This is a genomic window from Roseicyclus mahoneyensis (genome assembly GCF_003148775.1).
Lineage (GTDB): Bacteria > Pseudomonadota > Alphaproteobacteria > Rhodobacterales > Rhodobacteraceae > Roseicyclus > Roseicyclus mahoneyensis.
Genome location: NZ_QGGW01000001.1, coordinates 953539 through 1011209, shown reverse-complemented (window position 1 = coordinate 1011209; position 57671 = coordinate 953539). Strand labels below are relative to the sequence as shown.

The window sequence follows — 57671 nt, the reverse complement described above, 5'->3', positions numbered from 1 at the left end:
CGCGCCCTTGGCGGGGGCGGGGGCGGGTGTGGCCTGCGGGCTGCTCGGCATGGCGGGGTTCCCCTGTCTTTTGCCTGTGGTTGCACAAGCCTGCCGGGGAAATGTGGCCGATACGGACCGGAAATGTGGCGGGACTGTGGCAGACCGTCGGCTTTGTCCGGGCTTGGGGATGGCCATCGGACCAGCATGGACCGAACGCAAGATACGCAAGCAACCGGGTTAGGTCCGATCACCCGCTCGATGTGCCGCTGCACGCTACCGCTACGGTGAAAAAAGCTGGCGACCCGACCATGTGGAAGAGAGACGAGGAGGCGGGCCGCCAGCAGGGTTTTCTCATCATTCGGACAGCGCGGGAAGGAAGGGAGGAGAAACGCGATTACCGTCTGACTGGGTTCAGTCTGTGCGGCAGTGCAGCACGGGGGAAGTGGCAACCGCCTGTCATGCCTCGAGATTTCGCCGATGCCTGATTTTCGGGCGCTCTGCACCGCAGCATGGGGCAGGACGCAGGCGGTTTCGGGACAGGCGCAGGTCCGCCCCGCGATTCTGTCAGGCGGGCAGGCTGTCCAGCACCGCGCCCGCGATCCGGGCGGTATCCGCCCATCCGGGTAGCGCCGCGCCCGCCCGGGCCGAGGACGTGGCCATGGCACCGCGCAGCGCTGCGTCCGACAGCACGCGAAGCAGCGCCTCGGCAAAGGCCTCGGGGTCGTCGATGGGCACCAGCAGTCCTGCGCCTTCGGCCACGGTGTCGGGCACGGCGCCGGTGGCGCAGGTCACGATCGGCAGGCCATGGGCCATCGCCTCGTCAAAGACGATGCCGTAGCCCTCGTAGCGGGTGGCGAGCGCAAAGATGCTGGCCTGCGCATAGGCGCGTCCAAGATCCTCGCCGGGCAGGCGGCCCGCCAGACGCACCCTGTCGCCCAGACGAAGATCGGCATGCAACCGGTCGAGCATGGCGGCATGGTCTGCGTCATAGCGCGTGCCCACGATCATCGCCTGCCAGCCCTCGGGCGGCAAAAGCGCCAGCGCGCGCAGCAAGATGTCATGCCCCTTGCGCGGGTGCTGGATGCCGACCGACAAGATCATCGGCGGATCGGCGGCGGGCATCTTGCCAAGCGGCTTGTCGGTGCCGGGGCGTGCGATGGTGATGCGCGACGACGCCACGCCATAATCCGACACCAGCAGCGCCTTGGTGTGCGGGCTTGGCACCAGCACATGGGCGGCGTGGCGCAGGTTGTCACGCTCGGTCCGGTAAAGGTGGTCGCGCAAGGCAGGCTCCAGCCCGCTTTCATGCGCCAGCGGATGATGCAGCATTGCCACGACAGGCATCGGCAGGGTGGCCAGCACCGCAGTGTCGAGGGAGCCGAAGACCAGCCCGTCGAGGATCAGCGCGCGCGAGGGGTCGATGGCGCGCAGGCGGGCGCTCGCATCGGCCATGTCGCCCGCCGTCGGACCCGGAAAGGAAGACCCGAGCGGGATGTGATCCACGTCGCGTCTTTGCGCGCGCAACCCCTCCAGCAGGCGGCGTTCGTAGATGTAGCCGCCGGTCAGCGTCTCGATATCGCCGGGAATGGCGAAGGCTGTGGGGCGCAAGGTCATGTCAGTTGCTCCGGAGCATAGATGCGCAAGATGCGCACCTCGATCAGGCCGACGCCGGCATAGCCCAGTGCCGAAAGGGCGGCGGTCAGGGCAACGGCGCTCCAGAGCAGATTGTAGTCCGACACCGAGGCTGAAATCGCCATCATGCTGCCCAGTCCCGCGCCGGTCGCCAGCCATTCCACCACGGTGACAGCCAGCACCGAGGCCGGCACCCCCATGCGGGCGGCGGCGAAGAAGGCGGGCAGCATCGCGGGGATGCGCACCCGGATCAGGCGCTGCAACCGGCCCGCGGCATAGCTGTCGAAGACGTCGATGACCTGTCCCGGCGCCTGTTTCAGCCCGTGGATGCAGGCCACCAGCGTGGGAAAGAACACCATGACCGCGACCAGCACGATGGTGCCAAGCGCGCCCCGCCCCAGCAGCAGCACGATCAGCGGCGCAGTGGTCACGATCGGCACGGACCGCAGCGCGATGGCCAGCGGCATGGCCGTGCCCGCGACGGCGGGCGCCAGCACGAACAGGATCGCCAGACCCGCCCCCGCCGCCAGCCCCGCAAGATATCCGGGCAAGAGGAACACCGCCGTCTCCCCCAGTGCCGCGCCAAGGCTGGCGCGGGCCATGGCGGCGTTGGGGGCCCAGATCAGCGCGCGTGCCACATCCTGCGGCCCCTTAGCAAAGAAAGGGTTGAGGTCAAAGACCGCGATGGCCCCCCACCACAGCACAAGAATGGCCACAGCCACGCCCGCCAGCGACAGGAGCAATCGGCCGATCCCCGCCTCGGCCCCTTCCGCGCGGGGTGGCGCAAGGATGATCGGCGGCGCATCTTGCAGCACCCGGCGCGCGATGGCCCCAACGGCCAGATAGGCCGCAACCGCCACCGCCGTGGCCACTGTCGCCAGCGCCCATGTCATCTCTACATCCAGCGCGCGCATGGCGCGGATGGTCAGCACGCCCATGCCGCGCTCGGCGCCGGTGAACTCGCCCACCATGGCCCCCAGAAAGGCGGCCGGGGCCGCGATCTGCAGGCCCGCGAACAGATAGGGCAGTGACGCCATCAGCCGCACATGGATGAGCGCGGACACCCGGCCGCGCCCGTAGCTGGCGATCAGGTCGAACCATGTCGCGGGTGCCGCACGCATGCCGACCAGCAGAGGGATCAGCGTGGTGTAATAGACGGCGAGGGCCGCCAGCACGATCTGCGGCCCGTCGCCGGGGCCAAAGATCACGCGCAAGATCGGCCCGGTCGCCACCAGCGGCAGGCAAAACACGACCAGCGCCACACCTGTCACGATGCGCTGGCTCGCCGGAAAGGCCAGCGCGATCCCTGCCAGCGCCAGCGCAGCCAAGTTGCCCAGCACGAAACCCGCCGCCGCATTGCCCAGTGTCTCGGCCAATGCGCGACCCATCAGGCCGCGGTTCTCGATCAGCCAGGCCAGAACCTGCGAGGGTGCGGCGAGCACGAAGGCGCCCACCAGCGCGCGCGCCGCCAGTTCCCAGCCGAGCACGACCAGCAACAGCCCGATGGCCGTTCCCCGTCCCGACCCACCTGTCGCCGGGGCGGCGTAGCCAGCGACCGCGCTCACTGCGCGGCCAGCGGCCGGTCGCGCAAGGCGCCAGCCTGCGACAGCGCGGCAAAGACCGCGTCGACATGGGCCGCGAAGCCCGGTTTGCGCGCATCCTCGGGCGCGCGGGGGCGGGGCAGGTCGATGGCGATGTCCGCCACCACCTCGGCCGGGCGGGGCGAGAGCACGATGACCCGGTCCGACAGCATCACCGCCTCGGTCACCGAATGGGTGACAAGGATCGTGGTCGTCCCCCGTGCCTCCCACAGGCGGGGGAGGTCTTGGGCCAGTTGCTGGCGCGTCAACTCATCAACCGCGCCGAAGGGTTCATCGAGCAGCAAGAGCCGTGGCTCGGTCGCCAAGGCCCGCGCGATGGCCGCGCGCTGGCGCATGCCGCCCGACAGTTGCGCAGGCCGCGTGTCGGCAAACCCCTCCAGCCCCACCAGCGCGATCAGCTGGTCGATCGCGGCGCGGTCAACTGGGCGGCGGGCAAGCGAAAGGGCCAGCTCGATATTGCCTCGCACGCTGCGCCACGGCAGCAGCGAGGGGTCCTGAAAGGCGACGGACAGCCCCGCCTTTCGCAGCGTCTGGGCGGGCGGCTCGCCGCCGATCTCGATGGTCCCTGCGCTGGGCGTCTCGAGCCCGGCGATCATGCGCAGCAAAGTGGACTTGCCGCAGCCCGAGGCCCCGACAAGCGCGGTGGTCTGACCCGCCGCAAACTGGATGTCCGTCGGCCGGACGGCATCCACGCCGCCCGGCCATGTCTTGGCCAGCCCGGCGCAGATCACGCCGGGGGGGCCATTGATCTCAGGCGCCATGGACCTCTTCGAGGATGGAGCGATCCCACAGGTCGGGCGTCACCGTCCGACCGAGAAGCGCAAGGGTTTCGATATTGGCGGCCACGGTGTCATCGGTCCACCAGCCAAAGCCATTGGCGTCCGTCAGATCCGAGAACATCAGCGGCACCTGCCTTGCGGCCTGCATCTGCTGCGTCGGCAGATCGAGACCAGCATCGGGATACAGCTCCAGCGTCAGGGCGGCGGCGGCGTCGGTATCCTCGCGGTAGGCGTTCCAGCCGCGCACCTCGCCCCGCATCAGGCCCACCAATTCCGCGCGGCGGTTGGCCAGACTGTCCTCGGTCGCGATGTAGGTCTGGGAATGCAGCGCATACCCGAAATCGGCCATCAGCATGGTGACGCTTTCGATGCCCTCGATGGCCATGGCAACCGGCAGGTCGGTTTCCCAGCACAGCAGGCAATCCACCTCACCGGCCAGCATGGGCTGGGCGGAATATTGCGTCGGCACGATCTCGATGCCGCCGATGTCCACGCCGTTGAGCGTGCACAGCGCCTGCAGCACGGGTGTGTTGGCCAATGCCATGCCGATCCGCTTGCCGACCATGTCGGCGGGCGTGTTGACCGGGTTGGCGGGCAGCGAGGCGATGACAAAGGGGTTTTTCTGCATCGCGACGCCAAGGATCTTGAAGGGCGCGCCCTGTTCCACGGCGGCGGCCGTGTAATCTGCCGCCGAAATGCCCACCAGCGCGGTGCCCGACACGACCGGCGGTTCCACCGGCGCGTTCGGCCCGCCCGGCAGGAGCGCCACGTCGAGGCCTTCTTCGGCCCACCAGCCGCGCGATTGCGCGATGTAGCTGCCGCCGAATTGCGAGGAATGCAGCCACGACAGTTGCAGCGCGACAGAACTCTGCGCGCGTGCGGCGCGGGGTGTCAGGCCAAGGGCGGCAACGCCAAGGCCGGCGGCACCGGTGGCCATCAGGCCACGGCGGGTGAAGGTGGGATATCGGGTCATGTCGTTCTCCTGTTCGTGCGGCAAGGCTAAGGTGTCTGGGTGGCTTGGCAAGGGCGGCGGGCCGTTTCGTCGCGGTGGGTTGCCCTTTTCGCTCATGATTTCATTGCACTGGCGCTGGGTGACAGCACAAGGGCCACGGCCCCCGGCAGGCTGGAGGCCAAAAAGACAAGGCCGAAGGCGACACTGGCCGCCAGACCTTCGGCGGCAGCGATGCCCGCGACGGGCAAGATCGCCGCCGCCGCCCCTTCACGCAGGCCCCAGCCGCTGACGGTGATCGGGACGAGCATGGTGAACAAGATCAGCGGCACCAGCGCCAGCGCATCCGTGACTGGCAGATCGGCTCCGATGGCGCGGACGCAAAAGGCGAAAGCCGCGATATTGGCCAAGGCGATCGCAAGGCTCAGCCCCAGTTGCCGCCCCAGCACCCTCCGCCCCGTCATCGCCCGCGCAAATCCGCGCCCCAGATCGCCAAGACCCCGTCCCATGCGCCCGGGCAGCACATGCGCCGCAAGCCACAGCACGGCGGGCAGCGCCAGCCCGGCAAGGACAAGGCCGGCCACCGGCACGACCAGCCAGCCCGGCCAGACGAGCCCGCCCGGCGCGGCCAGCGTTGCTCCAAACGCCAGTGCCATGACGGCGAAGATGGCGATCTGGCCGGCCAGCCGTTCATAGACCACGGCCTGCCCCGAGGCGAGCAACCCTGCCTGCGCGCGTGCCCTGAGCGCGCGCCCCGCATCTCCCAGAACGCCGCCGGGCAAGGTCTGGTTCACGATCTGCGACAGATAGTATTCGCGCACTGCCGTCCGCCGATCAATCACGATGCCCAATTGTCGCGCCGTCAGCCGCCAGCGCAACGCCGACAGGACGGTCTGCAGGCTCAAGGTGAGCAGCGCCGCCATCAGCCACAGCGGATCGGCACCTGCCAGCCTGCGCGCGGCCTCGGCCCCGTCGGCGGCGTGCCAGAGCCACACCAGCATCGCCAGCGCGACCGTGATCTGGACGGTGCGGATCAGGGCAGGGGGGATGGGCGGGCGCTGGCGCATGGCTCAGCTCTCGGCCCCGGGAGGGACGGTGGTGGTGAAGGACCCGAGGATCATGTCGCGCAGCCGGTCCATCCCGGTCACCGGCGCGTCGGGGCGCGGGATCAGGCCGGGTGACAGGCCCCAGCCGTCCGTCAGCGCCACCAGATGCGCGGGGCCGATCACATGGATCGGCACGTCGCGCCGGTCATCGAGCGCGATGAACCCCGCCGCCTGATGATCGCCCAACACGATCATCAGCGGCGGGTCCTCGGCATGGCGGGTGGCGTAGGACAGAACGTTTTGCAGCGCATAATCCACCGCCAGCCGGTATTGCGCGCGCACCCTGTCGCGGTCGCGCCAGACCACATCGGGCGGATCGCCCGCCTGCGCCATGGCGTCGAAGATGCGGCCATCGCCGATGGCGTCCCAATCCACCATCTCGGGCACCGGGACCCAAGGCGCGTGCGACGAGCCGGTGGCGATCTGGATGAACAGGTGCCTATCGCCCGACCGATCACGCGGCCTGTCGCGCAACAGCCTGTCCATCGCGGCGAAGGTGAACTGGTCGGGCATCGTCACCCAGTTGAAATTCATCCCACCATAGCCTAGATCGGCCGCCGCCAGCACCGTGTCGAAGCCCATGAGCCCGCTTTCGGGCCAGTCGAGCGTGATCTGCGGCATCACCGCGGCGGTGTGGAAGCCCGCGTCCTGCGCCAGATGGAACAGCGTCTGCCGCCCCGAGGCGAGCGCCGCGCCATAGCGCGTCTGCCCGTCGACCCACAGGCCGTTAGCGAAGGTCGCATGCGCCAGCCAGCTTTGACCGCCCCGCGTGGGCGAGGCGACAAACCCCGAGGCCATGGCCAGCCCGCGCGCCGTCAGATCGGCCTCGCCCGCCTGCAATGTCGCCCGATGCAGATCGGCGTACAGGGCCGTGTCCATGCTGGTGCGCCCGTAGCTTTCCACAAAGACCACGATCACGTCGCGGTCGATCTGGTCGAACAGGCCCACAGCGCCTGACCAAGGGTCGGCGGCGGCGGCGGCCTCGAAGGCGCGCAGGTCGGCCAGCGTTGCGCGCGCCATCTGCCAGCGCTCGACCCCGACGCGCGCAGTGAAGGCCGCGCCGGGCGGCGCTGCGGGCAGGGTCCAGCGGCCCATGGTGCCCCCGATCTCGGCCGTGGCGACGCCCGCCGACAGGACCGCCGCGATGGCCAGACCGCCGCGCGCCAACGGTCGTGCGACGCGCACCCCCGCCCAGACCCCGGTCGCCCACCACAATGCTGCCGCAACCCCTGCGACGGCCAGCAGGGCGCCAAGTCCCACAAGCCCCGTCAGCACCGGCCCGATCGCCCCGACCAGCAGTCGCATCCCCGCCTCGATCAGCGCAAGGTCAGCGACCGGGTTGAAGCCGCGCGCCAGAGCCGTGAACATGGCGAAATCCGCCGCCTTCAGCACTGCGATCAGCATCAACACGGCGACCAGCGCGCCGCGCACGAGCTGGCCCGCGCGCCCGTCCCCCAGCGCCACCAACCCCAGCACGATGACCGGCAACTCCAGCGGGAAAAGCCCCAGCGCGCCCCATGTCATCGCGGCAGGATGATTGGGCTGAACCAACAAGATGTGAAGGACCAGCGTGGCGAGGATCAGGCGCAGGGCAGGGCGGATCGGCAAGGCGCTCAAGGTTTCGTCCGCCACAGCCACAAGATATCCCGTCCGAAGGACCAGATCAGGGCCGCCGCCACCAGCGCCACCACGGGATTTGCAACGCTTGCGGCCACCAGCGGCAGTTGCAGCGCGATCAATGTGGCGATCTGCAACACGCAGACCAGCTTGCGGCTGAAGCGCTCGGGTGCTGCGCGGTCGAGCCATGGCAGCGCGCGGGCCGCCAGCGCGAAGGCGTAGCGCGGCAGCCCGATCAGCAGCACGATGGCCCCCGCCGTGCCCGCCGCCCAAGCGTTGAGCGCGAGGATGAGCGCAAGCGCGCTGTCCACCTCCATGTCGAACCTTGCGCCGAAATCGGACGACAGCCCGTCACGCCGCGCGAGCCAGCCGTCGAGACCGTCAAGCCCCAGAGCCAGGGCGGCAATGGCAAAGACCACCCAAGGCGCGGCGCTTCCCGCGAGCGGCGCCAGAAGCGCCGAGGTGAGCGCCAGACGGGCCAGCGTCACCTTGTTGCACAGCCCGATGCTGTCATGCGGAAAGCCGCGGCGCAAAAGGACAAGGACAAGGGCGAGACCGACCGTGTAGCCCGCAAAGGACAAGCCTATGGCGCGCGCCTCCGCGCCCACCAGCGCGAAGGCCGCAAGCCCCACGACAGCCGCCCCGACAGCCCCGTACAGCACAAGCTGACCACCCGGCGTGCGCAGGCTGGATGCGAGCGACCGGCGCGTCACGCGGGGAAGGTCGGGATTGATCTGGTCCATGAAGCCGAGTCTAGCTTGGCGGGTCAACTGTCAAGGTCCTGTCACAATCCTTGAAGCTCTGACCGGTGGCCCTAACTGCTGTTGCGCAAAGGATGAGCACGACATGAGCGAACCGCGATATTCTATGCCGTCCCGCCTGATCCACTGGGTCATGGCTCTGCTCATCTTGCTGACCATCCCGGCGGGGATGGTCATGGTCCAGCCGGGTCTGGACCGCGGGTTGCAAAATACGCTGTTCATCTTTCACAAGAACATTGGCGTGGCCTTGCTTGCGCTGGTGGTCTTGCGCGCCGCGTGGCGACTTGGCCATCCCGCACCGCCCTTGCCTGCAACGGTTCCGGGGTGGCAGGCACGCATCGCCGGGCTGAGCCATATGGCGCTCTATGCGCTGATGGTCACGCTGCCTGTGGCGGGCTATGTCCGCGTGAAGGCCGGGGGCTTTCCGATCGAGACCCTTGATGCGCTCGGCATACCGTCGCTGGTGCCGCGATCCGACGCGCTGGCCGAGGTCGCAAAGACCATCCATTACGGGGCGGGACTTGCCATCGTCGCCGTGCTGGCCGCCCATATCGGAGCCGCCTTGTTTCACGGCATCGTGAAGCGCGATGGCGTGTTTTCGCGCATCTGGCCGCCGGTCGGTGGTAAAGGCCGCTAGGAGGTCCTTGCATCCGCCAATGCTTGGGATAGATGCCGCGGCGCAGCGACGCCAAAGGCGTTGAGTCGCACGTTTTTTTCCCAGAAAGGCCACTTTCCATCATGTCTCTCGCCGAAAGCCATATCGGACCGTTCGTCGGACCGCGCCCTGCCGGGCGACACTGGCATCTATGGGCCTATGCGGCCCTGACGGCGATGCTGGCGGGGGGGCTGGTGACGGCGGTGGCGCTGTCGGTCACGGAGTGGACGTTTGCCTCGGGTCTGGCGCTCGTCCTCGTGACACTCAGCGCGATCTGGATCTCGGGTGGCGCCGCGACAGCGGTTCTGGGGCTGCTGTTGCCCGCGCGCGCGGTGCGGGCGCTTCCTGCAGGCTGGTTGCCGCAGGGCAGCACGGCCGTGCTGGTCACGCTGTGTGGCGAGGAGGCGACCCCGCTGGCTGCGGCTCTCGCCGATCTGCGGCGCGGGCTGGACCGTCTGGGGCTGCATCACAAGGCGCAGATCTTCGTGCTGTCCGACACCTCTCGTGACGACAAGATCGCGGCCGAGGAGGCGGCGCTGGCCCCGCTGATGGCGGATGGGCGCGTGATCTACCGCCGCCGCGCCGTCAACACGGGTCGCAAACCCGGCAACATCGCCGACTGGCTGCACAGCCACGGCGACCGTTTCGCTTATATGATGGTGCTCGATGCCGACAGCCGGATGAGCGCGGACCGCATCCGCGCCCTGATCCACAGCCTCGAGACGCGGCCGCGCACGGGCCTGTTGCAAGCGGGCATGACGCTGGTGCCCGCGCAAAGCCGCTTCGGGCGCCACCAGCGCCTGTCGGCACGGCTTCTCTCGCCCAATTTCGGGCGCGGGATGGCGGCATGGTCGGGCGAGGCGGGCAACTATTGGGGCCATAACGCGATCATGCGCGTGGTGGCCTTTCGCAGCGCCGCCGATCTGCCGGTCCTGTCTGGCCCCGCGCCTTTTGGCGGCGTGCCGCTGAGCCATGATTTCGTCGAAGCGGCGTGGATCGTGCGCGCGGGCTGGGCGGTGGAGCTTGACCCCGCCACCGCCGGCAGCGCCGAGGACGGGCCCCAAACGCTCGCCGAATTTCACCGCCGGGACCGGCGCTGGTGTCAGGGCAACCTTCAGCATGTGCGCCTTCTGGGCGAGCCCGGCCTCGATCCGCTCAGCCGGGTGCATTTCGCCTCGGGCATCATGGGCTATCTGGCCGCGCCGATCTGGCTGGCGCTGCTGGCGCTGTTCGGCTCCGGGGCTGTCCCGGTCAGCGGGCCGCTGCCCTTTGCCCTGATCGTTTCGGTCTTGCTCTTGCCCAAGCTCTGCGCGCTGGCGGTCTGGATGGTAAGGGCGCGCGGCATGGCGCGGCGGCTGGTTTTCTTGCGGGCCGGGTTGGTCGAACTGGTGGTGTCGACGCTGGTCGCACCCCTTATCATGCTGCGCCAGAGCGGGGCGGTCGCCTCGGTCCTGATCGGGCGCGATTGCGGCTGGAAATCGGGCAAAGCCGCCCGCCGCGCCCTGCCCAAGGGCCTGCCCGAGGCGGTGACGGGCGTGGCGCTCATGGCGTTGGCGGTGGCGGCGGGTCAGGCCGCAGCGGTCTGGTGGCTTGTCCCCGTCGCCTTGCCGCTGGTCGCCGCACCCGTGCTGGTGCCCGTGCTGGACGGCGTTGCATGATCGCCCGGCGCTTGGTGATCTCGGGCGCTCTGGCCGCGGTCATGATGGCGCCGGGTCTGCGCCTGCGGGCCGACAGCTTGCCCGATGCGGCCCCGCCCAGTTTGCTGGAGGCGGCGCGCGCGCTGGCGGCAACGCCCTACACCCCCGGCACTGGCATGCTGCCGCCGCCCTTTGCGGGGCTGAGCTATGACGCCTATCGCGGCATCCGCCCGATCCCCGGACGGGCCGCGATCTTGCCGCATGGCCCGCGTTTCGCTGTCGATCTTTTGCCGCCGGGCCTGTTCTTTCCCGATCCGGTGACCGTCGACCTGCCTGCGGACGGTGGCTTTGCCCCGGTGCCGCTGACGCCAGACCTGTTCGATTTCGACGCGCGCTATTTCGATGCCATCCCCGACACCGCCCCCGGGGCCGGGTTCTCCGGCCTGCGGCTGCGCCATCCGCTGAACGCGCCCGACCTGCTGGACGAGGTTCTGGTGGTGCAGGGTGCGAGCTATTTCCGCGCCATCGGGCAGGCCATGGTCTACGGCCTGTCGGCGCGCGCCGTGGCGCTGGGCACCGGCGGCGCCGCGCCCGAGGAATTCCCCCGCTTCACCCATCTGCGCCTTCATCCCGCCCAAGGCGATGCCGTCCGGCTGGAGGCGGTGATCGACAGCCCCTCGCTTGCGGGGCATCTGGACATGGTGCTGCGCCCGGGCCTTGATACGGTGATGGAGGTTGCGGTGACGATCCTGACGCGCCGCGAGATCGCCGATATCGGCGTGGCGCCGCTGACCTCGATGTATCTCAAGGGGCCGATGCGCGCCGCCGTGTCGGATGATTTCCGGCCCCGCGTGCATGACAGCGATGTGCTGGTGATCGACAATGGCGCGGGCGAAACGCTGTGGCGGCCCATCGCCAACCCGGCCCGGGTCGAGACCTCGGTCTTCGTCGATGACGGCCCGGCGGGGTTCGGACTGTGGCAGACGCCGCGCGATTTCGAGGACTTTGAGGACAGCGAGGCGCGCTATCACGACCGCCCTTCGGCCTATGTCGAGGCGCTGACCGATTGGGGCCGGGGTGGGGTGGTGCTGGTGGAAATCCCGACCGGCGACGAGTTCATGGACAATATCGTGGCCTTCTGGCGGCCCGAGGCGCCGCTGGCGGCGGGCAGCGAGCATCGCTTTGCCTATCGCTTGACATGGACGCGGGCCGCGCCGTTTGCCGGTCACGCCCTGCCTGTACGCCAAAGCCGCAGCGGGCGCGAGCATGACCGCCCCGGCACGCGGCGCTTCGTGGTGGATTTCGCGGGCACGGGCGAGGAGTTGGGCGTCGATTTGTCGGCCAGCGCGGGCGTGGTGTCGGGCGCCAGCCTGTTCGCGCTGCCCGAGGGGCGCGGCACGCGCGTGACCTTCTTGTTGGCACCCGAGGGCGTGGACCTTGCCGATCTGCGGCTGGTCTTGCGCGATGGAGGCGGTGTGGCGGTCAGCCCGGTCTGGATCTACCGCTGGACCCGGGCGCGCGACGGCGGGGTCTAGCGGGGCAGGGCGATCGTCGCCCGCAAGGGCCGGTGGTCGGAGGCCATGCGGATGCCCGGCCCGTCCAGCACCTCGCAGGCGATGACGCGGGCGGGTGGCGTCACCAACACCCGGTCGAGCGGCAGGAACGGGCGGCGCACCGGAAAGGTGGCGTGCGCGGGCCCCGACAGCGGCAAGCCCGTCACCCGCCGCGACAGCGCCAGACCGCCCCATGGCCGCCATTCGTTTAGATCGCCTGCAAGGACGGTCACCCGTGCTTCGCGCCGGAACAGATGCTGGCCCAGCGTCCGCATCTGCGCCACCCGCAGCCCTTGCGCCAGTGACAGGTGAAGCCCGACCAGCCGCAATGCCCGACCCTCGTTGATGAAATCGACGATGACCGCGCCCCGGTGGCAATGGCCGGGCAGGTCTATCAAGGTGACATCCTCGACCCGCGCATCGGGGTGCAGGAACACGATCGTGCCCAGAAAGCCGTGGCTTTGCGCGCCCCACCTGTGCGTGCCATCGGTATGCACAGGGACCAGCCCGGTGTCGCGTGTGACCCGCTGCAGGTCGAGAAAGCCGCGATGCGGCGGGCAGTCCTCGTCGGCTTCTTGCAAGATCAGCGCGTCGGGCGCCCCGGTCGCCACCTCCTCGCGCAGAACCCGCGCGGTGCGGGCCGGGTCGATCACGCCGTCATTGCCGCGCCCGCGGTGGATGTTCCAGCTGACGCAGGAAAACTCTGCTGCTGTCGTGGTCACGCCTGTCTGATCCTTTTGCGGCCCCGACCCGCCGATCGCCACACCCTGCAGATAACGCCGCGTCGGGTCCGATCAAGCGCGGCGACCGATGCGGCGGTCGGGCAGGCTGTGGCCCGGTCACGCTTTTTTTCCTTGGACTGCCATCGTCAAGGCTATGTATGGGGCAAGGCGGTCGTGCCGGCCGCGGGGCAAGATGGCGGAAGATGCGATGAAATTGCTCAGACAAGGCCTGCTGACATTGGTCGCGCTTGCCGCGGCGCTTGCCATCTGGGTGGTCTATGTGCCGTCGGCCGCACCCTATCTGGAGCGCGCGGGCGTCTATGACCTGCTGGGCCTCGAGCCGCCCGCCCCGGCCGAGCAGGCGGGCGGGCGCGGTTTTGGCGGCGGCACGGCGCGGGTCGTGGTGGCGGCCGCCGAGACCGGACAGGCCAATGCGCGCGTCACGGCGATCGGCGACGGGCGGGCGCTGCGCTCGGTCACCGTGCGGGCCGAAGCGACCGGGATGATCCGCGAGCTCGCCGTCAGCCCCGGCACCTATGTCGAGGCGGGCGCGCTGGTGGCACAACTTGACGATGACGCCGAGCGCATCGCGCTGGAGCGCGCGCGGCTGATGGTGCTGGACGCCACGCGCAACCTTGAACGGTCCCAACAGCTTAGCGCGTCCGGTGCCGTGTCGGCGGTGCAGATCCGCGAGGCAGAACTGGCGCTGCGCACGGCCGAGCTGGCGGTCGAACAGGCCGAATTCGATCTGGGCCAGCGCCGGATCACCGCGCCAATCGCGGGTTGGGCGGGCCTTCTGGAGGTGTCGCAGGGCGACCGGATCGGCCCGCAGGATGCAATTGCCGTTCTGACCGACCGCTCCAGCATCCAGATCGATTTCCGCGTGCCCGAACGCTTCATCGGGCAGCTGTCCGTCGGAATGACCATCGAGGTGACGACGCTGGCGCGCCCCGACCATCTGCTGGAAGGTCAGATCGTCGCGCTCGACAATGTGGTCGACCGTTCCAGCCGCACGCTGCGGGTGCAAGGGCAGGTCGCCAACACCGACGACAGCCTGCGCGCGGGACAGGCGTTTTCGGTCGCGCTGAGCTTTCCTGGCGACACGCTGCCCTCGGTCGATCCCTTGGCGATCCAGTGGTCGGGCGACGGGTCCTATGTCTGGGTCGCGCGCGAGGACGCGGCGGTGCGCATTCCGGTCACGATCCGCCAGCGCAACAGCGACAGCGTGCTGGTCGAGGGCGATCTGAACGCAGGGGATCAGGTGATCATCGAGGGCGTGCAGACCCTGCGCCCGGGCGCCCCGGTCGAGATTGTGGAAAGCGGTGCGTCGGCGGAGGCGCGCCCGACCCGCGAACAAGATGCCTGAGACGGGGGCAGGGCGATGAAACAGGCAGCGGCAGAACGCGCAGGGCAATCGGGCACGGCCATCTTCGTGCGCCGCCCGATCCTTGCCTTCGTGTTGAGCGCGCTGATCGTCATCGCGGGTCTTGCAAGCCTTCTGGGCGTCGAGGTGCGCGAACTGCCCGATGTCGACCGGCCGGTGATCTCGGTCAGTACCGATTTTCCCGGCGCAGCACCCGAAACCGTCGATCAGGAGGTGACCAGCCGCATCGAGGGCGCGGTGGGCCGGGTCGCGGGTGTGCGGTCGATCTCGTCGAACTCGCGCTTCGGGCGCAGCCGGGTGACACTGGAATTCGCCGAAGGCGCCGATATCGACGTGGCCGCCACGGATGTGCGCGATGCCGTGGCGCGCATCGCCAACGCCCTGCCCGACGGGGCCGAGACGCCGCGCATCGTCAAGGCCGATGCCGACGCGCAGCCCGTGCTGCGCATTGCCGTCACCTCGGCCACGCGCAGCGCGCAGGATCTGACGCGGCTGGTGGAGGAGGAAATCGCCGACCGGCTGGTTTCCATCGAAGGGGTGGCCGATCTGCAGGTCTACGGCGACCGCTCGCCGATCTTTCGGGTCGACATCGACCTGATGGAACTGGCCAGCCGCGGCCTGACGCTGGCGGATTTGCGCGCGACCTTGGCCGATGTGGCCTTTGACGCGCCTGCGGGCGATCTGCGCGGGGCCCGGCAGTCGATCAACGTGCGCACCACCGCCACCGTCGCCTCGCCCGAGGCCTTCGAGGCATTGCAGATCCGCGACAATGTCCGGGTCGGCGATGTGGCCCGCGTCACGCTGGGCCCGGCACCGAATGAATCCATCCTGCGTGCCAATGGCGAGACGGGCCTTGGCCTTGGCATCGTGCGGCAGGCCACCAGCAACACGCTGGCGATTTCCGAGGGGGTGCGCGCGGCGGTGGAGCAGTTGCGCGCCTCGCTGCCCGAGGATGTGGATATCTTCATCACCTCGGACGACGCGGTGTTCATCAGCGGCTCGATTTCCGAGGTGGTCAAGACGCTGCTGCTGGCCGTGGCCATCGTGGTCGTAGTGATCTTTCTGTTCCTGCGCGATGTCCGCGCCACCATGATCCCGGCGCTGACCATGCCTGTCGCGCTGATCGGCACCTTGGCCGCGATCTATCTGGTGGGCTTTTCGGTCAACATCCTGACGCTTCTGGCGCTGGTGCTGGCGACCGGCATGGTCGTGGATGACGCCATCGTGGTCTTGGAAAACATCGTGCGACGCCGGGGCGAGGGGATGGGGCCGCGCGCCGCCGCCGTGCTGGGCACGCAGCAGGTGTTCTTTGCCGTCGTGACCACCACGGCGACGCTGGCGGCGGTGTTCATCCCGCTGTCGTTTCTGCCCGGGCAGGCGGGGGGGCTGTTCCGCGAGTTCGGCTTTACGCTGGCGATGGCCGTCGGCCTCTCCTCGGTGGTGGCGCTGTCGCTTTGTCCCGTGCTGGCAAGCCGCCTGTTGCAGGCGGATGATGCGGCCGAGGCATCGGGCGGGTTCTTTGGCTGGCTGGGCGATCGTCTGGCCGCGCTTTATGCCGCGACGCTGCGGGTTGCGCTCGACAATGCGCTGGTCGTGGTCGTGATCGCGCTCCTCTTTTCAGCGACCGCCGTGATGATGGCCGGCGGCATAAGGCAGGAACTGACCCCGCCCGAGGACCGGGCCGTGGCGCTCTTGTCGGTCAGCGCGCCGCAAGGTGTATCGCTGGAATATACGGCGGCCAAGATGCGCGAGATCGAGGCGCTGATGCAGCCCCTGCGCGACAGCGGCGAGATCACGAACCTGTTTTCGATCACCGGCACCGGGTCCAATTCGCGCGGTTTCATGGTGATGACGCTGGCCCATTGGAACGACCGCGCGCGCAGCCAGCAAGAGATCGTGGGCCAGATCAACGGTGCCCTGCGCGAGTTGGTGGGCGTGCGCGCCTTTGCCATCCAGCCCAATTCGCTGGGCATTCGCGGCGCGGGGCGCGGCCTGACCTTTGCGGTCACCGGCAATGATTACGCCCAGTTGGAACAGGTGGCGGGCGATCTGGTCGCGCGGATGCAGGAAAATCCCGGTTTCGGGCAGGTGCGGCTCGAATACGAGACGACCCAGCCGCAGCTTTTCATCGAGATCGACCGCACCCGCGCCTCCGACCTCGGCGTCGAGATCGCGGGTCTGGGCGAGGCGCTGCGCGCGGTGCTGGACGGGCGCAGCGTCGGCACGGTGTTTCTGGATGACACCAGCTACGACATCCAGATGCTGTCGACCGCCAATCCGGTCAATGACCCGGGCGATCTTGAGAATGTCTTCGTGCAATCCGGCGACGGCCTGATGATCCCGATGTCCTCCTTCGTGCGGCTGCAAGAACGCGCGGTCGCCCCCGAACTGGAACGCGAAGGGCAGAACCGGTCGGTCGAGATCTCGGCGGGGCTGACCGACGACCTGCCGCTGGGCACGGCGCTGGCCGAGGTTCAAAGCCTCGCCGCCGAGGTGCTGGAGCCGCAAAACCAGATCGTGCCGCTGGCCGAGGCGGCGACGCTCGATGAAACCTCGGCCGGGCTTTTGCTGACCTTCGGCTTTGCGATCCTCGTGGTGTTTCTTGTGCTGTCGGCCCAGTTCGAAAGCTTCGTTTCGGCCGTCGTCGTGATGGCAACCGTCCCCGTGGGCATCGCCTGCGCGATCTTCGCGCTGGTGCTGACCGGCCTCAGCCTTAACATCTACAGCCAGATCGGGCTGGTGATGTTGATCGGCATCATGGCCAAGAACGGCATCTTGATCGTGGAGTTTGCCAACCAGCTGCGCGACGGCGGGGCCTCGGTGCGCGATGCGATCCTCGACGCCAGCACGATCCGCCTGCGGCCGGTGATGATGACGATGATCTCGACCGTGTTGGGCGGCGTGCCGCTGATCTTGTCCTTCGGCGCGGGCGCCGAGGCGCGCGAGGCCTTGGGCTGGATCATCGTCGGGGGGCTCGGGCTGGCGACCGTTTCGACGCTTTATCTCACGCCGGTGGCCTATCTGCTGCTGGCAGGCCTGTCCAAGCCCAAGGCCGAGGAAGAGGCGCGCCTGATGCGGGAACTTGACGCCGCCACCGCAGCTTCGCCAAACCCGGCCGAGTGAACTTGGTGCGGATCGGCACGGCCTTTCGTCTTTCACATTGCGGATCGCCTCTTTTGGTTCGGGAACGGATCGCGCGCGGCCTCAAAGATGCGCACCCCAAGCCCCGGTTGCGGCGCGCGCAGTCAAGGAACGTCGGCGCGCCCGTGCCACAATTGTCAATCCGATCCGTCTGAAAAGGGCCGCATGCCCGACCGCTGAGCCGCAGGCTCTACCCCATATGGGGGTGGCCTGCGGCGGGCAGGACCTGTTTCGTGAAGGCTGTATTTTCAGCCCGGGAACGCCCCCATGCGCCGCATTTTCCGCACTTGGCTTTGGCTCGCAACAGCCTTTCTTTTGGCGACCGCGCCGGTGCGTGCGCAAGAACAGCCCAACCTCATCATCGTGCTCGACGGGTCCGGCTCCATGTGGGGGCAGGTGGATGGAAGGACCAAGATCGACCTTGCCCGCGAGGCGCTGAGCCAGGTGCTGTCCGAGGCTACGGCCGAGATGCAGATCGGTATGCTTGCCTATGGCCACCGGGTCCGCGGGCAGTGCAGCGACATCGAGCTGATGGTGCCGACCGGCCCGGCGGGCGCCAGCGTGCCCGCCATTCTCGGCGCCGCGGGGCGGATCAGCCCGCTGGGCATGACGCCGCTGACGGAGTCGGTGCTGCAGGCGGCCCAACAGCTCAGGTTCTCCGAACAGGCGGCCACGGTCGTGCTGCTGACCGACGGGGTGGAGACCTGCGGCGGTGACCCCTGCGCGCTGGGGCGGATGCTGGAAAGCCAAGGCATCGACTTCACCGCCCATGTCGTGGGCTTCGACATGACCGACGCGGAGCAGCGCACGGTTGCCTGCCTCGCCGATGAAACGGGGGGCCTGTTCATCGCAGCCAACGATGCCGACGATCTTGCCCGCGCGCTGCGCGAAACCATCATTTCTGCCCCGCTGCCCGATCCCGGCCCGATCCTGCGGCCTGTCAGCCTCACGCTCCGCGACACCGCGGGCGGCGCGCCGATCAACGGCCGCCAGATCGACCTGTTCGTCGAGCCGCAAACCCCCGGCGGCACCGCGCCCGAGGGCCTGCGCGTGACGCAAGACCAGCCGGTGACGGCCACAGGCCAGTTCCTGCCCGGCCTCTACACCGCCTACATCCGCCGCGCGACCGCAGGCTCTACGCCTGTGTCGCTGCAAGTCACTCTCGAGGTGCCCGAGGGCACAGGCCCTCATGCCATCGACCTTGTCATCGGCGCGCGGCTGCGCCTGACGGCAATGGCCCATGCCGGCCTGCCGATGCCGCCCGGTGGCGGCAACCTGCCCTTTGCCGCCTATGGCTCCAGCGCAGGGCGGGCGCATTTCGTGGTCCATCCCGTGATCGACGGCGCGATCGACACCTCGGTCGATTATGGCGGCTGGAACAGCCTCGACGTTGCCCTGCCGCCGGGCGACTATTTCATCCGGGGCGGCCTGTCGCGGTCCTTCTCGCGCGAGCGGCTGGTGCGCGTCCTGCCGGGCGAGATCACCGAATATGTCTTCGATTTCGAGGCCGCCCGCGTCTTTGTCGACATCCGCGATGCGCAGGGTTTCCCGGTCGACCGGCTCAGCACCTATTTCTACGATGGCCCCGGCGGCACCGATTTCCTGAACGGTGGCGGTCGCAGCGCCGAAGGCCTGTTGCCCTTCTACCTGCCGGTCGGCACGTGGCGTGTCGACACCGGTGCCACGGGTGGCGGACAGCGCCGCGCGCAGGCGGTTTTTGACGTCACCCGTCCCGGCGAGGATATAACCCTGTCGCTGCGCGAGGGGGCCCGGGCCAATGATGCCGATCTCGCCCGCCTTTCGCCCGGGGTCAGGCCCGGCTGCATTGCCAATCTGGGCGGCGAATACGGCTGTCTGGTCGAGGCCGTGTCGCCCGCTGACTTCCTCCGCCTCGATGGCATCGACCCCGCCAGCGCCGAGGGGCAAGCTGCCCTTGCCCTGAGCTTCACCGGCACGTGGCAAACGTCCAGCGGCCCCGTGGCTCTGGTGCAGGACGGCCGCCGGGTCTGGGGCGACGTGCCCGACGGCGTACTGACCGGCGAGGTTGCCGCCGACGGCCTGACGCTGCGCGGTGTTTGGAGAAACGGGTTGGTCGAGCTGCGCCTCTCCACCGACGGTCAGTCGATGGCCGGGCGCTGGGGCAGGGGGCTCGATCCCAACCTTGGCAATACGGCGATCACCGGGCGGCGGCTCAGCGCAGGCACGCCGCCACTGGCACGCGCCACCGGCACCGAGATGGACCTGCCCGAGGCCTATCGCAACGCCGCCTCGCCCGGGTTCGAGGCGTTCATGGCCCCGGCCCGTGCCCCGGCCATGGCCCCGACCACGCCCGCGTCCGACCCGTCCTTTGCCGGGGTGTGGTCGTCCAGCCACCAGACACTCACGCTCCATCAGCAAGGTCGCCGGGTCTGGGGCGAACGCGCCCGCGGTGTGCTGGAGGGCGAGGTTTCGGCCGATGGTGCCACCCTGCGCGGCACCTGGACCACGGGCGGTGACTGGGGCACGTTCGAATTCGTGCTCGACGCGCAGCGTCAGGCTTTCACCGGGGGCTGGGGCCGCGGCGCCGATCCCGACCTGCGGGGTGGCAGCTGGACCGGCACCCGCCAAACCTACCTTCCGGCCCCCCTGAGCGGACCCGAGGCGACTGCCATGGCTCGCCCACCGGGGGCCTCCGGGCCTGACTTCGATGGGTTCATGCAGGCCGTGCGCGACGCCGATCCGACCCCGGCCCCGACCCCGCCTGCGATCGAGCCGCCCGCGCCGATGCCGACACCCGGCCTTGTCGCGGGGCCCGACCTCAACCCTGGTTTCGCGCCGATCCTGCGCCGCGATTTTGCGGACGCGACCGGGCAAAGCGTTATCAGCATTGCATTTTCGGCGGTCCAGCAAGGCGGCGACACCGGCTCTTACGCCGAAGGTTTCGCATGGCTTCGCGCGGATTGGTGCGGCCCGACCTGCCCGGAAGAAATCCTGCGCGTCGGTGGCCGATACCGCGACGACGTGCCCAACGCATATGTGCGGCTGGACCGCGAAGGGCTGTTCCCGGCCTATTCCGCCGCCATCGGTCAACTGGTGTTCGAGGTCACGCCTACAGGCCTTACCATTCATGGCATCGATGAAATCTATTCGGACGGCGCGCAACTGGGCTTGAACCGCGAACTGATCGCGCGGACCTTCGGCAGCTTTTCTCCTGTGGCGCAGGTGCCCCCCGGCATGACCGGCTGGCCCGCGCTGCCGGGCGGGGCAGGGGGCGTGCTGATCGACCCGGCACCCATGCCGGTCGCCGATCCCGTCACCATCGGCACCATCGACGTGCTGCCCATCGGTGTCTTCGCCTCCGTCATCGTCCCCGAGAGCGTCCCCCTCGGCCTGGCCTTCGACAGCCTTTTCACCGACAGCGCAGTGCAGGCCGAGCTTGCGGCGGCCTGTGCCGAGAACCCCACGGTGATCTATCCCGACGGTCTCAGCGCCGCGCGGTCGCTCGACCCTGCCGGGGCGGCGCGGGGCGGTTCGCCCTACGAGACGACCTTCCACGAACGCTGCGAGCAATCCGGCCCGATCCTGTCCTGCATCGCCTATGATGGCCCGCCCGAGACGGCTCAGGAGGTCGACCGCTACATCATGCCCGTCACCTCGGGCCCTCGGGGCAGCTTCGCCCTCTCGTTTGAGGGCGAACGCTACCTGCACCGTGCCTGTTTCGGGCCCGACGGGTTCCAGTCCGCCAGCCAGATGGCCCCGGACGGCGTGCCCATGTGGCAGCATGTGGTCGCCCGCGCCGATGGCGGCCCGGGCCTGACCATCACCCCCGATGGCCAGTTCATCGGAACCGAGGCAGGCGGCACGCCTGGCCCCGCGCCCGTCCCCGCGCCTGCGCCCGGCCCGGCACCAGCGCCCATGTCCGGCACCGACTTCACTGCCGCCGCAGGCATCTGGTCGCCCGAGGCCCCCACGGCGGAACATGCCGCCTCCTGCTACGACGCACCCGCAGTCCTGCACCCCGACGGGCGGATGTTCGTCTTCTCCGAAGGCCTCGACGCGGCGGGGCTTCCCTTGCCCGACACCGATTATCTGTCCTGCACCTCGATGCAGGACTGCCGGGTCGTGACGCGCGAAGGGTTCCCCGCGCCCTCCATGCAAGGTGTCGTCCTGTCGCTCGATCTGCGCGCCCCCGACACGCTAGCCGTCTGCGCCACCGGGCAGGGCTGCCGCACCCTGCTGCGCTGCGATCCGATGGAATGGTCGGCGCGTGAACAGGCCAGCGGCCTTGCCGACCGCTGGATGGAGCGGGTGATGTCGCGCTGATGCGGGGTCCGGGCGGGTGGGCCTCAGCCCATCCGCCGCCCGACGCCGTAGAGCGCCATGCTGACCGCGAAGCCCGCCAGCGCCGCAAGGTCGAGTGCCAGCGCGCTCAGGATGAGCGTGACCGCCACGCCCAGCCCCATCGACAGGGCTGCCGCCCGCGGCGCACGGTCCCCCAGTATCAGCGCGCCGAAAACGGCGGGCAGGAACACGACCAGCGTGTTGAAGGCCGCGATGATCCCGGTCAGCGCGTCGCCCAGGCCCAGTGCCACCAGCCCCAGCGCCGCGAAGAAGGCCAGCACCACGCCCCGGATCCGCCCCAGCGAGAGGGATGTGCGCGCAAGGCTCGTCATCAGCGGCATTACGAAGGTGTCGATCGACGACATCACCGCCATCATGACCATCACATCGGCCAGAACGGGCAGGCCCAGTGGCATCAGCGCGCGCAGCACCGCCAGCACGTCGCCCAGTTCCGTGCCGCCCGCAGCCCCGCTCAGATGCCCGACATGGGCCAGCAGCAGATAGACCGGCGCGCAGATCGCCGCCGCCGCGAGATAGGCCCGCCGCGCAGTCGCGGCGCTTTCGGCGGTGGCGATCCGTTGCCAGTTGTCCACCGCCAGCACCGCCGAAAACGGCAAGAACACGATGACCGCGATCAAGAAGGGCAGCCCCCACGGGCCAAGGTCGAAGACCGCGACCCTGCCCGCGGCCTCGGCGACCCCGCCTTGCCACAGGCCCGCAGCGACCAGCGCCATGCCTGCCAGAATGACCAGCGCCTGCACCAGATCCGTCTCGGTCGCCACCCGGTAGCCGCCTAACGCCGTGTAGCCCCCCATCACCGCCACCGCGAGGGCCAGCGCCGCCCAAGGATCCAGCCCCAGCGCGCCCTGCACGATCAGCGCCAGCGCCATCAGCTGCACGATGATCCTGAGCGAGAATGCAACCGCCACTGGCAGCCAGATCAGCCCAACGTGCCGCACGCCATGGGCGCGGGCGACATAGTCGATCATCCCGTAGCTGTCGGTGGCGCGCGAGGCGCGGTGGATCGTTCCACACAGGGCCGCGCACAGCACAAGCCCGGCCGCGTAACTCCCCGCCACGGTGTAGCCGATCACCGGGCTTTGCGCCGTGAACAAGAACAGCGCGACGAAGGTGCCGATCCCGATGTTGCCGCAGACCACGCTGGCCAGCGTCAGCCCCAGCGTCGTCTTGCCGCCGTTGAACAGATAGGCCTCACGCCCGATCCCGCCGGTCCGCACCAGCGCGTAGGCGACGGGCGCCAGAAGCCCGATCAGCACCACCCAGGGTGCCATCCCCTAGCGCAGCCTCGGGGGGGAGGCATCGCGCGCCCGGTCCTCGCCCATCAACCAGCCCAGCGGCCCCGACATCACCCGGTGGATCAACTCGGGCCGGCTGCTCACCCCCATCTTGTCGAAGGTCCGCTTGATGTGGCTGCGCACCGTCGCGTCACCCACGCCCATCGCCTGCGCGATCGCCTCGGTTGTCATCCCCTCGGCCAGATGGACTGCCACCGTCGCCTCCTGCCCGGTCAGGCCATAGGCCAGCGACAGAAGGCCCGCCCGGTGCTGCCGGTCCGCGCCCCGTGTCTCTGGCGCGCGCAGCACCAGCAGACGACCGGGCGGCGCCATGCCGCCCGCCATCGCGGTCAGCCCGACGGGCTGCAGCAAGACGCCCACCACATGCCCCTCGTGCATCACCGGCACCTCGTCGCATGCGCGCCGCCCGTCGCGCCCGCCCGCCGGTCCCGCCGCAAGGATGCGTGCGACCGCCCGCTGCAGGTCCAACCGCTCCAGCGGTTGGCCCGACAGCGTCGCCACCGCCCCGGCAAAAGCGCTGTTCCAGTCCCTCAGCGCGAAATCCGCGTCCAGCACCGCGACACCCACCGCCATCCGGTCGATCAGCTCATGATAGAGCCGCCCCATCGCGGCCGCCTGCCGCAACTCCTCGCGCAGCTCGAAGGCGCGCTGCCAATGGGGTTGAACGGTCTGCATCAGCGCGTCCATTCCGGCCGGGTCCGCATCGCTGCTCAGGAGCAGGCGATAGAGCAGTTCGACCCAGCGTTCGTCATCCTCCAACGCCGCGTAGCACAGGTCGATCAGGGCCGGGATGCTCACCGGATCGCCTACGGAGACCCCCAGCCGCGCCAGCGCCGTCTGATAGGGCACCGCATCGTCTTGCGGCAGGGGGGTGGCGTCTGAAGTGCCCGACAGCCATTCCGTGATCGCGGGCGCGACCGGCAGGCGGGGGGCGTCGATCAAGATGTTGGCGCGCACCCCCTCGATCGAGCGCAGGGTCACATCCGCCACCCCGCGACTGTGCCACCAGTCACGCAACCGGCCCGACAGGCGGCCGCCGCGGGTTTGCGGGTCATCCGGGCCGCTCAGGATCAACACCCGTAGGTCGGCGGGCATTTCTCCCGGCCCGATGTCGGTCCAGATCGCGTCCATGCCTTGCAACATGGCGATCCAGTAGCCCAGCGTCGGCGTCGGAAAACCGCGCGGGTCCTGCAACACACGCGCCACGGTGTCGGGGTCGGCGCTGATCGTATCCTGGTTTTGGCTGCCCGGCGGCAGATGTGCGCGCAAAAAGCCGTAGAGGTGATGCTGGATCTGGGGATCGGGCCGGTCGAGCGGATGGGTCATCCGACGGAACCGCAAGAAGGCCATGACCAGCGCTCTCAACCCCGGTTGCGGCGGGATCGGCGCCGCCATCACGAGGTTGCCGGCAAGGTCCGGGTCGCGGTGCAGCATCTGGGTCATGAGGTGCCCCGACATCGCCCCCCCGATCAGCACCCGGTCCTTGCGCGGCACGCCGCGGAAGGCGACACGCGCAAGCGCGGTCATGTCCTCAAGCCAGTCGCTCCAGCCTGTGTCGGGGTCCAGATGCGCCAGCGGCTGCCGTTCCGTCACCGACCCGCCATGGCCCCTCAGATCGCCCGCCAGACAGGCGATGCCCTGTTGCGCCAGCGCTTCGGCAAGCCCAGTCATATGCCCCGAATGAACCGTCGGCCCATGCCCGATCACCGCACTGAAGACCGTCCGTCGCCCCGAGGGCAAGACATGCCGCATCAACAGCGGCATGCCGTCCGCCGCCGCGATCATCGAAGTCGAGGTGATCGCCGGGTCGGTCTCCCTTCCGGATTTCACGCGTGGCACCCTTTGTGACGGCGCGCGGCTCGCGGGTGGCCGCGCCACGAGATCGGATCGCGTCTCATCATCCGGGGCGGCCTGTCACTGCGTGTTGCCAATTCGATTAATGTCAATCTGTCCCAAAGACATAAAGCGATATTGCACTGGGTCGAGCAACAGGCTTGTGACCCCGCAGCGTGCTTTTGGTCTGCCCGCCTCCCCCAAACGGGGGATGCCGGGGCGGCCCCGCCGCGCGACGCTACCCGCCGAGGCGTCGGGGACCACCGATGCGACCGCAACATCTGGATTGGCCGTGATGCAATTTTCCTCTTGGCGCAGCCGCGCCTGTGTCCTTGCCTGCTTTGTGCTGGCCATGCTGATGGCGGCAGGGCCCGTCCGCGCCACCGGCCCATGGGAAGGGACCTGGACGACCACCTACGGCGAGCTGCGCCTGCGCCAAGATGGTGCGCGCGTCTGGGGCGACTACATCAATCAATCCGGTGTGATCGAGGCGCGCACAAGCCCCGACGGCTTGTCGCTTTACGGAACCTTCCTGCGCGCGGATGAGGGGTGGGGCCTGATCGAGTTCACCCTTTCCGGCGCGGGCTGGCAAGGTGCGTGGCGCTGGAACGACGTGCCGCAGCCGGGTGACGCCGCGTGGAACGCCACCGCCCGCACCAATGCCGCCCCGCCTGTCCTGATCCATGCGGTGGGGCCGGGGCCGTTCTGGCCGCCGACCTTTGCAGGCCAGCCCGCGGGCCGCTACGCCACCTGGATCTTCGGCCCCGACCAGCGCGACCCCCATCAGGGCGGGACAATCGGCCCACCGGCCGTGGATCCGGTGGGCGGATGGTATGGCGGATACGACACCGACCTCTTCCCCTCGGGCTACAATGTCTCTCTCTCCATCGACGACCTCGACGGCCCGGGTCAGGCGATCATCGACCTTGCCTTCTTCGCCCCTTCCGGCAGCCCGCAGGCCGCCCGCAACAGCTGCCCGCGCGAGATGCATCCGCAGTTCTGCGCCGAGCTTCACGCCCGGTTCAGCCCCGATATCGCCAACCCCAGCTTGCTGGCGATCAACCTGCTGGGCGCGCGGATCGAGACGCAGCGGATAGCCGTGGTCTTTGCGCTGGCGGGCGACGCCACGCCGCGCCTCATGCTGTTGACGCGCGAGGGGATCGGCGGCGGCGACCTGCGGGAGCGTCTGACGATTTACCACCCCGTGCGCGGCCTTGACCTCGACACTGTGACCCTGTCCTTGCCGCACCCCTGTGACGCGGGCACCTGCGGCCCATGGCGCAGCGCGGCCGAGCGTTCGGGTGCGGGCCCGCTGGCCGATCCGGGCCTTGTCGCCTCTTATCTCGCGCTGCCCGACCTGCGCGCCGCCGCTCACGGACAGGGCACGGGGCCCACGCCGCCCGCGCCGCCGCAGCAAACAAGCGGTCCCGCGTCGCTTGCCGCGCTCACCTCGGGCACGCTTGCGATCACCGATGGTTACGGCCAGATGCTGGGCGCCCTCGAGCTGCGTCCGCGCGGTGACGGGACACTGATCGGCGGCGGATGGCTGGTTCCCGCCGGAGCCACCGGCGCAGCGGTCGATATCGGCGTCTGGACCAATACCCTGACGGCCGAGGCCGTGGATCTGACCCTCGAGCGCCCGACCATCCCGGCCTCGCCCGCCGGACGTCTGCTGGTGACCCTTTCACAGATGTCCCCCGGCGCGCCGCTGACCGGCACCCTCGTGCGCGGCGACAGTTGGGACCTTGTCACGCTGGCGCGCATCGAGCCCGAACCCCACCACGACGAAGAGCTGTTCGATCTGCCCGGCGTCGGCGTCTACGGTCCCCCCTACCGTCTGCGCAACACCAATGGCGGCGGCGTCGTCTTGCGCAGCGCGCCGCGCTCGGACGCGCCCACACAAGGCAGTCTCGAGGCTTGGGCGACCGATATCGTCGTGACGGGCTGCACGCCCGAGATCGACAGCCTGAGCTGGGAACTGGCCAATCTGACCCTGCGCCGTCAGATGCTGGATGCCGTCTGGTGCGAAGCCTCGCGCGGCCCGCAGGCCGGCGGCTGGGTGCCGGGCTACTTTCTGGATCCTATTCCGCAATGAAGTCCGAGGTCTGATCGGCGGCTGCCGGGCGCGCGGGGGGACCGGGGCCCGCCGCGCAGGCCCCCGCCACGACCAGATCGGCGCTCACGTCATTGCGCCGCGCAACCGGGCCCGCCGACACAGCAGCGTCACGTGTCCGCACCGCAGATCATCGGCGTCTCGTCATCGGTCCAAACCCGACAGTTCCGCCGCCCTGTCTCAAGCCACCACGACCGTGTCCATGATCGGGGAGCGCAGACGACCCCCCAAAAAAAAGCAGCGCCCTCGGCAAAGCGGTCACGCCGGACCCATGCGTCACCAGCGGAATGGCCTGTGAAAAAAGGGCCATGCGCGCGCGCCCCCGGTCTTTCGGCGTCACGATGACACCATGCACAAAGGGCAGCCGGGGCTGCGCGCCGTGCTATTTTCGGACCACAACCACCGCTTGATCGGCATGACCGAAGGGGATGATCTCCTCGATCTTGAAGAACCGGCTCCAGACCCTTTCGATGTGCTGCTCCGGCGTGAAGACCACGCCGCGATAAGGACCGGTCTGCGTGTGGCGGAAATAGCGGTTCTCGGCGGTCAGCGGGCCCTTGAGCGTTTCTGCCGCTTCCGGGGAGTATGTTGCAAGACGACTGGACAGCCGCTTCGCGTTCTGTCCCTCGCCTTGCTGCAGACGGGCCCAGTGGCTTTCGGTCGATACCGTCAGATAGCCCAAGGCGCAGGGCTTGAGCATGCGCCGCACCTCGGCCAGGAAAGCTGTCTCGAACACGTCGATATGGGTGAAGACCGAAAATGCGGTGACGAGATCGAAGTAATTGTCTTCGACCGGATAATGCGGCAGGGCGGGCATGACGATCGGGCGCACATGGTGGGGCATGTGGGTTTCGAGAAACCGGATGTGCCGATGGTTTATGTCGCAGCCCCAGATCTCGGGGATGCCCGACTGGAAGGCGAAATGGCGCAGTACACGACCGGACGCGCAACCGATATCCATCATCGTGTTGATCGTCACACCGTGACGCGCGACGATCTGCGATGTCAGATGGTAGTCGCGCAGTCCCGAGAGCCAGTAGAATTCGTGATTGTCATCCCCGTAGCCTTCGCGGTCCTGACGGACGGGCAGGGGTGCCGTGTCACGTCTTGCCATGTCCAGAAGCGGTAGGTCCCCGATATCCTCCAGGCCGCGTCCTGCGCCGATCATCCCGAAGGCATCGACTTCCCATTCGGCGACAGGCGGCACAAGCTCGAATGGGGCGGTGTCGAGGGCATGGGCCGAAAGATCATCTTCCCAGCGCAGCGGGCGCGTTTCTTCGGCCCTGCCGGTGGCCGAACCGGCAGCCGGGGCCGGGGCCGGGGCCGGCCGCGATGACGGGGCTACGGGGGCCGCCGCCCGCTGTCTGGGCTTGGCGTTCGGCGCCTTGAGGTCGATCATGTCACGCAGGCTTGCCGCGTCGCGGGCGGCAGCCATGGCGATGCGTCCGGGTCTTGTCCCGGTCCTGGGCGCGCCATCATCGGGCATGTCGTCTTGCACCCAGATATATGTGCGCACCGCGCTGAACCCCATCCAACGGAGGATGCGACGCAAAACCAATGGGCCGCTCGGCAACCAAGACGTTGCAGCGACCACGGACCCGGCATCTTTTGCGGCGGCTTGCCGAAGCACCAGTTCGGGTTTTTCGGGCTGGTTCACATCGAACCATGCGCATGCCGTATCGATGAAGAGCACCTCGCCGGTGTGGTCCGCGGCCTGCTTGAGCGCCGCGATCGGATCGGCAAGGCGATGGAAGATGTCCTTGAACCAGGTGACATCGTAGGTTTCTGCAGACCTCGCCAGATCATCGGGCGATCCGACCTCGAACAAGATGTCCGACGCATCGCCTTCGCGATGTCTTGCGACGAACCGGGCCTGCGCGATGCAATGCGCTTGGCTGTCAAGGCCAAGGACCCGTCCGGCGCCCCGGTCGGTGGCGGCAAAGACATATCCACCGGACTTGCAGGCGCAGTCGAGAAAAGACCGCCCCTGCAGGCCGTCGGGGTAGATCTGCCGTGTTGCGTTCTCGAAAGCCCGATCGGCGTCATGGCTCACAATCTGCGCCCCGCTTTCGTCCTGAACGATGTCGGAATCCGTGAAGCTGCCGTCCCCAAGCCTGATCCTGTGATGCCAGGGGCCAAGCGCGTTCACCTGTTCGCTGATTGTTTCTTTCGATGTCATCAGGCGCCCTCGGCTTGTTTGCTGTGAACGTTCGGCCAGATCGAGACACGCCCCTCCGCCAAGGGATTGAGCGACCAGAGCTGGGCGGCGGCCTGTGCATCGGAAAGCCTGAGCTGCTCGAGATGGGGCAGCATCGGGTAGACCGCGCCAGCCGACAAGGTGCCTGCCGTCTCGACCGCCCTGATCGGGAAGGCGAGGGGGCCGATGTCGTGATCGGTCAGACATCCCAAGGTGTTAACAAGTGTGACGCGCCGGGGCTTGGGGTTCTTGAACAGCGCAAGAAGCCGCGTCCGTCGTGCCTCGGTCGTGTCGTGTTCCGGCTGACAGACCCGGTAGCGCCACCTGCGCGCGGTCAGGCCGGCGATCACCTCATCGGCTTCCTGTCCGAAACGGCCGTCGATCAAGACGATACGCGCCTCGTCGATCGGCATCTCGCGGTGCAGATCATCCAGCAGCCGCAGGTCGCGCAAGCACCCTTCGATGACAACGAGGTGATCCTCGGGTGCAAGGGCGGGCATGTCCGGCCAACCGCATTTGGGGGCGCGACCCGCCGTGTCCCGGATGATCCGGTAGATGTCGTCACAATAGGAGCGATAGTCCCAATCTGACCGGATCTGGTCCCGCGCAGCGGCGCCCTGCCTTTCACGCAGGTCCGGATCGTCGACATAGCGCCCGATCGCAGCGGCCGCGGCAGCAAGATCGCCCATCTCCACGACGGTGCCGCAGGCATCCCCGACAAGTTCGGGCGCACCGCCCCCATTGCGGAATGCAATGACCGGAAGGCCGCAGGCCATCGCCTCGTGGATCACGCAGGGAAAGGGGTCGGCCCGCGCCGACAAAAAGAACAGATCACCGCCAGCAAAGACCTGTTCGATCGCCGCTGTGGAAGGCAGAAACCGGATGCGGTCGGAAAGATCGTGACGCGTCAGCACGTCGTCGACATAGCCGAACGCGGCGTCACGCATCCCGAACCAGACGAAATAGACCGGCCTGTCGCGCGTTTCATCCTCGAGGAAGAGGCGGGCCGTCTCGATGAACATGTCGGCCCCCTTGCGGATATCGACCGTGCCCACGTTCAAGACGATGAAGGCGTCATCCCCAACCCCCAGTCGCTCGTGCAGGAGCCTTCGGCATTTGTGACGGTCGACCACCCCGAAATCATCCTCCAGCAGGCCCTGGCCCCGGATGGTGGTCGTCGACAGGTCAAGGGCGGCGTGACTGGCGGCGACGCGACTGACGAATTGCGATGGAAAGACCGACTTGCGCGAATAACTGACGATCGAGGCAAAGACCTCGGGCGGATAGTAGCTGGCGATCTCGTGGATCAAAGACACGACGGGCACGCCGATCTCGGCCAGCGCCCTGCCGATGTGGAAACTCTCGGTCGAGTTGACCAGCGCGCAGACCGGCATGTTGCCGTGAAACAGGCCGTCGGGCCCGAAAGCGTCCTGCAACTCGCGGCTTGCGTATCCATCCGACCAGGCTTTGCCCCGGCGTGATGTGGTCATCACATGGGTATGGGACAGCGCCTTGAACTCGGGCAGTCTTTCGCCGCCTTCGTCGAGGATAGAAAAGCACTCGAAAAGGCCCGAGCGGCTGAACATCTCCAGCAGGCGCAAGATAATGGCAGGTGCCCCGGTCCGGGAGGCGTCGTGGCTGACGAAGATCAGGCGGGGTTTGGCAAAGAGCCCCGACCGAATGTAGGCGGAAACCTCGGACGGACCGCTGAGGCTGCTTTGGTCGAGATGAGAATGGACGTATCCGTGGGAGAAGAAGCTGTTGGGGCTGCGCCCTTCCACAGCACCGTAGGTCCAGAAATGCCCTGCTGGGTCGACACCCGCCGCCGTCACGTCCGGATTGGTCTTTCCATAGAACGCAAGGTCAAGCACGGGGGGCATCTCGACGGCAGGTTGCGGGGTCATGGTCCGCAGGCGGTTCCTTGCACGCTTGCGCAGTTTGTCGATCATGGACGCCCCCAGTCGAGGACCGACATCGACGCCGCGACCCGCGGGTTGATCGCGGACATCTCTTCGATCTGGGACGGTCGACGGGTCAGGACCCGATCGAAGGTCATACCGAGCGTGTAGAGCACACCCATTTCGGCCGCGCTGCCGCGCGCCAGCAAGACCGACCGGTCGAACGCCTCGATCTCGGCGGCATCCAGAGCCTCTACCGCGCCCGCAATCGCGATCTCGCGGCACCCGCTGTCATGGATCAGCGCGGCGATTCCCTGTGGCATATCCGGCACGCGCGCGCGCGCCAGATCGAACCAGAGGATCGGCATGCCGCGCCCGGTCGTCTTGCGCGTGGCATGCTCGGCCAATGCGTCGATAAACGATTTGTCAGGCACGATCAAAAGCATCTTGCCCATGCAGGGATGGTCCGCGTCAACAAGGCCAATGTCGGGGACAAGGCGCCTGATCGCTCCGTCGGTGCGTGCGATGAACCCGGGCAGCCCGGTTGTCTCCGCATCCACGATACGCAATCTCCGTGCCTGAGGGTCGCTGACCAGTCGGCGCAGCACGTCGCGTGCCGCCGCAAGATCGTAGCGGCCGACCAGAAGACCAGGGTTCTGCGCAATCACATGGGCCAGAGTCGCATCGGTCGGCTGCTCCATCATCAAGACAGGCAACCCGGCCCGTGCCGCCCGCGCCGCGCCGCCATCACCGCCCCCGTCGCGGCCAAGGTTGACGTAGATGTCGGCAGCCGACAGCACCGCATCGATCGCTGGTGCGTCGATCTTTCTGAACCGCGCCGCGCCACCTTCGGCAAGCCCCGCGAAATGTGCGGCGTAGAACAGCGGCGTGTTGGGGTGCGACGCGGTGGAGCCATGCCACAGGAACGTCGCGTCTTGAAACGCGTCCCCGCCGTCGCCGCACAGGCCCGCCAACGCGCCAAACAAGTCCGCGCCATCCGCCAGCGTGCCGGTGCCGCTGGACAAGATCACGACAGCAGCGTCATCCAGCCCCAGCGCCTGCCGCACCCGGTCGCGCCGTGCGCTCGACGGTGCCACGCTGACTGTCTCGGCCATCAGCCCGGGTGCCAGCTTGTGTCGCGATGTCTCCTTGATCGTCAAAAGCAACTGCCGGACCGCGTCCCCATCGCACAAGATCAGATCGGTCAGATCGACAAGCTGCGCCGCGTCTTCCAGCGACAGCCGCGACAGCCCGGTGTCGCCGAAGACGGCGAGGTTCGGCCCAAACTGCGCAAATTCCGCCACCACCGAAGCGCCTGCGCCCGCGTCGACAAGCGTGACGAGCGCCGGGTTCGCGGCCAGCACCCTGCCCAGCTGCGTGACGGCTGAGCGCAGAACCGCCGGGTCCATCGTGTGAAGGGGCGGGTCGGCCAGATGCCAGACATGCGCGACCTCGAAGAAGGATGCCGACATCGGGCCGGGCATGGCGGTGGCGACGACAATCTCGAGATCGGAGTTCGCAAGCTGGGCGGCGCACAGGCCGAGGAAGGCCCGGTTGACCGTCGTGTCCTCCATCGTCGGCAGCACCACAAGCAGGCGCTTTCGCCGCTGCCAGCCCCGTTCGAAATAGGCCGCCAGCGGGTCCGGGTGATCCACGGCCAAGAGCTGCGCCTGGGCCTTGATATAGGGCATCGAGAGAAGACCGTTCGGGCGGCGGCCGGCACGATAGCCGAACCGGAAGTAATGCTCGCGCAAGACCTGCGGGCTCGTCTCGGTGGGCAGGTACATCTTGGCATGGTGGCTGGGACTGAAATCAGGTGTTACCGACAAAGGAACATCCGCAGGCGATGTGGCAAGCAATTCGGCCACGGTCTTGCCCGTGGGCGGTTGCGCGCGCTCAAGCAACTGGGCCGTCGAAATGTCGATCAAGGGATGCGGCTCATAGTGCCGGTGCCCGCCTGTGAGATAATGCAAAAGCGCGCTCTCGTCGCAGCCCGACCGGGCCCTGTAATGGGTCGCCTCGAAATAGGGCGATGGTGACAGACCTGCTGCCTGGCCTATGGTGAGGAAATGCTCGAGCGATGGGTTTGGCACCCGCCCCAGAACAGCCCGCGCTCTTTCTGCGTAAAAATCCGGATCGAACAGCGGATGGGGCGACGGCGGGGTCTGGCTGGTCAGGTAGTGATAGACGGAATGGGCGAGATGATCGCGGCCCGCGACCTGCGACCGGTAGAAATCGACATCGAACAGCGGGTGTGTCGACAGGTCCTTGCCGCAGTTCCAATAGTGCAAGATCGCGTCTTGCAAGGTGTCCAACCGCTGCTCCACCTGCGTGCGGATATGGGCCAGATCGATCAGCGGGTGCGGGCGATCATGCTGGAGCCGCCCGGCGAAAAGATCGCACAGGAAATCGGGCCCGATGCCTCTGCCAGTATTCGCGCTCAGGAAACCGGGATCGACGAAAGGACTGAAGCGGACAAGCCCGGTGTCGAAATGCGCAAGCGCGTGCAGGACTGCACCAAGCGGCGAAGGGTCGGCAACACGCGCGGTCTTGGCGTAAAAGACCCGATCGAACAGGGCGTTGATGCTGCGCCCCTGCAGTGCCCCCAGCGTCAGGTAATGCGTCACCGGATTGACCGGCCCGTCCATGCCCAGCCTCATGCGCTCCAGCGTGTAGTGACCCGCGTCGAAGATGCGGTTGGGTGCGGGCGGATCTATCCGGTCTGGGTCCAGCAGGGCTTCGATCACCACGGCATCGCGCGCCTCCGACAGCGCGGCGTCGGTGGATCTTGCATGGTCCAACTCGAAGAACCCGCGATGCGCTTGGAACAAGGAGAGAGGGGTCATCGCCAGCGCCGCCATCCGCCTATGCGACCCTGACGCCGGTGCCCCGTCGCGCCGAGTGCCATGCGACAGCGCTTTGGACGATAGTGTCAAGATCGACATGCCGGGGAGAAAAACCCAGAACTTCCGAGGCTTTCGAGGCATCAGCCACAAGCCGTGGCGGGTCGCCGTCCCGGCGCGACGCGATCATGTGGGGAACTGCACGCCCGAGGCAACGCTGGACTGCGGCGATGATCTCAAGGACGGAGTACCCCCGCCCGACGCCAAGGTTGAACTGGTCCGTCCGGCCGCCGTCCAGCAGGTATCGGCAGGCAGCGACATGGGCACGGGCAAGATCTGCGACGTGGATGTAGTCGCGTATCGCCGAGCCGTCAGGCGTGTCGAAATCCGTGCCGAAGACGTGGAAATCCTCGATATCCCCCAGCCCGGCAAGGATCGCCCGCGGGATAAGGTGTGTCTCGTCGCGATGCGCTTCGCCGATGTCCCCGTCGGCGTCGGCACCGGCGGCGTTGAAATACCGAAGCGCGACCGATCGAAGGCCGTAAGCATCCGAAAAGTCGCGCAAGATCTGCTCTACCATCAGTTTCGAGCGGCCATAGGGATTGATCGGCACCTGTGGTGTCGCTTCGGTGATCCGGTCCGTTCCGGGGGCGCCATAGGTTGCGCAGGTCGACGAAAAGATCAGCGGTATTCCCCCCGCCGCGCGCAGCGCTTCAGCAACATTGAGCGAACCCGACACGTTGTTGCTGTAGTAGACCGACGGTTCTTGCACCGATTGGCTGACATAGGCATGGGCCGCGAAATGAATCGCTGCCACCGGACGCGCGCGCAAAAGGGCAGCGGCGATCTCGTCGGGACGGCGGATGTCGCCCTCGATCAGCTCGCCCCATTTCACGAACTCCGCCTGCCCCTCGCTGAGGTTGTCGAACGCCACGGGCGCAAATCCGTTCCGATGCAACTCCTTGCAGGTATGGCTGCCGATGTATCCGGCGCCCCCGAACACGATCACCGTCTTCATGCGCCGTGCCCCGCCGCTTGGCGGTTCTGCCCGGCAAGCCTCACGTGATGGTCGATGGTTCTAGCCAGTCCTGTCCGGAGTGGCACGGTCGGCTCCCATCCCAAGAGCATGCGCGCCCGGGTGATGTCGGGGCGGCGCTGTTTGGGATCGTCTTGCGGCAGAGCCGCTGATGCAATGCCCGAGAGGGACGCTGTCATGTCGATGATGGTCCGGGCAAGCTCGAGGACCGTGATCTCTTCGGGGTTGCCGAGGTTCACCGGTCCAAGGGTCTCCTTGGTGTTCATCATCCGGCACAGACCGTCGACAAGGTCGTCATAGTAGCAGAAAGATCGCGTCTGCATGCCGGTGCCGAAGACGGTGATATCCTGCCCGCAAAGCGCCTGACTGATGAAACTGCTGATCACGCGCCCGTCTTCCGCGTTCATCCGCGGGCCATAGGTGTTGAAGATCCGCACGACGCGGACATCGACGCCGTGATGGCGATTGAAATCGAAGGTCAGTGTCTCGGCAATGCGTTTGCCTTCGTCATAGCAGGCGCGCGGGCCGGTATGGTTCACATTGCCATTATAGGTTTCGGGCTGTGGATGGATCTCGGGGTCGCCATAGGTTTCCGAGGTCGAGGCGAGCAGCATCCGTGCGCCAGTCCTGCGTGCGAGTTCCAAGGCGTTGAGCGTCCCCAGAAAGTTGATCTTGGCCGTCCGGATCGGATCGAGCTGATAGAGCGGTGGCGAGGCCGGCGACGCAAGGTGGTAGATCTGGTCATGGAGGCCGTCGAACGGGGCCATCACGTCATGCTCGACGAAGCTGAACGCAGGATCCTGCAGCGCCGTTTCGAGATTGCGCGCATGTCCGGTCAGGAAATTGTCGATGCCGGTGACCTCATGCCCCTCGGCAAGCAGACGGTCGCATAAGTGCGATCCGAGAAAACCGGCAGCACCCGTCACCAATATTTTCACGCGCCCGTACTCACACCAAAGGGTCGGACCGCCGCCATGCAGCAATGATGCCGTGCACAGGGGTACTTCTAATGGCTCAAGCATTGTCGCTATTGCGAAGTGGGTCAATTCCTTTATCGTTTGCATAGCGTAATACTGCGACACGCGAACGGTCCGCCGGTCGAATGGCGAAGGGCGACGGATGAACGGCAAGGTCGTCTTGATCCACGTTCCGAAAACGGCGGGGTCCAGCTTGCGCGCCGTGCTGGCCCATGCACTGGGCAGCGTCCATGGATCATCCCGCAAATTGATAGGCGTTGACGACCCGCAAAAGGGCCTGCCGTATTTCGAAGGACTGGCAGCCTCGGCCGCGCGACGCCTGCCCGAACTGTTCGAGGACGGCCTTCAGGTCATCTCCGGTCACTTCCGCTATCGCGACATCGTGCCTTTGCTGGGTCAACGTCGCAACAAGGTCTCGGTGATCACCTTTCTGCGGGACCCGGTGCGCCGGACCCTCTCGGATTACTATTATTCCGCTTCCGGCAGACATCCCGGAAGCGACGCGTTCCGCGATGCCTATCCGACCCTTGAAGCCTACACCCGCAACAGCGGCGAGATGAACAAGCAGGTCGATTACCTGCGGCCCTTCGAGAACGCGCCACTTGACCTGACGATTGCGAATGCCTTGCAAAATATTGATTTCATTGGCCTGACAGAACGGTTCGAGGCCGATGTGGGCCAGCTTTTCGACGCGATCCATGCGCCCTACCTTCCGCAGCCGGCACAAAATGTCAGCGTGGACCGCAACCCTGCCGATATGGCCTACGAGAGGCACCGCGCCCTGCTTGAAGAGATCCTGGCACCCGACATCGCGCTTTATGACGCGGTGGCCCGGCATCGACGTTTCCCGCGATAGACCATGATCGCATCCCGCCATGAAGACCCGGCATCCGCCCAAGGCGCTCTTGATCGCCGGACCGATCCGCGCGTGGCTGTCGAGCCGGCGGGTCGACCGCCTGAACTCTAACCCTTTCCGTGTCCCCGGAGGATGATGTCTTGTCTTGCGTGAAATCCACCATCGTCAACATCCATATCCCCAAGACTGCAGGCTCCACCTTCCGTAGACGAATCGGCCAGACGCTGCCGAAGGTGCTGCGCAAGGACAACCTGATCGGGATAGATGCGCCCCATCACAGGGGCTTGCCGAGGCAGGCGCAGCTGCGGGCCCTGGCCATGACCGTCTTCGACGATCTCGACCCGAGCTTTCCGAAATGCGTCACCGGTCACTATCACTACACCGCTATCGCCGATCTGATCGCCGCAAGGCGTGACGACCTGATCGTGACAACGACACTGAGGGATCCCGTCATCCGCATGCTGTCGGATTATGCCTACAGCACGTCCGCGCGCCACAGCGACAGGGACGCTTTTGTCGAAAGGTATCCCAGCTTCACGACGTTCCTCGAAGACCCGGTCCAGAGCAACAAGCAGGTCAAATACCTGCGGCCCTTCAAGGGAGCCACTGTAGAGGAGACGATCGAACACGTTTTGCAAAACTTCGACCACGTCGCCTTTACCGAAACCTTCGATGCCGATTTCGACCGGTTTGTGCGGCGTCTTGACCTTGCGCCCGCGCCGCCTGCCCGCGTCAACGAAAGCCCCAACAAGGCCTTGATCGAAGACCTGCTTGAAAGATTCGGCCCGCTTGTGATCCAGAAGAATTCCGACGACATCCTTCTGTACGAGGCCTTGTCCGCAGTTGATTGGGGCGACGCCCCGTTCAACCTCGTGGTTCCGGTGGCACGTGCCCGTTTTGCGGCGCGTAGGGCGGCATTGTCCGACAAGGCAGTGTCGCTGCTTCGAGAGGTCGAGGCGCATGGCCCCTGGCACCATGACATCGACCTGAACACCGAGGTCTCAACCGGCCTTGCCCTTCATGATAAGTCGGACAATGGAAATGTCTCGGTGACGCGGCCTTTGGACGTCTTCGAAAAGCAGATGCACAGTTTCTTTCCCGACGGCATGGCGGGCCGCTCCTTTCTGGATTGCGGGTGCAACGCGGGCGGCTACTGCTTTGCGGCCAAGGATGCCGGCGCGGATCGGACCTATGGCTTCGATGTGCGCCAGCACTGGATAGATCAGGCCAGGTTCGTTGCCGCCCGGCGGGAAGGAGGCGGCGATGGCATGCAATTCGAGGTCGCCGATCTGCTGGATCTGGAGGCGATGGAGGAAATGTTCGACGTGACCTGGTTTTCGGGGCTGCTCTATCATCTGCCCGATCCGGTCCGCGGCCTGAAGATCGCGGCCGACAAGACCCGCGATCTGATCGTCGTGAACACCGCCGTCGCCACAGGCCCGAACGATCCCGAAGACCGTCCGGCCCTGTCTCTCAAGTTCGAGTCGACCGAGACCGTGATGTCTGGTGTGCATGGTCTTGCCTGGCTTCCAAGCGGGCCGACCGTCTTGCGACACATTCTCGGAAGTCTCGGTTTTCCGGAAACGAAGGTCGTCATGTGGAACGCATGGAATGAAGCGGTGTCAGGGCATCCCAATGCGCGGATTGCAATGGTAGCCGCACGCGAACCCGGCCGCCTTGGGACCTCCTGATGCAAGGTGACAACCGCGCTGCGCACCGTCCCGCGTCTCTCGCCCTGGCAGCGCGCGTTTGATCAAGGCGCAACCTGCGGGCATCACGAGCACCCCGCAGTGATCCTCCGCAAGTCACGCGCCATGTATCCCAGTGTGGCGTGGAGGCCACCTGAGATGTCTTGTCATTGCGGTATTTTTGGCTCCGGCGGTAGGGATCGAACCTACGACCAATTGATTAACAGTCAACTGCTCTACCGCTGAGCTACGCCGGAACTGAGGCTGCGTATAGCAAGTGGGATTCGCAGCGTCCAGAGGGCGGGATGGAAAAAATCCCGCCGCGATCAGCGTCTGAGAAATGGCGCGGCGACACCGATCTGCGCGGTCGCGACCACAAGATTTCTTCCTTCAAGATCAATGAGGTGGGCAAGGACATTACGCTCCGCCGCGGGCAACAGGTTGGCGGGGATGTTGGTGTAGATCTGCAAGGCTATGGCGCTGGCCGTGGTTGGCGCGGTGGTGGAGAGGGCGTTCAGGATCTGCGCCTCGCGGGCCTCGCGGTGGGCGATGAGGTCGGCCAGTCGCGACCGCGGTGCCGTCACGGGGTCGCCGTGACCGGGGTGAAAGACGCGGTCCTCCCGTCTGGCCAGTTTGCGGCAAGATGCCATGAAGGCGCCCATGTCGCCGTCGGGCGGCGAGACCAGGGAGGTCGACCACCCCATCACAAGATCCCCTGTAAAGACAGCGCCTTTCCAGGCAAAGCTGAGGTGGTTGGCCATGTGACCGGGCGTCTCCAGCGCTGCGATCTCGCCCCAGTCTCCCGCTACGATATCGCCCTCCGCGATCCGGGCGTCGGGCACGAAATCGCGGTCCACCCCTTCGCCACCACCGATACCGGTCGATGCGGCAAGGGCCGCCATCACCGCGCTGCGGCCCCAATCCGAGGGGCCCGCCGCCAGCACGGGCGCGCCGGTCTGTTGCGACAGGCGCCGGGCGAGAGGGGAATGGTCGCGGTGCGAATGGGTGACGAGGATTGCGCCGATCCGCTCGCCCGGCGTGAGCGCGCCTAGGATCGCGTCCATGTGGCCTGCGTGATCGGGGCCGGGGTCTATCACTGCGACCTCACCCGTACCCACGATATAGGTGTTGGTTCCGCGAAAGGTCATCGGCGACGGGTTGGGAGCCGTCAGCCGCCTGAGCCCGGGTTCCAGCCACACTACGCCGCTTTCGCTTTCCATCCTCGCGCCCGCCCGGTTATCTGGTCCCATGGATTTCGGTTGGCTCAAACGGATGATGCCGCGGGGGCTGTATGGCCGGGCCGCGCTGATCTTGCTTGTGCCGATCGTCACCTTGCAGATTGTCGTCTCGGGCCAGATCCTGCAACGCTATTTCCGTGATGTGGCGGCGCAGATGACAACCGCGCTGGTGCTAGACTTGGCGCTTGTGCGCGACCAGATCGCCAGTGGCGGCCCGGCCGAAGACACGGCGCTTGCCCTGCAGATCACCATTGCCCCGGCTGCCGAGGGCCTGACCGCCGACCGGCGGCTGGTCTACGACCTGACCGGAATCGAAGCGATCCGTGTTCTGCGCCGCGACTTGCCCGATCTGGTCGCGGTCGATCTGATGACCGACGAACGCTTTCCTGTCGTGGCGTTGAGGGCGGGCGACGAAATCGTGGCGCTGTCGGTGCCGCGGCGGCGCATGTCGGCGTCGAACCCGCATCAATTGCTGGTGCTTATGGTGTTCTTCGGTCTCTTCATGACCTGGGTGGCCTATATCTTCTTGCGCAACCAGCTCAAGCCGATCCGACGGCTTGCGCTGGCTTCCGAAGCGTTCGGCAAGGGGCAGGTGGTCGAATATCATCCCTCGGGCGCAACCGAGGTGCGCAGCGCGGGCCGTGCCTTTCTCGACATGCGTGGCCGGATCGAGGCGATGCTCGAACAGCGCACCTTGATGCTCTCGGGGGTCAGTCATGACCTGCGCACGCCGCTGACGCGGATGAAACTGGGCCTGTCGATTCTGGATCAAGATGCCGATGTCGCGGCCTTGCTGCGGGACGTGGAAGAGATGGAGGCGCTGTTGGCGACCTTCCTCGATTTCGCCCGCGGCGAGGCGCTGGATGATCCCGTGCTTACCGATCCCGTCACCTTGGCGGACCAGATCGTGGCCGATGCGAAACGGATCGGCGGGCAGATCAGCCTGACGGCACCGGATCTGTCGGAGCCGGTGCTGTTGCGGCCGCAGGCGGTGCGGCGGTGCCTGTCCAACCTCGTGTCGAACGCGCTGCGCTATGGTGTCCATGCACGGCTGACCGTGGTGCTTGCGGATCGCGCGATCCGCTTCACCGTCGAGGATGACGGGCCCGGCATCCCGCCCGAGCGCCGCGCCGAAGCGCTCAAGCCCTTCGCGCGGCTGGATGCGGCGCGCAATCAGGACAAGGGATCGGGCGTCGGCCTCGGTCTGGCCATCGCGCGCGACATCGCGCAGCGCCACGGCGGCAGTCTTTCCTTGCGCGACAGTGCCGATCTGGGCGGGTTGCGGGTGGATCTGGTCTTGCCACGTTGAGGTGGGTTTTCCCGCTTCCGCGACATCTGTCGGGATGTCGTCATGGGCGGCTTGGGCGCGTTTGCCATGGGTCACGGCTTGGGCCGTTTGGGGATCGTCGATCAGGCCACCGACGGAATCACCATCGCACCGATGATGGCGATCGAGGATTGCGGTGTGCAAACACAGCCGAAGGTCACTGCGATCTCTTCCGGGACCCAAACATTCCGGGGCGCAACACCCTCGGACGCCATGCCTTCGGGCGGGGCGCTTTTGTGGCCAAGGTCCGTGGCACGAAACCTCATGGAATCCCGGGGTTGCACCACCAGCAGACGCCGCGCAAAGGCCATGCGGCGCCGCGTGTTTTCGGGATTGAACGTCAGCAGGGCGACCTTATCGCGCGCCGAGGTCGCAACGCCTGTCGGCACCCGATAGCTGTCCCCCGCCCCGATTTCGGGGAGGATGCCCACATGCTTGGTAATGCCGAAATTCTACAGTGCGCGGGTGAAACGATCATGGCCCGGTTCCTGATGGCCATGGTCGGGCGGACCTTTGCCACCGCCATCGGCCGCCGTCAGTTTGCCGCGCCGATCCAAGGCGCGCTTGACCTCACCAAACACTTGATGGCGCTGGTCGTGTTCCGTGACCTGCCGCAGCTCGGGGGGCGTATCTGATCGTCGAGCTGTGCGACCGGCTGAACGGCCCGCGCGGGATTGGCTGGTGGTGCGCGCTGACCGCCGTTCTGATCATCGTCATCGCCGTGACTGAGACCGCGCCGATCACGCCGCCAATCGGCATGAACCTCCCGGCTCTGAAGGTCGTTCTGCCCCGAGACGCCGGTTGCCCGCATCTTCAGGGTATTGTGCCCGGATCCGTCTGGGCGGGTTGCCGGCCTTTCCGGCGATCACATTCTGGCTGGGGCGCGCGGGCGGCTGGACTGCTCTTGTCCTCACGCACCCTTCAAGCCAAAACCCGGCAGAGGGTTCGTGCCAACGTGCATGATTTTCGACGCCGAACGGCGAATGTTGGGGCTTGGGCCAGGCGCGGTCATCGGCTGCGTTCGCCAGCACATCGGCTATGAGCCGAAACCGGCGGCGCACAGGACACCGACGCAAGGGCCATGGCGCAGAGGTCGACAAGACTTTGGCCACTGGCGATCTTACCTGTCACGGCGCCACTGGCGACAGGCCCCTTGGTTGCCTGCCGCACCAAGACACCGCACGACAAAGCACCGCGCCAGATGCTCATCTGCATGACATGCGCGGCCATCTCGACTAGAGCGGGCGCCATCGGGTTGCGCAGGCGCCGGAGCCTCAAGCGGGAAGTGAATGATGCGATTCTGGACGGCCATCGCCCTGATACTGGTCCTGTCGGCGGTCGGTCTCACCTACGAGATCGCGGCGGGGCGGGTTCTTGCGCCATATTTCGGCACCTCGCTCGTGACATGGACAGCGGTGATCGCGACGGTGCTGGCGGGCTTTTCGTTAGGCAACGCGCTGGGGGGCTTCATGGCCGAGCGCGACCGGCGCGTCGCCTTGCGCAACGTGCGCGCGGTGCTTGTGTCGACGGCGGTTCTGGCGGCGTTGTCGCCAACCATTCTCGGGCTTGTCTACAGTTTTGGCGCGCGCGGAACGGCGGGCATGCTGATCAGCGTCTTGGTGGCCTTCTTCCCGGCCTCCGTCCTGATCAGCGCCCCCTCGCCGCTGCTTGCGCGGCTCGCGGTCGAGGCCCGGCCCGGCCGCGAGGGGTCATCGCTCGGCATGGTGCTGGCGGCCGGGTCGCTTGGCGCGATCCTCGGGGCGGTTCTTGCGGGCTTCTTGGCCTTGCCCTTTGCCGGGTCCGTGGCGACCTTCGCGGCCTGCGGTGCGGCGGCGCTTTTGTGTGTGCCGTTCCTGCGAGAGACCGGGCAGGGCGGTGGCCCGAGGCCCGGAGCAGAGGAGTCGGAGACACCGTCGCTCGCACCGCTCCTGCCGATCGCGGCCCTTGTCGTGGCCAGCGCAGCCCTCGGTCCGGTCTGCCGCTACGAATCCGGGCTGTCTTGCATCGACATCACCCGGACCGGAGGGGCCATCAGTCTCTATTCCGACCGCACCCATCAGGCAGCCGAGCCGATCACGCGCGCGGGCGGTGCGACCGACGTCCCGATGGACCTTGTGATCCCGTATGCGCAGTGGATCTGGGCGCGCATGGACGCCGATCTTGGACCCGCGCCCTCGGTCCTGTTCATCGGGGGCGGGGGCTACACGCTGCCGACACGGCTGCTGTCGTCACGGCCTCAGGCGCATGCCGTAGCCGTCGAGATCGACCCGTTGATCACCGAGGTCGTGCGCCAGAACCTGCCACAGGCGGCCGAGATGATCGCGCGCGCGGGCTATGACGCCACGACCGGGGCACCGGAAGGCGGGACGCCGCCCGGACGGCTCGGGATCGTGCACGCGGACGGGCGCATCTATCTCAACGAGACCACGCGCCGCTACGACGCGGCGGTGATGGACGCCTTCTCGTCGGCCTCGGTGCCCGCCCACCTCGTCACACGCGAGACCTTCGCTCGGCTGCGTGCGATCGTGGACGGACCTGTCTACGTCAACCTGATCGACGCGCCGGACGGCCCGCTGGCCCGTGGCACCTACGCCATCTTGCGCGAGATTTATCCCCATGTCGTCGCGGTGCGCGGACCGACGGGGCCGAACGGGCGGGGCAATGTGATGCTGGCCGCCGCGCCCACGCCGCTTGCAGGTCTGGATTTCCTGCCGGAGGGTTACGCGCCGGCGCAGATTTCGGTCGCGCGCCCCTTCACCGACGATCGCGGCTGGGTCGGCTACAGGTAAACGCCCGGACGGGGCCGCGCGGCGCAGATCAACCGCCGGATCACTGGCCGGCGATGGCCGCAAAAGGCTGCACGGCCAGTTCGGTTCTGTACCAGTCGGCGATGATCCTGCGCTCTTCCGGCGTCATCTGGGTTACGTTGCCCGGCGGCATCGCGTGGCTGATGCCCGCCTGCAGGTAGATTGTGGTCGCATAGCGGGCGATCTCGGCCTCGGTGTCCAGTCGCACGCCGCGCGGTGCCCAGTGAATGCCGGGCCAGACCGGTTCGGCATTGTGGCACATGGAACAGCGACCCATCACGATGCCCGCCACCTCGTCGAAGCCTGCCGTCTCGACCACGGGCACGAGGTGGTCAGGCACCACGGCCTCCGCCTCCCAGTCGATCCCGCGGTGCATCGGGGCCGATGACAGCCACATGATCGCGATGAACAGCAGGGCCGTCACCCCCCATGTCCAGTGCGGGTTGCCCCCCCGCGCATGGCGGGTGTTGAAGTAATGCCGGATCAAAACGCCCATCAGGAAGACAAGGCTGGCGATCAGCCACGCATATTCGGTGCCGAAAGCCATGGGATAGTGGTTCGACAGCATCAAGAAGACCACCGGCAGCGTCAGGTAGTTGTTGTGGGTCGAGCGCAGCTTGGCGATCTTGCCGTATTTGGGGTCGGGGCTGCGGCCCGCCTTCAGGTCGGCCACCACGATGCGCTGGTTGGGCATGATGATGACGAACACATTCGCCGTCATGATCGTGGCGGTGAAGGCGCCCAGATGCAGCATCGCGGCCCGCCCGGTGAAGACCTGGTCATAGCCCCAGGCCATGGCAACCAGGATGACGAACAGGATCAGCATCAGCAGCGTCGGATGCTCGCCCAGTGGGCTTTTGCACAATTGGTCGTAGATGAGCCAGCCAACGGCCAGCGAGCCCGCCGAGATGCCGATCGCCTGCCAGACCGCAAGATCGACCTTGTCGTAGTCGATCAAGAACATCTCGGCCCCGGACCAGTAGACCAGCGCCAAGAGCGCTGCCCCCGACAGCCATGTGCTGTAGCTTTCCCATTTGAACCAGGTCAGGTGCTCGGGCATCTGTGCGGGCGCGACGAGGTATTTCCGGATGTGGTAGAACCCCCCGCCATGGACCTGCCATTCCTCGCCATGGGCACCCGCGGGGAGGTCGTCGGCTTTGCGCAGCCCAAGGTCGAGCGCGATGAAGTAAAAGCTCGACCCGATCCAGGCCATCGCCGTGATCACGTGCAGCCAGCGGACCGCGAAGGCGATCCAGTCGGTCATGATGGCAAGGTCATACATCGCTGGGCTCCATCCCCGGTCCGGTTCCGGCACCAGACTAGGCCCAAGCTCAATTCCGTGATAATTCCTGATTATCTGCAGGACCTTCAAGAAATCCGAAAGAATGACGGCATGAACAACATCAACAACGTCCGCATGTTCGTCCGTGTGTTCGAGCTTGAGAACATGTCGGCCGCCGCGCGTGACCTGCGGGTGTCGGCGGCCGTCGCCTCCAGCCGGATCGGCGAACTGGAAAAACACCTTGGCGTACGCCTGTTCACGCGCACCACGCGGTCGATCCAGCCCACGGAACAGGGCCGCATCTTCTACGACAAGGCGGTGGCGATCCTGGATGCCGTCGACGAGGCCGAGGCGGCGGTGCATGAGATCACCCGCAAGCCGCGCGGCTCGCTGTTCGTGGCGGCAACGCTGGGTGTCGGGCGGCGACTGGTCGCGCCCCATATCGCCGAGTTTCAGAGGGAATATCCCGACATACACCTGCGCTTGCGCCTGTCGGACCGCAAGATCGACCTGATGGCCGAAGGGCTGGACCTTGCCTTCGTGCTGGGCAACCCGCCCGATTCCGCGCATCGCATCCGGGTGATCGACGAATGCCCGCGGGTGCTGTGCGCCTCACCGGACTACATCGCCCGGCGCGGCGCGCCGCAGCGGGGTTTCGACCTGCTGAACGACGGGCATGATTGTCTGCTCTTGCGCTTCCCCGGATCGACCGAGTTTCGCTGGATGCTGGAAACGACGGACGGGCCGCAATCCTTTGCGGTATCGGGGCCGGCCAGCTGCGATGACGGCGATGTGCTGACGCAATGGGCGCTCGACGGTCGAGGCATCATCAACAAGCCGGTCTTTGACGTGGCCGACCATCTGCAGGCGGGCCGCCTTGTGGCAGTCTGCCCGCAGTCGCCGCCGCCGCGCGCGCAACTCGCCGTGCTCTATCCGCACAAACGCAACCAGGACCCCAAGGCGCGGCTGTTCATCGACTTCATGGTGGCCCGGATCAAGGCATCGCTGCGCAGCGATGCGCCCGCCGGTCAGCTGCCCCTGTAAGTGGAATAGCCGAAGGGCGAGAGCAGCAGCGGCACATGATAATGCGCGGCCTCCTCCATGCGGAACCGCAGCGGGATCAGGTCGAGAAAACCATCGGGCGCCTTTGCCGCGCGCAGATAGGCGCCAGCCTCGAAGACCAGTTCGTAGTCGCCGGGCGCGAAGGCAGTGGCGGGCAAGATCGGCGTGTCCGTCCGGCCATCGGCATTCGTGGTCATGTCGGCCAGCGCCTCGCGCCGGTCGCCATCCAGCCGGTAGAGCCGAATACGCATCCCGGCGGCCGGCAGCCCGCGCGCGGTGTCGAGGACATGGGTGGTCAGGTATCCGGTCATCGCGCTCTCCCCCGTTGTGCCATCCCTGTGCCGCAGCTCCGCGCAGGCCAGAAGCGCGGACATTGCGAAACACTTTCAAGATTCGTTTGAAAGACCGAATATTCACCTTGGTTTATCCATAAGGTGAATTCGGGGAGGATGATTTTGGCACCCTATCCACGCGACCTGAGGGGATATGCCGGGCAACCGCCCGTGGCCGACTGGCCCGGCGGGGCCCGCATCGCGGTGCAATTCGTCCTGAACTACGAGGAAGGCGGAGAAAATTGCACCCTCCACGGTGACCCCGCATCCGAGGCCTTTCTGAGCGAGATCGTGGGGGCGCAAGCTTGGCCGGGGCAGCGCCACTGGAACATGGAATCGATCTACGAGTATGGCGCGCGGGCGGGGTTCTGGCGGGTCCATGACCTGTTCACGGCGCGCAACCTGCCGGTGACGGTCTATGGCGTAGCCACCGCGCTGGCCCGCAGTCCCGATCAGGTCGCCGCGATGCAGGATGCCGGGTGGGAAATCGCCAGCCACGGCCTGAAATGGGTCGAGCACAAGGACATGACCGAGGCCGATGAGCGTGCGACCATTGCGCAGGCGGTGCGCCTGCATACAGCCGTCACCGGGACCGCGCCGCGTGGTTGGTATACCGGGCGCTGTTCGGCCAATACCGTGCGGCTGATCGCCGAACAGGGCGGATTTGCCTATGTCTCGGACAGCTACGCCGATGATCTGCCCTACTGGTTACGGGTTGGTGACCGCGACCAGCTGGTGATCCCCTACACGCTCGATGCCAACGACATGCGGTTTGCCACGCCGCAAGGCTTCAACGCGGGCGACCAGTTCGAGGCCTACCTGCGCGACAGCTTCGACACGCTCTACGACGAGGGTTTTCGCGGCGCGCCCAAGATGCTTTCGATCGGTTTGCATTGCCGCCTGATCGGGCGGCCCGGGCGCATCGCAGCGTTGCGCCGGTTTCTCGACTACATCGAGGGGTTCGAAGGCGTCTGGATCACCCGCCGCATCGACATCGCGGAGCATTGGGCGCGCACCCATCCGCCGCGGCGTCCGGCGCTGATCCCGTCCGATCTGACGCGCGAGGGGTTCGTGCAATGCTTCGGCGGCGTCTTCGAGCATTCCGCCTGGGTTGCGGAACGCGCCTGGGACGAAGGGATCGGCCCCGCCAACGACAGCGCGCGCGGGCTTCATGCGGCGTTGACGCGCGTGTTCCGCATGGCCAATGACGTTGCCCGGTTGGGCGTGCTGACGGCGCACCCCGACCTTGCGGGCAAGCTGGCCGCCGCCCGGCGGCTGACGCCCGAATCCACCGCCGAACAGGCGAGCGCGGGCCTTGACGCGCTGACCGACGTAGAGCGGGCCACCTTCACCGACCTCAACGCACGCTACGTCGCGCGCTTCGGCTTTCCCTTCATCATCGCCGTGCGCGACCACGACAAGGCGGGCATCCTGCGGGCCTTCGAGGCCCGGCTTGAGAATTCCCGCGACACCGAATTCGCCGAGGCCTGCCGCCAGGTCGAACGCATCGCGCGCCACCGCATATCGGAGATGTTGCCTGCATGACCCAAGCCCCCGCCAGCTATTACGCCGCCCTTGGTGGCCACCCGCCGCAGACGCAGATCATGACCGACCGCGCCGTCTTCACCGAAGCCTATGCGGTCATCCCCAAGGGTACGATGCGAGACATCGTTACGAGCGCGTTTCCCTTCTGGACCGGCACGCGGGCCTGGGTTCTGGCCCGGCCAATGACGGGGTTTGCCGAAACCTTCGCGCAATCCATCGTCGAGATCGCGCCGGGCGGGGGCTCCGACCGGCCCGAGCCCGACACGGGCGTGCAGGGCGCGCTCTTCGTGGTGCAGGGCAGTGTGACCGTCACGCTGGACGGGCAGGATCACGCGCTGACGCCCGGCGGCTTTGCCTATCTTCCGGCGGGCAGCGGTTGGACGATCCGCAATGCGGGCGACACGGCTGCGCTGTTTCACTGGGTGCGCAAGCGGTTCGAGGCTGTCGAGGGGCTGGACCGCCCCGATCCGATTTTCGCCAACGAGGCCGATATCGCCCCCAGCGCCATGCCCGGCACCGAAGGCCGCTGGGCCACTACGCGGTTCATCGACCCGGCGGATCTGCGCTACGACATGCATCTCAACGTCGTGACGTTCGAACCCGGCGCCTGCATCCCCTTTGCGGAAACGCATGTGATGGAGCACGGGCTTTATGTGCTGGAAGGCAAGGCCGTCTACCGTCTGAACCGCGACTGGGTCGAGGTGGAGGCGGGTGATTTCATGTGGCTGCGCGCGTTTTGCCCGCAGGCCTGCTACGCCGGTGGGCCGGGGCGGTTCCGCTACCTGCTCTACAAGGATGTGAACCGGCACGTCGACCTGCCGGGCCGCTTCGGCTGAGACGACACCCGCGACGGGGCCCGGAAGGAGGAGCCGGACCCCGTCACACGACAGCCCCGCGTGCCGGGGCGCCATACAAGGGAGGAAACACCATGGCAGACAGGTCCATCGGGACGCCGGAGCAGCTCCGCGATCCCAACTACACCCCGCCGCTGGCCAAAGCCGTGCCGCTGGGCATTCAGCATGTGCTGGCGATGTTCGTCTCGAATGTCACGCCCGCGATCATCGTCTGCGGGGCGGCGGGTTTCGGATTCGGGTCGAACTCACCCGATTTCCCCGAGATGATCTACATGATCCAGATGTCGATGTTCTTTGCGGGTATCGCGACCCTGTTTCAGACCGTCGGCATCGGCCCGGTGGGGGCGCGGCTGCCGATCGTGCAGGGCACGTCCTTTGCCTTCATCCCGATCATGATCCCGCTGGTCGCGGGCCAGGGCGTTGAGGCGATGTCGGTCCTTATGGGCGGCGTGCTGGTGGGTGGACTGTTCCATGCCGTGCTCGGGCTGTTCATTGGCAAGGTCCGCTTTGCGCTGCCGCCGCTGGTGACGGGGCTTGTGGTGATGATGATCGGTCTGGCGCTGGTCAAGGTCGGCATCCAGTATGCGGCAGGCGGCGTGCCCGCCATCGGCACACCAGAATATGGCAGCCTGCAGAACTGGACCGTCGCGGGCACCGTCATCGTGGCGACGCTGGGCCTGAAATTCTTCGCGCGCGGGATGCTGTCGGTCTCGGCCGTGCTGCTCGGTCTTCTGGCGGGCTATGCGGTGGCATGGGCCTTTGGCATGGTCAGCTTCGCGGCAGTCGGGCGCGCGGCGATCGTGGCCTTGCCCGATCCCTTCCATTTCGGGATCGAGTTTTCGGTCGCGGCGATCATCGGCTTTTGCCTGATGGCCTTCGTCTCGGCGGTCGAGACGGTGGGCGACGTCTCGGGGATCACCAAGGGCGGCGCGGGCCGCGAGGCCACCGACCGCGAGATCGAGGGCGCGACCTATGCCGACGGTTTCGGCACCGCCATCTCGGGTGTCTTCGGCGCGCTGCCCAACACCTCCTTCAGCCAGAATGTCGGCCTGATCGCCATGACCGGCGTGATGAGCCGCCATGTCGTGACCATCGGTGCCGTCTTCCTGATCCTGTGCGGCCTCGTGCCCAAGGTGGGGGCGGTCATCTCCACGGTCCCGATCGAGGTGCTGGGCGGCGGCGTGATCGTGATGTTCGGCATGGTGGTCGCGGCCGGCATCTCGATGCTGTCGGATGTGCATTGGAACCGGCGCAACATGGTGATCTTCGCCATCGCCCTGTCGCTGGGGCTGGGACTGCAGCTTGAACCGCAGGCGCTGCAATACCTGCCCGAGACGGTGAAGGTGCTGGCCACCTCGGGCATCTTGCCTGCGGCCCTGATCGCCATCGTGCTGAACCTGCTGCTGCCCAAGGACCTCGCGGCCGAGGCGACCGAAGAAGTCTCGGGCGGTCTGGCCGGCCATGGCGGCGGCAGCATGCCCGGCAAGTAGGGCACCGCTGAGCCAAGCTTTGACGATCTGGCCCCCGGCGTCCCTGCGCCGGGGGCTTTCACCGGGACTGGCGGTCTTGACGAAACCGCCCCTTGGTGGGGACTTCAACGCGGTGGCCAAAACGGCCCGATCAAGTCGCAAGTCTTCTCGCCTGCCTCGAACATGCCGGAGCGCAGCACTCACCCCGTATCGGGCGGCGATTTTGGGGCAGCTGCCTTGCGGCGTCGTGATCGTCACGGCCGTCACCCATGGGCCGAGGGTGATCTCACGGGGTGACATCAATGGATCAACGCAGCCAGCTTGCGTCTCCGCATGTCCGGTCCAAGCCCATCGGGGCTGGATGCTGCACCGTGGAGAGCCGCGGATCTGCCGCCACGGCCTTCATCGCCGCCCGCGCCTCGGCCTCGTTCGGGCGGCGCGGGAGATGGCCGGAAATTTCCGTTCCGCCCAACCCCACCTCAACCAGACAGCTTGATGACCACCCGGGATCACACCCTCGGCGGTGTTGAAATCACACCACATGCTCGGGCGCTCACTCCAATTCGCAGGGGGCAGGGCATTTGACCCCGGAATGAGCCGAAATCCACAATCAACGACGGTCCACGTCACGGTGAAAGACCGCGCTCAGTTCCATGTGCCATGAGCGGTTGCTGGGGCCTGCGTCGGGTCAGGTTGGGTTCGAGATAGGGCTTTTCCTGCGCCATGCAGGTCACGAAACGCACCCACGGTTCGGCATCCGGTTCGATACTCTTGGCAGGTGGCTCCGCGCAACGCCCCGCCCCATCACCTGTGCCAGCACGATCAGCACATCACTCAGCGCCGATGCGACCAAGGCCGCGCCGATCACAAGCCAGATCCGCGAGCGACTTGGGCGCCACCAGTACCGCAGCCACCGCCGCCAGCGGGACGAGACCGTCCAGCAGGTCGATCCGGGAGGCGGGCCGGACCGCCGGGACGATGTAGGCAAGCCAGGCCAGCGGCGGGATCAAGCGGAGCCGATCGGTTGCGCCCAGCGCCTCCCCGGCACCATGTAGTGCTGCGCCAAGGCGATGATCATAGATTGGACGGCACACAGCGCCAGCAGCAGTCCGAGCGTGGTCAGCCGCCGCTCGCCCACCCACAGGCGCAGGCAGGTGAAGGCGAGGAGGAGCGCCACAAAAACAGGGATGGGAAGCGTGGGCATGGGCGGGTCGTTGCGGTTGGCAACACCCGAGCGTCAGTCCGAAATCCGGATCGAGGCGACCTGAAGCCGGAAACAGGACGCCGAAGACGACGGCGGCGGGACAGAACGGGCCATCGCAAGACCGAGCGCAGACCTGTCATGAAGACCATTGCAATCGCCATTGCCCTTTCATCCCTTGCCAGCAGCGCCGCGGCCGAAGGTCCCGGCCTCAGGATCGCCCGGATCCACATACCCCATCACGATGCCGAGGCCCGCGTCGCGGTCCGGTATCCGCGCGGCGCGGGCGGAACGCCGACCCGCCATGCCGAAGACGCAGTGGTCCAAGGCATCGAGGCCTTCGCCGATGCGGACCCGGCGCAGGGCACGTTTCCGGTCGTGCTGTTCAGCCACGGAATGGGCGGCACCGACCGGGCGCAGGCCTGGCTGGGTGCGGGCCTTGCGGATCTGGGCGCCATCGTCGTGATGTTTGAACCACCCCAGCTCGACCTGGCGCGAGGTCGACATGTCCGAAGATGTGCGGCACCGGACCCGCGCCGCCGATCTGTCGAGGGCGCTTGACCTTCTGGGCGAAGGTCCGGATCTCGGCCGGCATCTGGATGCCATGCAGGTGATGGCGGCGGGGTTCCCGTTTGGGGGTTGGACGGCGCTGTCGCTGGGCTCGTTGCCGCCTGCACGGTCCATGTCGAAACGATGGAAGCCTGCGACATGCTGCTGCCCGACGAGGTCGGCCTGCCGCGTCAGGACCCGGCACTGTGGAATGCCAGCCATTTCGACCCCCGCGTCACGAGGGTGGCGGCGATCGATCCTGGGTTCGTCTGGGGCCTCGATGACGGGGATGCGGCCGCGCTTGTGCCGGATGCGCTTTTGATCGGGCTGGGGGACAGTGAGACGCAGATAATGGCCACGGACTTCACCGAAAACGGTTTGCCGCTCTGGTCGCCGACGCGCGGGTCATGCGGCTTGCTCCGGCGTTCCACTTTACGGCGACCCCTTCGTGCCAATTGGCAGGGGCCGCGATACTGGAAGCGGATCAAGATGACCCTGTCTGCACCGACCCGGCCGGCACGGACCGTGCAGCGGTGCGTGCCACGATCATCACCGCGATTGCCAACGCACTGGGCCTGTGAGCGAACCTGCCGTTCGCCCCTTGTCGGCGAACGGCGCCTTGTGCGGACCGGCGGACGCTCAGAACCCGAATGTGTTGCCAAAAGCCGCAATGGCGGATTGGGCGAAGCTGGCTACGCGGCAAGGGACGGGCTTGAGAGGCCGGCATGGGCCGCCGATGCGCGAAACAAGTCACGTTACCCTTTTGTTGAACGCAGGCTGGCGCTGAGCCTGATCTGCGTATGGCCCCCCGCCATGGCCTGTCAAAGCGCCGTGGGGGCAGCCGATATGTCGCGCGTGATGACAGGGTCGACCGCGCCGGGTCGCGCGCTGCCGGCCTAGACCGGCTCGGCAATGATGATCGGGGACCCGGCCGCCTCGATATCGCGGCCTGCGGCCAGAAGGATATCCTCGCGGAAGCGCGGACCGATGAGCTGCACGCCCACGGGCCGTCCCTTTGCCTGACCGGTCGCGACCGTCAGCCCGGGCATGCCGATCGCCGGAAGCGCCCGTTGCGTCAGCTGCGCCTCGAAGACACGGGCGAAAGCCGCCTCGGACTGGACATCGAGTTGCTGATCGAAAGGCAATTCGCCAGAGACGGGGCAGAGCACGACCGGATAGTCGCCAAGGAACCGCTGCCACTCGCGCATGAGGCCTGCACGGGCCTGCAGCGCCTGCATCAGCGTACCGAAGCCGACATCGCCCGCATCCTCGGACATGCGGGCGAAGACGAATTGCGCGTCCGCCTCGGCCTCGCGGGCCACCATGTCGGCCGCACCGAACTGCACCTCCGCCATCCAGAGGCAGGCGTTGATCGCGGCCGCAGTCCGCATCGGCGGACCATCCACCTCATCCACCGTCCAGCCAGCGGCACGCAGCCGGGCGGCGGCATCTTGCAGTGCTGCCACCACGTCGTCGCTGACCGGCATGCCGTCGGGGGCCAACATAAGCGCCACGCGGCGCGGGACATCGGTCAACGCGGGCTGGGGCACATACCACGGGTCGCGCGCATCGGGCGCGGACATGGCCGCAAAGGCAAGCTCGACATCCCCGATGCTGCGCGCAAGGGGGCCCGAGACGGCCATGAGCTGCGCTCCGATGAACCGGTCGGGCGCGCTGGAATTCCACGCAGGCACCCTGCCGGGTGTCGGGCGCAACCCGTGCAGCCCGCAGGCATAGGCGGGATAGCGGATCGACCCGGCGATATCGGTGCCATGCCCGACGGCGCAAATGCCCGCAGCCACCGCCGCGGCCGTCCCGCCCGACGAGCCGCCGGGAGTGATCAGTCGGTTGCGGGGATTGAGCGTCTGGCCGTGCAGATCGTTCTTGGTGAACCAGCGCAGCGAAAAGGCGGGCGTGTTGGTGCGCCCGACGATGATGCCGCCCGCCTTGCGGATGTTGGCGACGACCGGGCTGTCTTCCGTCGCGACATGGTCCTTGAGCAGGCGCAGGCCGTTGGTCGTGGCATGGCCCTTCTGGTCGACGTTGACCTTGATCGTGACAGGCACGCCGCAAAGCGGGCCGGGGTCCTCGCCGCGACCCAGTGCGGCATCGAGCTGCCTTGCGGCTTCCATCGCCTCTTCGGGGAACTCTTCGACCACGGCGTTGATCGTCGGGTTTACCGCCTCGAGCCGGGCAAGATGGGCCTGTGTCACCTCAACCGCCGAAAGCCGCCGCGCCCGCACCTCGGCCGCGATGAGGCCCGCCGTCATCTCCCAGATCGCCGTCATGGATGCACCCCTTCACCGCCGCACCGGGCCACGTTCGCAGGCCTGTCGGGGTTTGTCGACAGGTCAAGGGACCGGCAGTTCGATGACCCGCATCACAGGGGTCATTGAGATTGCCGATCCGGCGTCAAGAACTATGCTGACGCAATGGGCTTAGACTCGAGGGAGGGCATCATGCCTGATGGAAGCAACACGCCGTCGCGCCGCAGCGTCGTGGTTTCGGAGTTTACCAACAGCGTTCTCGATCCCGGTCAGCCGATGCTCGGCCCGGTCGAGAATGGCGGGACCATCATCGCCAATACCGCGCCGGGGTGCTGGGGTCCGATGATCACACCTCGTCTGAGGGGCGGCCATGAGGTTACGCGCCCCGTCTTTGTCGAGGGGGCCGAGGTCGGCGACGCCGTCGCCATCCGCATCCGCGACATCACCGTGACCTCCATTGCCACCGCATCCGGCCATGACAGCTCGCCCGAGGGGTTTTGCCTCGGCGATCCCTACGTCGCCGCGCGCTGCCCCGTCTGCGATACCGTCTGGCCTGAAACCCATGTCGAGGGGATCGGGCAGGACGCGGTGAAATGCGATACCTGCGGAAATGCGGTCAAGCCCTTTGCCATTGTGCATGGCTACACCGTCACCTTTGACGAAACGCGCGCGGTGGGCCTGACGCTGCCGCAGGGCGCCGCAGACATCATCGCGCGCGAGGCCGATCACTATGCCGCCCTGCCGGACCAGAGCCGGCAACATTCCATCCTGACCTTCGCGCCCTCCGACATGCCGGGCACGCTGGTGCGGGTGCGGCCCTTCATGGGGCAGCTGGGCACCTGTCCGTCGATGGCGATGCCCGACAGCCACAACGCGGGCGATTTCGGAGCCTTTCTGGTGGGCGCCCCCCATGCCTATGCGATCACCGCCGAACAGTTGGCCGAGCACAAGACCGACGGTCACATGGACATCGACGCGGTGCGCGCAGGCGCTATTCTCGTGGCGCCGGTCAAGGTGCGGGGTGCGGGCATCTACATGGGTGACATGCACGCAGGCCAGGGCGATGGCGAGATCGCGGGCCACACGATGGATGTGGCGGGCAGCGTGACCCTGCAGGTCGAAGTGGTGAAGGATTACCCCATCGACGGGCCGGTTCTGTTCCCGCTGGTCGAGGATCTTCCGCCTATGGCGCGACCCTTTTCCGAGGCTGAAAAGGCCAAGGGTCAGCGGCTGGCAGCGAAATGGGGCGTGACCGAGATCGAGCCGCTGGCGCCGATATCGGTGATCGGGACCGCAGCGAACCTCAACGCGGCAATCGACAACGGTCTGGCGCGCGCCGCGCAACTGCTGGGGATGACGGTCGCCGAGGTGCGCAACCGCGCCACCGTGAACGGCGCGATCGAGATCGGGCGCGCGCCGGGTGTCATTCAGGTGACGTTTCTTGCGCCCCTCTCCCGACTCGACGCCGTCGGCCTTGGCGATTACGCGCGCGAGCAATACGGGCTTTGAGGATCAAGGCGGCGGGCCCCTTCGGTCCGCCGCCGCTGCCGCCTCAGATCGGCGGGGCCGCCCGTTCGGTGACCAGCTTTCGGGCGGTGACCCGTTCGCGGTGGATCATGTAAAGCCCCGCGCCGATGATGATGACAATGCCGGTCAGCGTCAGCGCGTTGGGGAAATCCCGGAACACCAGATAGCCCAGCAAGGTCGCCACCGGCAGTTCCAGATACTGCATCGGCGCAAGCGTGGCCGAGGGGGCCATCGACAGTGCATAGGTCATCATCATGTGGCTGAGCGCCGCGAAGAACCCGACCCCCAGCAACCAGAGCCATGCGGCGCCTTGGGGCCAGACAGGATCAAGCAGCGCGGACCCCGTGCCCTCGGCCAGCATCAGGGCCGGTAGGCACAGCAAGCTGGCGATGAGGCCGGTGTGGAATTGCAGCGTCACGGGATGCACCCGCCGCGACAGCCCGCGTGTCACGAGAATGTAGAACGCAAATCCTACCGCCGTGCCAAGCGGCAGTAGCGCCACCGCGCCGAAGGCCGCGAAACTGGGCTGGATCACAAACAGCACACCGACAAAGCCCACAATCGCGGCCCCCACACGGCGCGGGCCGACATCCTCGCGCAGGTAGAACTTGCCCACCAAAAGCACGATGAACGGGGAGACGAAAGCGATGGCCAGCGCATCGGCCAGTGGCATGACGCTGATCGCGGCGATGAAGCAGAATGTCGACACCATCAGCAACACCGCGCGAGACACCAGCGCCAGCCAGTGCGCGCGCGGCACCCTGAGCGACAGACCCATGATCCAGACGAACGGTGCCATGAGCGCGCATTGAACGACGAAACGCGCCGCCGTCACCTGCCCGACGGGCACGCTGCCCGAGGCAAGCTTGGCCGCTACATCGAGCAGCGGCGCGGTCACGCAAAAGCCCAGCATCAAGGCGACACCGGCAAGGACGCGGTCAGGGGATGATGTGTCGGAGACGGCGCTTGTCATGGACCCCCGGTAGATCTTCACCCCGGACACGTCCATCCCATTTGCGACCGTCGCGGTCGCCGGGGCCGTGCCGCCATGCCTTGACCCGCTCAAGCCTACTGATCCCGAGACCGGTTCTGGTGTGCACTGCATTTGCAATCTGTCGAGATGCGGTCACGCTTTCGCGCAATCTTGGCAAAAAGCGCCCCAAACTCTGCATCCTATCCGCGTTTCCACACAGCCTCGGCCGGGGTTTACGGCTTCATTCTAGATTGACGCCGCCTAGGCGCGGAGCATGGACCTGTGTTCGTACAAGGAATGCAGCAACTGCGCCGGCGACAGCACCGAATAGGTGGGCCTCCCAGGAGACGCCGGCTTGACCCGGCAGAACGCCCCAGAGAAGGGAGCCATACAAGACACCCACCACGAGTGCCGCGCCCAGCGTGACCGGGGAGCGATCCACCAGGCCGCGCGCCACGAGGAAACCGAACCAGCCGAAGACGAGCCCTGACGCGCCAATATGGATGGCGGAGCTTGCGAACAGCCAGACAAGACCGCCGCCGAGGCCGATCACCAAAGCGTTCACCGCCAGCAAGGCCCGCGTGGTCGTGGCCAGCAGCAGTCCACCCATCACCAACAGCGGCGGCGTATTGGCCATCAGAT

General features: G+C 67.0%; 43 protein-coding genes and 1 tRNA gene (1 of these 44 running past the window's edge). 19 read left to right on the top strand and 25 right to left on the bottom strand.

Annotation, left to right across the window (positions count from 1 at the left end):
• Positions 1-546 precede the first annotated feature (546 nt).
• The 7 genes from C7455_RS04925 to C7455_RS04895 form a co-directional block, all read right to left on the bottom strand.
• On the bottom strand, positions 547-1596 hold the full coding sequence (locus tag C7455_RS04925; protein ID WP_109665993.1) for a glycosyltransferase: 1050 nt from the start codon (positions 1594-1596) through the stop codon (positions 547-549).
• Positions 1593-3179, bottom strand: coding sequence for an ABC transporter permease (locus tag C7455_RS04920; RefSeq protein WP_211315433.1), 1587 nt, complete (start codon positions 3177-3179; stop codon positions 1593-1595). Before C7455_RS04920 ends, C7455_RS04925 begins: the two co-directional genes overlap by 4 nt.
• Positions 3176-3976 carry an ABC transporter ATP-binding protein gene (locus C7455_RS04915; RefSeq protein WP_109665991.1) on the bottom strand — a complete coding sequence of 267 codons (801 nt, stop codon included), beginning with the start codon at positions 3974-3976 and terminating at the stop codon, positions 3176-3178. The genes C7455_RS04920 and C7455_RS04915 overlap by 4 nt, the downstream gene beginning before the upstream one ends.
• Positions 3966-4967, bottom strand: a complete 1002-nt coding sequence (locus C7455_RS04910) for an ABC transporter substrate-binding protein (RefSeq protein WP_109666202.1) — start codon at positions 4965-4967, stop codon at positions 3966-3968. Before C7455_RS04910 ends, C7455_RS04915 begins: the two co-directional genes overlap by 11 nt.
• A 92-nt stretch (positions 4968-5059) precedes the next feature.
• Positions 5060-6010 carry a lysylphosphatidylglycerol synthase transmembrane domain-containing protein gene (locus C7455_RS04905; RefSeq protein ID WP_109665989.1) on the bottom strand — a complete coding sequence of 317 codons (951 nt, stop codon included), beginning with the start codon at positions 6008-6010 and terminating at the stop codon, positions 5060-5062.
• Between the two features lie 3 nt (positions 6011-6013).
• The gene (locus C7455_RS04900) at positions 6014-7681 is read right to left on the bottom strand and encodes a sulfatase-like hydrolase/transferase (protein ID WP_245904213.1); all 1668 of its coding nucleotides are present in this window, start codon (positions 7679-7681) and stop codon (positions 6014-6016) included.
• Positions 7663-8409 carry a CDP-alcohol phosphatidyltransferase family protein gene (locus C7455_RS04895; protein ID WP_109665987.1) on the bottom strand — a complete coding sequence of 249 codons (747 nt, stop codon included), beginning with the start codon at positions 8407-8409 and terminating at the stop codon, positions 7663-7665. Before C7455_RS04895 ends, C7455_RS04900 begins: the two co-directional genes overlap by 19 nt.
• A gap of 103 nt (positions 8410-8512) precedes the next feature.
• On the opposite strand from C7455_RS04895, the gene C7455_RS04890 reads away from it, so the two are divergent.
• The 3 genes from C7455_RS04890 (at position 8513) to C7455_RS04880 (ending at position 12254) form a co-directional block, all read left to right on the top strand.
• Positions 8513-9064 (top strand): cytochrome b, encoded by a 552-nt coding sequence (locus tag C7455_RS04890; RefSeq protein WP_109665985.1) that lies wholly within the window; start codon positions 8513-8515, stop codon positions 9062-9064.
• 101 nt (positions 9065-9165) lie between these two features.
• Positions 9166-10740: a glucans biosynthesis glucosyltransferase MdoH gene (gene mdoH, locus C7455_RS04885; RefSeq protein ID WP_109665983.1), complete on the top strand. Its 1575-nt coding sequence runs from the start codon at positions 9166-9168 to the stop codon at positions 10738-10740.
• Positions 10737-12254: an OpgD/OpgG family glucan biosynthesis protein gene (locus C7455_RS04880; RefSeq protein ID WP_109665981.1), complete on the top strand. Its 1518-nt coding sequence runs from the start codon at positions 10737-10739 to the stop codon at positions 12252-12254. The genes mdoH and C7455_RS04880 overlap by 4 nt, the downstream gene beginning before the upstream one ends.
• Here C7455_RS04880 and C7455_RS04875 read toward each other — a convergent pair.
• A complete protein-coding gene (locus C7455_RS04875) occupies positions 12251-12994 on the bottom strand; it encodes an endonuclease/exonuclease/phosphatase family protein (RefSeq protein WP_245904212.1) in 744 nt (247 codons plus the stop codon). The genes C7455_RS04880 and C7455_RS04875 overlap by 4 nt on opposite strands.
• 208 nt (positions 12995-13202) lie before the next feature.
• On the opposite strand from C7455_RS04875, the gene C7455_RS04870 reads away from it, so the two are divergent.
• The 3 genes from C7455_RS04870 (at position 13203) to C7455_RS04860 (ending at position 21821) form a co-directional block, all read left to right on the top strand.
• Positions 13203-14360: an efflux RND transporter periplasmic adaptor subunit gene (locus tag C7455_RS04870; RefSeq protein WP_109666197.1), complete on the top strand. Its 1158-nt coding sequence runs from the start codon at positions 13203-13205 to the stop codon at positions 14358-14360.
• 15 nt (positions 14361-14375) lie between these two features.
• Positions 14376-17501: an efflux RND transporter permease subunit gene (locus C7455_RS04865; protein WP_109665980.1), complete on the top strand. Its 3126-nt coding sequence runs from the start codon at positions 14376-14378 to the stop codon at positions 17499-17501.
• Between the two features lie 285 nt (positions 17502-17786).
• Positions 17787-21821, top strand: a complete 4035-nt coding sequence (locus tag C7455_RS04860; RefSeq protein WP_109665978.1) for a vWA domain-containing protein — start codon at positions 17787-17789, stop codon at positions 21819-21821.
• A 23-nt stretch (positions 21822-21844) separates the two neighbouring features.
• Here the strand turns inward: C7455_RS04860 and C7455_RS04855 are convergent, their stop codons facing one another.
• Both C7455_RS04855 and C7455_RS04850 read right to left on the bottom strand, forming a co-directional pair.
• Positions 21845-23131 (bottom strand): sodium:solute symporter family transporter, encoded by a 1287-nt coding sequence (locus C7455_RS04855; protein ID WP_109665976.1) that lies wholly within the window; start codon positions 23129-23131, stop codon positions 21845-21847.
• A 3-nt stretch (positions 23132-23134) separates the two neighbouring features.
• A complete protein-coding gene (locus C7455_RS04850; RefSeq protein WP_146199925.1) occupies positions 23135-24985 on the bottom strand; it encodes a serine aminopeptidase domain-containing protein in 1851 nt (616 codons plus the stop codon).
• 298 nt (positions 24986-25283) lie between these two features.
• On the opposite strand from C7455_RS04850, the gene C7455_RS04845 reads away from it, so the two are divergent.
• Positions 25284-27083 (top strand): hypothetical protein, encoded by a 1800-nt coding sequence (locus C7455_RS04845; protein WP_146199924.1) that lies wholly within the window; start codon positions 25284-25286, stop codon positions 27081-27083.
• A gap of 400 nt (positions 27084-27483) precedes the next feature.
• Here C7455_RS04845 and C7455_RS04840 read toward each other — a convergent pair whose 3' ends face one another.
• The 5 genes from C7455_RS04840 to C7455_RS04820 are packed head-to-tail and all read right to left on the bottom strand — an operon-like array spanning position 27484 to position 36013.
• Complete coding sequence (locus tag C7455_RS04840) at positions 27484-29280, bottom strand: class I SAM-dependent methyltransferase (protein WP_170118995.1); 1797 nt, start codon at positions 29278-29280, stop codon at positions 27484-27486.
• Entirely contained in the window at positions 29280-31247 is a 1968-nt protein-coding gene (locus tag C7455_RS04835; protein ID WP_109665968.1) for a glycosyltransferase family 4 protein, read from the bottom strand. Before C7455_RS04835 ends, C7455_RS04840 begins: the two co-directional genes overlap by 1 nt.
• Positions 31244-34042: a hypothetical protein gene (locus C7455_RS04830; RefSeq protein ID WP_146199923.1), complete on the bottom strand. Its 2799-nt coding sequence runs from the start codon at positions 34040-34042 to the stop codon at positions 31244-31246. Before C7455_RS04830 ends, C7455_RS04835 begins: the two co-directional genes overlap by 4 nt.
• A gap of 19 nt (positions 34043-34061) precedes the next feature.
• Positions 34062-35057 carry a UDP-glucose 4-epimerase GalE gene (gene galE / locus C7455_RS04825; protein ID WP_109665964.1) on the bottom strand — a complete coding sequence of 332 codons (996 nt, stop codon included), beginning with the start codon at positions 35055-35057 and terminating at the stop codon, positions 34062-34064.
• Entirely contained in the window at positions 35054-36013 is a 960-nt protein-coding gene (locus C7455_RS04820; protein WP_109665963.1) for a UDP-glucuronic acid decarboxylase family protein, read from the bottom strand. Before C7455_RS04820 ends, galE begins: the two co-directional genes overlap by 4 nt.
• Positions 36014-36194: 181 nt before the next feature.
• On the opposite strand from C7455_RS04820, the gene C7455_RS04815 reads away from it, so the two are divergent.
• Together C7455_RS04815 and C7455_RS04810 are read left to right on the top strand one after the other, a co-directional pair.
• Positions 36195-36908: a sulfotransferase family 2 domain-containing protein gene (locus C7455_RS04815; RefSeq protein ID WP_109665961.1), complete on the top strand. Its 714-nt coding sequence runs from the start codon at positions 36195-36197 to the stop codon at positions 36906-36908.
• Positions 36909-37057: 149 nt separating this feature from the next.
• On the top strand, positions 37058-38599 hold the full coding sequence (locus C7455_RS04810) for a class I SAM-dependent methyltransferase (RefSeq protein WP_109665959.1): 1542 nt from the start codon (positions 37058-37060) through the stop codon (positions 38597-38599).
• Between the two features lie 179 nt (positions 38600-38778).
• Here C7455_RS04810 and C7455_RS04805 read toward each other — a convergent pair.
• Together C7455_RS04805 and C7455_RS04800 are read right to left on the bottom strand one after the other, a co-directional pair.
• A tRNA-Asn gene (locus C7455_RS04805) sits at positions 38779-38853 on the bottom strand.
• Between the two features lie 69 nt (positions 38854-38922).
• On the bottom strand, positions 38923-39846 hold the full coding sequence (locus C7455_RS04800; RefSeq protein ID WP_245904211.1) for an MBL fold metallo-hydrolase: 924 nt from the start codon (positions 39844-39846) through the stop codon (positions 38923-38925).
• Between C7455_RS04800 and C7455_RS04795 the strand changes: the two genes are divergently transcribed.
• Positions 39845-41143, top strand: a complete 1299-nt coding sequence (locus C7455_RS04795; RefSeq protein ID WP_109665955.1) for an ATP-binding protein — start codon at positions 39845-39847, stop codon at positions 41141-41143. The genes C7455_RS04800 and C7455_RS04795 overlap by 2 nt on opposite strands.
• Before the next feature lie 101 nt (positions 41144-41244).
• Here the strand turns inward: C7455_RS04795 and C7455_RS20310 are convergent, their stop codons facing one another.
• Positions 41245-41472: a cupredoxin domain-containing protein gene (locus tag C7455_RS20310; RefSeq protein ID WP_211315431.1), complete on the bottom strand. Its 228-nt coding sequence runs from the start codon at positions 41470-41472 to the stop codon at positions 41245-41247.
• A gap of 165 nt (positions 41473-41637) precedes the next feature.
• Between C7455_RS20310 and C7455_RS20065 the strand changes: the two genes are divergently transcribed.
• Positions 41638-41796, top strand: coding sequence for a hypothetical protein (locus C7455_RS20065; RefSeq protein ID WP_170118994.1), 159 nt, complete (start codon positions 41638-41640; stop codon positions 41794-41796).
• A gap of 654 nt (positions 41797-42450) precedes the next feature.
• Positions 42451-43950 (top strand): fused MFS/spermidine synthase, encoded by a 1500-nt coding sequence (locus C7455_RS04780; protein ID WP_245904210.1) that lies wholly within the window; start codon positions 42451-42453, stop codon positions 43948-43950.
• Between the two features lie 40 nt (positions 43951-43990).
• Here the strand turns inward: C7455_RS04780 and C7455_RS04775 are convergent, their stop codons facing one another.
• Complete coding sequence (locus tag C7455_RS04775; protein ID WP_109665950.1) at positions 43991-45250, bottom strand: urate hydroxylase PuuD; 1260 nt, start codon at positions 45248-45250, stop codon at positions 43991-43993.
• A 111-nt stretch (positions 45251-45361) separates the two neighbouring features.
• Between C7455_RS04775 and C7455_RS04770 the strand changes: the two genes are divergently transcribed.
• Complete coding sequence (locus tag C7455_RS04770) at positions 45362-46294, top strand: LysR family transcriptional regulator (protein WP_109665948.1); 933 nt, start codon at positions 45362-45364, stop codon at positions 46292-46294.
• Here C7455_RS04770 and uraH read toward each other — a convergent pair.
• Positions 46279-46623 carry a hydroxyisourate hydrolase gene (gene uraH, locus C7455_RS04765; RefSeq protein ID WP_109666193.1) on the bottom strand — a complete coding sequence of 115 codons (345 nt, stop codon included), beginning with the start codon at positions 46621-46623 and terminating at the stop codon, positions 46279-46281. The two genes, C7455_RS04770 and uraH, sit on opposite strands and share 16 nt — an antisense overlap.
• Positions 46624-46767: 144 nt before the next feature.
• On the opposite strand from uraH, the gene puuE reads away from it, so the two are divergent.
• The 3 genes from puuE to C7455_RS04750 all read left to right on the top strand — a co-directional run bounded on the left by puuE (position 46768) and on the right by C7455_RS04750 (position 50533).
• Positions 46768-48189, top strand: coding sequence for an allantoinase PuuE (puuE, locus tag C7455_RS04760; protein WP_109666191.1), 1422 nt, complete (start codon positions 46768-46770; stop codon positions 48187-48189).
• Positions 48186-49025 carry a bifunctional allantoicase/(S)-ureidoglycine aminohydrolase gene (locus C7455_RS04755; RefSeq protein WP_109665946.1) on the top strand — a complete coding sequence of 280 codons (840 nt, stop codon included), beginning with the start codon at positions 48186-48188 and terminating at the stop codon, positions 49023-49025. Before puuE ends, C7455_RS04755 begins: the two co-directional genes overlap by 4 nt.
• Before the next feature lie 92 nt (positions 49026-49117).
• Entirely contained in the window at positions 49118-50533 is a 1416-nt protein-coding gene (locus tag C7455_RS04750) for a uracil-xanthine permease family protein (protein WP_109665944.1), read from the top strand.
• 809 nt (positions 50534-51342) lie between these two features.
• Here the strand turns inward: C7455_RS04750 and C7455_RS04745 are convergent.
• Positions 51343-51522, bottom strand: a complete 180-nt coding sequence (locus C7455_RS04745; RefSeq protein ID WP_109665942.1) for a hypothetical protein — start codon at positions 51520-51522, stop codon at positions 51343-51345.
• Positions 51519-51716: a hypothetical protein gene (locus C7455_RS04740; RefSeq protein WP_109665940.1), complete on the bottom strand. Its 198-nt coding sequence runs from the start codon at positions 51714-51716 to the stop codon at positions 51519-51521. The genes C7455_RS04745 and C7455_RS04740 overlap by 4 nt, the downstream gene beginning before the upstream one ends.
• A 138-nt stretch (positions 51717-51854) precedes the next feature.
• Here C7455_RS04740 and C7455_RS19830 point away from each other — a divergent pair, with 138 nt between their 5' ends.
• On the top strand, positions 51855-52274 hold the full coding sequence (locus tag C7455_RS19830; RefSeq protein ID WP_146199921.1) for a hypothetical protein: 420 nt from the start codon (positions 51855-51857) through the stop codon (positions 52272-52274).
• Between the two features lie 395 nt (positions 52275-52669).
• Positions 52670-52843 carry a hypothetical protein gene (locus C7455_RS20060; RefSeq protein ID WP_170118993.1) on the top strand — a complete coding sequence of 58 codons (174 nt, stop codon included), beginning with the start codon at positions 52670-52672 and terminating at the stop codon, positions 52841-52843.
• Between the two features lie 315 nt (positions 52844-53158).
• Here the strand turns inward: C7455_RS20060 and C7455_RS04725 are convergent, their stop codons facing one another.
• A complete protein-coding gene (locus C7455_RS04725) occupies positions 53159-54550 on the bottom strand; it encodes an amidase family protein (protein WP_109665934.1) in 1392 nt (463 codons plus the stop codon).
• Between the two features lie 171 nt (positions 54551-54721).
• On the opposite strand from C7455_RS04725, the gene C7455_RS04720 reads away from it, so the two are divergent.
• Positions 54722-56038: an acetamidase/formamidase family protein gene (locus C7455_RS04720; protein WP_109665933.1), complete on the top strand. Its 1317-nt coding sequence runs from the start codon at positions 54722-54724 to the stop codon at positions 56036-56038.
• Positions 56039-56081: 43 nt separating this feature from the next.
• On the opposite strand, the gene C7455_RS04715 is transcribed toward C7455_RS04720, so the two are convergent.
• A complete protein-coding gene (locus C7455_RS04715; RefSeq protein WP_245904209.1) occupies positions 56082-57029 on the bottom strand; it encodes a DMT family transporter in 948 nt (315 codons plus the stop codon).
• A gap of 241 nt (positions 57030-57270) precedes the next feature.
• On the bottom strand, positions 57271-57671 hold the 3' portion of the coding sequence (locus C7455_RS04710) for a rhomboid family intramembrane serine protease (protein ID WP_109665929.1). Its footprint extends 199 nt past the window's final position; 401 of the gene's 600 nt are visible here — the last part of the coding sequence; its start codon lies beyond the right edge, outside the window; it ends in the stop codon at positions 57271-57273.

What these genes read in the sequence shown, in the direction of transcription:
- C7455_RS04925 (WP_109665993.1), bottom strand. Translation starts at nt 1,596, where the DNA reads ATGACCTTGCGCCCCACAGCCTTCGCCATTCCCGGCGATATCGAGACG.
- C7455_RS04915 (WP_109665991.1), bottom strand. Translation starts at nt 3,976, where the DNA reads ATGGCGCCTGAGATCAATGGCCCCCCCGGCGTGATCTGCGCCGGGCTG.
- C7455_RS04910 (WP_109666202.1), bottom strand. Translation starts at nt 4,967, where the DNA reads ATGACCCGATATCCCACCTTCACCCGCCGTGGCCTGATGGCCACCGGT.
- C7455_RS04905 (WP_109665989.1), bottom strand. Translation starts at nt 6,010, where the DNA reads ATGCGCCAGCGCCCGCCCATCCCCCCTGCCCTGATCCGCACCGTCCAG.
- C7455_RS04895 (WP_109665987.1), bottom strand. Translation starts at nt 8,409, where the DNA reads ATGGACCAGATCAATCCCGACCTTCCCCGCGTGACGCGCCGGTCGCTC.
- C7455_RS04890 (WP_109665985.1), top strand. Translation starts at nt 8,513, where the DNA reads ATGAGCGAACCGCGATATTCTATGCCGTCCCGCCTGATCCACTGGGTC.
- mdoH (WP_109665983.1), top strand. Translation starts at nt 9,166, where the DNA reads ATGTCTCTCGCCGAAAGCCATATCGGACCGTTCGTCGGACCGCGCCCT.
- C7455_RS04880 (WP_109665981.1), top strand. Translation starts at nt 10,737, where the DNA reads ATGATCGCCCGGCGCTTGGTGATCTCGGGCGCTCTGGCCGCGGTCATG.
- C7455_RS04870 (WP_109666197.1), top strand. Translation starts at nt 13,203, where the DNA reads ATGAAATTGCTCAGACAAGGCCTGCTGACATTGGTCGCGCTTGCCGCG.
- C7455_RS04865 (WP_109665980.1), top strand. Translation starts at nt 14,376, where the DNA reads ATGAAACAGGCAGCGGCAGAACGCGCAGGGCAATCGGGCACGGCCATC.
- C7455_RS04860 (WP_109665978.1), top strand. Translation starts at nt 17,787, where the DNA reads ATGCGCCGCATTTTCCGCACTTGGCTTTGGCTCGCAACAGCCTTTCTT.
- C7455_RS04855 (WP_109665976.1), bottom strand. Translation starts at nt 23,131, where the DNA reads ATGGCACCCTGGGTGGTGCTGATCGGGCTTCTGGCGCCCGTCGCCTAC.
- C7455_RS04845 (WP_146199924.1), top strand. Translation starts at nt 25,284, where the DNA reads ATGCAATTTTCCTCTTGGCGCAGCCGCGCCTGTGTCCTTGCCTGCTTT.
- C7455_RS04840 (WP_170118995.1), bottom strand. Translation starts at nt 29,280, where the DNA reads ATGACATCGAAAGAAACAATCAGCGAACAGGTGAACGCGCTTGGCCCC.
- C7455_RS04835 (WP_109665968.1), bottom strand. Translation starts at nt 31,247, where the DNA reads ATGATCGACAAACTGCGCAAGCGTGCAAGGAACCGCCTGCGGACCATG.
- C7455_RS04830 (WP_146199923.1), bottom strand. Translation starts at nt 34,042, where the DNA reads ATGACCCCTCTCTCCTTGTTCCAAGCGCATCGCGGGTTCTTCGAGTTG.
- galE (WP_109665964.1), bottom strand. Translation starts at nt 35,057, where the DNA reads ATGAAGACGGTGATCGTGTTCGGGGGCGCCGGATACATCGGCAGCCAT.
- C7455_RS04815 (WP_109665961.1), top strand. Translation starts at nt 36,195, where the DNA reads ATGAACGGCAAGGTCGTCTTGATCCACGTTCCGAAAACGGCGGGGTCC.
- C7455_RS04795 (WP_109665955.1), top strand. Translation starts at nt 39,845, where the DNA reads ATGGATTTCGGTTGGCTCAAACGGATGATGCCGCGGGGGCTGTATGGC.
- C7455_RS04800 (WP_245904211.1), bottom strand. Translation starts at nt 39,846, where the DNA reads ATGGGACCAGATAACCGGGCGGGCGCGAGGATGGAAAGCGAAAGCGGC.
- C7455_RS20310 (WP_211315431.1), bottom strand. Translation starts at nt 41,472, where the DNA reads ATGGCCTTTGCGCGGCGTCTGCTGGTGGTGCAACCCCGGGATTCCATG.
- C7455_RS20065 (WP_170118994.1), top strand. Translation starts at nt 41,638, where the DNA reads ATGGCCCGGTTCCTGATGGCCATGGTCGGGCGGACCTTTGCCACCGCC.
- C7455_RS04780 (WP_245904210.1), top strand. Translation starts at nt 42,451, where the DNA reads ATGATGCGATTCTGGACGGCCATCGCCCTGATACTGGTCCTGTCGGCG.
- C7455_RS04775 (WP_109665950.1), bottom strand. Translation starts at nt 45,250, where the DNA reads ATGTATGACCTTGCCATCATGACCGACTGGATCGCCTTCGCGGTCCGC.
- C7455_RS04770 (WP_109665948.1), top strand. Translation starts at nt 45,362, where the DNA reads ATGAACAACATCAACAACGTCCGCATGTTCGTCCGTGTGTTCGAGCTT.
- uraH (WP_109666193.1), bottom strand. Translation starts at nt 46,623, where the DNA reads ATGACCGGATACCTGACCACCCATGTCCTCGACACCGCGCGCGGGCTG.
- C7455_RS04755 (WP_109665946.1), top strand. Translation starts at nt 48,186, where the DNA reads ATGACCCAAGCCCCCGCCAGCTATTACGCCGCCCTTGGTGGCCACCCG.
- C7455_RS04750 (WP_109665944.1), top strand. Translation starts at nt 49,118, where the DNA reads ATGGCAGACAGGTCCATCGGGACGCCGGAGCAGCTCCGCGATCCCAAC.
- C7455_RS04740 (WP_109665940.1), bottom strand. Translation starts at nt 51,716, where the DNA reads ATGCCCACGCTTCCCATCCCTGTTTTTGTGGCGCTCCTCCTCGCCTTC.
- C7455_RS19830 (WP_146199921.1), top strand. Translation starts at nt 51,855, where the DNA reads ATGAAGACCATTGCAATCGCCATTGCCCTTTCATCCCTTGCCAGCAGC.
- C7455_RS20060 (WP_170118993.1), top strand. Translation starts at nt 52,670, where the DNA reads ATGCGGCTTGCTCCGGCGTTCCACTTTACGGCGACCCCTTCGTGCCAA.
- C7455_RS04725 (WP_109665934.1), bottom strand. Translation starts at nt 54,550, where the DNA reads ATGACGGCGATCTGGGAGATGACGGCGGGCCTCATCGCGGCCGAGGTG.
- C7455_RS04720 (WP_109665933.1), top strand. Translation starts at nt 54,722, where the DNA reads ATGCCTGATGGAAGCAACACGCCGTCGCGCCGCAGCGTCGTGGTTTCG.
- C7455_RS04715 (WP_245904209.1), bottom strand. Translation starts at nt 57,029, where the DNA reads ATGACAAGCGCCGTCTCCGACACATCATCCCCTGACCGCGTCCTTGCC.